Genomic DNA, 57,671 nt, shown 5'->3' with positions numbered 1-57,671 from the left:
TTTCTGTAAGGCCATGGCCCGGGCATAGCCGGCCAATGCCTCGGGATCATTGGGATTAAGTTTTATGGCTTGGTTGAACTGGGCTGCGGCACCTGGGGCATCTTTTTTTTCTATGAAAATCTGTCCTTTTATCCTGAATGCAGTACCTGATTCGGGTTTGAGCCGGATGGCGGATTCCAGGTGGGTTATGGCCGCGTCAAATTTTTTTTCCTTAGACAAAAGATGCCCCATAAGCAGTTCTATTTCAAAAATATCAGGGTTGATGCCATGGGCTTTTTTAAGGTAGGCTATGGCTGAATCGTTATTGCCGTTGATCCGGTGGATCAGGGCGATGTTGTGGATGACCATTACTTCTTCAGGGTTAATATTGCGGGCCTTTTCAAAGAATTCCATGGCCTTGTCCAGGTAACCGTCTACCCCAAAGGCCACGCCCAGGCTGTTGAGCAGGTTGATATCGGTTGGGGCAATGGAGAGGCCTTTTTCGTATTCAGTAATGGCTGCGTCGATATTTTTAAGCTGAAACAACCTGTCCCCACTGATATTCAGGGTAAGACCGTCAAATTCAACGGCATGCCCGGGGCTGAAAAATGCTGCATGATCCAGGGCTTTGAGCGCACACCCTGCCATCTCTTCAACCGGGAAATCATGGAAAGGGTAGGCAATAGTTCCCATGATCAGTTCGACATTCAGGGCCTGGGAGATTTTTTTATTAAGCAGGTCAAGCAGCTTTTTACCCTGTTCAGGGGTCTGATAATCCCAAAATCCAAAGATGGCCGTGAAGGGGTCCAGGCATTCCCAGATACCTCTGTCTTCGTCGAGCACCGAATGAAAGCAATTGTGGAAAACCTCATTTGCTTTGTCAATAACATCTTCCGGGGCTGCCGGATCAATCTGTATGGCCGCCGTGGTAAATGCCTTTTGGGCGGCGCAGGTGTCGGCGATACGCCGGGCAAAAATTTCAAATTCCTTTGACGGCTGGGTGAGCAGGTCTGAATAGTAAACGTCCGGGGGCTTAAGGTCAGGTGCATCTCCGGTTATTTTTAAAAACTGGATCTCTTTTGCAATGAATTTTAGCATCATGATTAATCTATCAGCTTTTTTAATATGTTGGCAAGGATCTTGTTCTGTCCGGGTTGAAGCGTTCTGGGGTCAATGATGAACCAATCGTCTTCAATGCGTCCCATCACGGCCGGATCAAAGGCCCTCAATTTTTTGTCCAGGGCTGTTACGGACATAGTCTTGGGCCGGATGGTCAGGCACCGGGTGGGTAGGGTAAGTCCGGGATAGGAACCGCCGCCCGGCCTTGACGCCATATCTGCCAGGGCAATCTCCGCCTGGTTCCCTACAGCTTCTGTGACCAGAGAGAACAGAACGTCTGCATCACTGCAGAGTTGTTCATAGGACAATGTCAGCATTTTTAGGGTAGGGATCTCTTCAACCGCCACCAGCGTGTCTCGGTAGAGTTTGAGTGTTGCTTCCAAACCTGCCAGGGTCATCTTGTCAATGCGCAGGGCCCGGGTCAGTGGGTTAGCCTTGATTTGGTCCATGTAATGTTTTGTGCCGACAATAATGCCGGCCTGGGGGCCACCCAAAAGCTTGTCCCCACTGAAGGTGACTACGTCGGCACCCGAGGCCACCTGTTCAAACACCGGGGGTTCGGAAGGCAGACCGAAGGCTCTGAAATCAATCAGCGTACCCGAGCCTAAATCTTCCATCACCGGAATGTCATGGGACTTTCCAATGCCCACCAATTCCTTGAGCGAAACCGATGTAGTGAATCCCTCAATTTTATAATTGGATGTGTGAACCTTGAGTAAAAGCCCGGTCTCTTCGGTAATGGCATGGGTGTAATCATGGGGGTGGGTGCGGTTGGTTGTCCCCACTTCCTTTAAAATGCACCCGCTTTTTATCATGACGTCCGGTATCCTGAAGGAGCCACCGATCTCCACAAGCTCTCCCCTGGACACAATGACCTGGCGTCCCTGGGCAAGGGTATTTAAGGCAAGCAGTACCGCACCGGCATTGTTGTTTACGGCCATAGCGGCTTGGGCACCTGTCAATTCGCAGATCAGCTCTTCAATTGCAGCGTAGCGGATGCCGCGCTTGCCCGTTGCAAGATCAAGCTCAAGATTGGAATACGAGGATGAGACTGCCATGATATTATCCAAGGCATCCCGGCAGAGCAGCGCCCTGCCAAGATTGGTATGCAAAACCACACCGGTAGCGTTGATCAAAGGATTAAGCCGGTTTTTCATCTTTTGGCCGGCAAGCCGGGCTGCCTGCTTTAGTATCGCTTCATCAGTGATGATTGCAGGTTTGTCTTCAAGTATTTGTTTGCGGGTATTGTCAATGGCCCTTCGTACGGATTCAAGTATGAGGCTGCGCGGCATCCGTGTAAATTGCTCATCTGTTTCGGCAAGGGCCAGAATATGATCCACACCGGGCAGGGATTTTAATTGTAAATGCTTATCAGGCATTGACTGTTTCATGGGTCGGGTCCTATGTCCGTATATACTAAGGCAGATCGTTGATGCACCGGGCCGGGGATGCATGAATGTATTCGTTTTGTAAGTGGCTCATTAAATAAAAAATAAAGATACTGATTTTCATTTAAATAGCCTTAATTATCATTAATTCCTGAAGGGATTCAACCATAATCTCTAACAGGTTGGGCGTTATAACGAAAATTTTGGTTTGGGTAAAGTTTTAAGTTTTTGGTGCCGATCTCTTTTTTTAACCTGATTTATTATTTTTATATGAAAGTCTCCAGCAAGTAACTGGATTCTTTCTAACTTTGTTGTGGGCTGCACCCCGGTACTGATATGTCAGGTCGGCCTGTGGCTGTTTAAGAAAATTTCGCAAGAGTCAAAGGAGGGGTCATGAAGATATCACAAAGCGCTGTGGCGTTGTCGTCCTCTTATATGTTTGAGCAAGAGGCGGCACTCCAGGAGAAAACATCATCAAAAACAGCCACTGCGGGCATTTTGCCATCACGCAATCGTGCGGCATCCAAAATCCATGACCGCTTGCCCCTGATGGTGGTTGACCGGGTGAGTATTTCCGGGGCTGCCATACGGGAAACCAGTACGGCATACAGTCATTCTTTGTCATTACAGTCGAGTGTCTGGGGTGCCGGCGAAAACGAAGCAGCTAATTTTTCCCAACAGGAGATGGTGGAAAAGTTGGTCTCTACTGTGGTCAAAGAGCAGGTTTCATCCTTAAGTCTCACAGACCTTGGAACGGGGCAACCGTCCGGAAGCGATAACCTTTCCCCTGGGCAGAGGCCTTCTGCAAAGACCACGATTACCTTGGACCGCACCACAAGTCATTTTGAGCGGGAGCAGATGAGCTTTGCCTCCCAGGGACAGATTTTGACCGAGGACGGCAGGACTATTGATTTTTCCCTGGAACTGGCCATGGATAGGACTACAATGACCGAAACCCGCGAGCAGGCATTGATGAGCACCTGGCAGGAGCAAGTGGTCCTGATAGATCCTTTGATCATAAACCTTGATGGTGGTGTGCCTGCATTGAGCGATACCCGGTTTGAATTTGACCTGAACAATGACGGTGCCACCGAAGAGATCAGTTTTGCCGCATCAGGCTCAGGATTTTTAAGTTTTGACAAGAACAATGACGGCATGATTAACAACGGCTCCGAACTGTTTGGCCCGGGTACGGGTAACGGCTTTGATGAACTGGCTGCCTATGATCTGGACGGCAACGGATGGATTGATGAAAACGATGATGTGTTTTCCAAGCTTTCTGTCTGGACCCGGGATGATGCCGGCAATGATCTGCTTGTTTCCCTGGCCGATGCCGGCATTGGTGCTGTTTACCTTGGCAATGCCGGCACTGGATTTGAATTGACTGATGCGGAGAATGCCCTTGCAGGAGACGTGGCGCGCTCGGGTCTGTTTTTGTTTGAAAACGGCAATGTGGGCATGATTCAGCAGATTGATCTTGCCGCACGATCCACGGAACCGGAAGTGGAAGTGGTTTCCGAATCGGACAGCCAGGCCGATTTGCCCCAGCCGCTTATCAACACTGCCCCGGCCCTTTCCGGGGTCCTGGAAAATGGAACGGCCGTGTCCATGGAACAGACATGGCAGACTGAAACGAAGAATTTTTTGGAAGAGATGATGCTTCAGATCCGTGAAATGGAAAAACAGATTCGCCGGATTTTCAATATAGAATCAAAACCGGGGGACAGACGGGGCAACACAAACCGTCTTTTTAACCGGATCAGGCTTCACGGTAAAGGGCTAATACACCGGAGCGGGCAAGCTTTTTGATGCCGAAGGGCGACAATTTCTCAAGGAGAATGTCAATGGTGTCTTCGTCGCCGCACACTTCGAAAATTAAGTGCCGGGTGCCTTCATCCATCATGGTGCCGTTAAATTTTTGAATCAGGGATCTAATTTTATCCTGGTTTTCAGGTAGGGCCTTGACGCAGATCAGGGCCATTTCCCTTTTTACGGCTTTTTCCCCTGTCATGTCCCTAAGCTTGATGACGTTTACCAGGCGTTTGATTTGCTTCATGCACTGCTCTAAGATTTCCGGGCGTGCGTGTGTGGTGATGGTGATTCTCGACATTTGGGGATTTGCCGTGGGCGCACCGCAAATGGTTTCAATGTTATAGCCCCTGCCGGCAAAAAGCCCTGTGATTCTGGCCGTCACCCCGGGCTCATTTTCAACCAGCATGGTCAGGGTGTACCTGTGTTTTTTCAAGGAAGTATGACCTCGTTGCCATTGTGGGTGCCGGTGCGGTTTCGGCCGTTCTCTTTAGCCGCATAAAGGGCCTTGTCCGCCCGTGCAATCAGGGCGTCTATGTTTTCGCCGGGGATGAATTGGGCTACGCCTAAGGAGATGGTGATTGTGCCGATGTCCTTGCCGGAGCTTTTGGATTGCCATCTCATTTTTTCAAGGCTGGTGCGGATTTGTTCGGCCAGGGCAAAGCCGCCGTCCATTTTGGTTTCGGGCAAAACCATGATAAATTCTTCACCACCGAATCTACCGGCAATATCCTTACCTTTGATGTGTTTCTGTAAAAGCTTGGAAATCAGTTTGAGTACGTTGTCGCCGGTAAGATGACCATAGTTATCATTTATTCGTTTAAACCGGTCTATGTCCGCGATGATTAAGGTTAAGGGAGCGGTCTCCTCCTGGGCCTCCTCCATGGGTTGCTTGATGGCATCCTCAAAACCGCGGCGGTTAAGAAGCCCTGTGAGCATATCCGTTTTTGCCGCTTCTTTCAGGTTCTTAAGTTCTAATTTGAGCGCATCAAGCTCGCTGATTGTGGTGTGAATATTGTTTTTAAGTTCGGCATTGCCGTCAATGATTCCCTGGGTTTCCAAAACAATATCCCGGCAAATATTTTTAATATCCGGTTCGTTTGATGCATTGTTCAAGTTCTCGATATGTGCTTTGAGTTGATCTCCCTGCAGGCCCATCCGGTTTCCGGCCTCGGTAAGGCGAGAGGTTATTCCGTCAAGAAGGCTTCCGGCTTTTCTCGTTTGTTCTTCAGTATTCAGTAATTGCCTGTCGGAAACGTGGTTACTGAACCATTCAAGGACTTTTTGATAGTCTATAAGTTCTTTTTTTTCTCTGGCGGCTTGGATATCCTTGTTCAGTTCAGCGTTCTGGCCTGAGACATACTCATACCACACCGAATAGACAATTGGGGTATAGGGCAGTTTAAGTTCTGAGATCTCTTTGAGAATTATTCGTAGATATTTGCCTGATGCTTCAAGGGAATCAAGATATAAGTTTTTTAGCATTGAACTCCCTTTCGTTATATTTAATTGGACCGGGATTAAAGACTTTTATTTTAATGTTATGTTACATCTGCATCTTATAAATTAGACCATTTGGAAGATAAGGATGATAGTCCTGTTACCATAAAAACAGCCAAAGAATCAATAAAAATTCTTGTTTCCGGACAGACAAGAACTTATGGGATGCAAGTTTATTGCCCGTGTTTTTTTAAAGGCAAAAAAAAGCCTTTTGTGGTAGGATCCACACAATTTTTTATTTGTGTAAATTTTAAAACCGCAAAGGGCGCTCATGCAGAAAACAGCAAAAGAATATATCATTTTTCCTTTGGATTTTCCTTCCATGGAGGCGGCACAATCACATATCCGGCAGCTTGACGGCCGGGTGGGCATGTTCAAAATCGGTCTTGAACTGTTTATTCGCCAGGGGCCGGCTGTGGTGGAAATGGTCAGAAAGATGTCCGGTGCAGGTATCTTTCTGGATTTGAAGCTGCATGATATCTCTGCCACGGTTGGCCGGGCCATGGTTCAGGTAGCGGATCTCGGGGTGGATCTGGTAACGGTCCACGGCGCGTCCTCACAAAAAATGCTTGAGTCCGCCGTCAAGAATGCCGGAAAGACCAGGGTGCTTGCCGTGACTTTGCTTACGGACAACGACGCAGATACGGTCCGTGCCCAGGGATTTAAGGATGAATATGTCAATGCCACGGAAAAGCTTGTGCTGCTGCGGGCCCGCATGGCCTTGGACGCCGGATGTGCCGGTGTGGTGTGCTCAGGACGGGAGACCGCCATGTTGAAAGCACAACTGGGCACACAATGTCTGACTGTTACGCCGGGGATCCGACCCCAATGGTGCCTGACGCCCGGGGATGATCAGAAACGGGTTGTTACCCCGGCTAAGGCTGTGCAGGCAGGTTCTGACTATATTGTCATTGGGCGGCCCATCCGGGATGCTGACGATCCGGCTATGGCCGCTGAAAAGGTGGCCTTAGAAATTGAAGCCGGTCTGTCCGGCCCTGTTACATAGGGCTCACCGAACAGGCCGGCTTAAAACATAGCGAAAATATTTGTTTTTTTATTGTTCTTTGTCTAGACCAAAGGCCGCGTGCAGGGTCCTGACGGCCAGTTCAGCATATTTGGCCAGAATCACACATGAGATACGGATCTCAGAGGTCGAAATCATGCGGATGTTGATGTTTTCCTCAGCCAGGGCTTTGAACATCACCGCAGCCACGCCGGAATGACTTTTCATTCCTAACCCGATGACTGATATTTTAGCAATTTCGGTGGCGGTTCTTATTTCGCCTGCATTGATTTGATCCGCCACTTTTTCGGAAATTTCCATTGCCCGGTTGAAATCGTCCATGGTCACAGTAAAAGTCAGGTCTGTTTCACCGCCGGTGCGGGAATTCTGGATGATCATATCCACGGAGATACCGGCGTCTGCAAGGGCGCCGAAAACCTTGGCTGAGATGCCGGGCTGGTCAGGGACGCGTTTGAACGTAATTCTTGCTTCATTCAGATCACAGGTGACGCCTGACACCACCGGACTTTCCATATCTTCACTTTCATTGACAACCATGGTTCCTTCCTCCTCATTGAATGATGACCGGACATGCACGGGCACATTGTATTTTTTTGCAAATTCCACGGACCTGATCTGGAGGACCTTTGCCCCCAGAATGGCCATTTCAAGCATTTCATCATAGGAAATTCTGCTGATTTTTTTGGCTTTTGGGCAAATCCTTGGGTCGGTTGTGTATACCCCGTCCACGTCCGTGAATATTTCACAGACATCAGCGTTGAGCGATGCGGCAATGGCAACGGCCGAGGTGTCGGACCCCCCCCGGCCCAGGGTTGTGATATCTCCTTGCTCGTCTGCGCCCTGGAAGCCTGCCACCACGACAATATTTCCCTCATCCAGGGCCTGACGCAGGTTCTGGCTGTCGATCTCCCGGATTCTGGCCTTGCCTGACATATGGTCGGTATGGATGCCGGCCTGGAAACCCAGGAACGATTTAGCTTTAAGGCCTCTTGATTTGAGCATCATGGCCATTAATGCCGCCGTGGTCTGCTCGCCGGTTGCCAAAAGGACGTCCAGTTCACGTTTGTCCGGGTTCTCGGAGGCTTGTCCGGCAAGACTGATCAGATTATTTGTTACACCTGCCATCGCTGAAAGCACTACCACCATCTGGTCTTTGTTTTCATGGGCCTTTTGTACCCGGTCGGCCACTTTGGAAATTCTTTCGATATCTGCCACAGATGTGCCGCCAAATTTTTGCACCCGTAACGCCATTGTCGCTCCCAAAATTTTAGCTTTTGTTAATATATTGATTACAAGGATAGATTGCTTAGCAGATTTATCCCGGCTTGTCCAGATGGGGAAAAGGTTATTTTTCTATTAAAGCCGGCATCAAATTCAAAATGGATGTGAAGATCAAATACAAATCCGGTTTCAATGAGAAGCCCAGGCCATTCCACCACGGTGACACTGTTTTGTCCCACCTGGTCTTCAATGCCGATATAATCCAGTTCGTCCGGGTCTGAAAGCCGGTACAGGTCCAGGTGGCACAGGCGCATTGTTCCGGCCGGATATTCATTCATTATGGTAAATGTGGGGCTGGTGATATAGTATCCGTCCTCCACGCCCAGCCCCCCGGCAAGGCCCTGGACAAAACAGGTTTTGCCGCAGCCAAGGTCCCCTGTCAGGGCCATGGCGCAACTTAATTGATGTGCCCGGATATATAATCCCAGGCGCCTGGCCGCTTCCTGGGTTTGTGTCGGGTTTTTGGATATGATCTTTTTCATGGCAAAGGGTCTTTGGTGTTCGAATAAAAAGTCACCCATCTGCTTCTTTCATTAGGATCGCTTTTCGTCCGAACACGGATTTTAGTCTAAATATTGTTTAAAGCGTGGGGGATGCCCGCCACCATATCTGATGCCGAAAATCCAAAGCTGTGGTCTTCAGCCAGAATATCCCCGCATAGCCCGTGAACATAAACGCCCGCAAGGGCAGCGGATTCCGCAGGCAGATTCTGGGCCAGGAATGCTGCAATCATGCCGGTGAGGACATCCCCCATGCCGCCGCAGGCCATGCCGGGGTTACCTGTGGGGCAGATGGATACAGCGCCGTCCGGGCAGGCCACAAGGGTCTGGGCACCTTTGAGTACCAGGATAACCTTGTATTTTTCTGCAAAGTTTCGGGCGGTTTCCATCCGGTTCTGCTGAATGTCTGGAATGGTTTTGCCGGTGAGACGGGCCATTTCACCGGGGTGGGGGGTGAGAATCACCGGGGCTTTGACCGTATCCAGAATATCAGGTTCTTTGGCAATGCAATTCAGGCCGTCGGCATCAATGATCATGGGTACGGATGCGATGGCCATAATACTTTTGATCAATTCCAGGGTACCGGGCGCCGTGCCCATGCCTGGACCTATGGCCACTGCGGCTTTGTTTTCCAGGAGCGTTATAATGTCATCCAGAGCTGCGACATCCAGGCCACCGGAAGGGGTTTGGGCAAGCGCGGCAGTCATGGGTTCGATGACCATAGGTTCCATGACAGGCATAAGCTTTTCAGGGACACCTAAAGTCACGAGGCCTGCACCGGTTCGCATGGCAGCGTTGCTGCACAATGCTGCGGCGCCGGTTTTGCCCGGCGAACCGGCCAGTACCAGCAGATGACCGGAACTGCCCTTATGGGCATTGAAATCCCTGGTTGGTATCAGATTTGCGATGTCATGGGGTTCAGGCAGGAAGATGTCGGGGGGTTGTGCTTTTGCAATATGCCCGGGAATGCCGATGTCAATCACCTCCAGGTCACCGGTGTGAAAGTTGCCCGGGTACAGGATGTGCCCTGTCTTGGCAAAAGCAAAGGTAGCTGTGGCGTCTGCCTGGATGGCCACGCCGCATACTGCACCGGTATCCGCATTAATTCCCGACGGGATGTCTACACTGAAAACCGCTTTGCCCGAATCATTGATCAGTTCAATAACATCACGGTAAATGCCCCGGATATCGGAATTAAGTCCGGTGCCGAAAATAGCGTCCACAAACAGGTCATGGTCTTGCAGGATTTCGGCTGCCCCTTCCAAGGCGTCGTTGTCAGGGATTTCAATGAACTGTGATAAGGAATGCTCGGCCAGAAGTTTCTGTACCAGGTCCATATTTGCCTTGGCGTCACCCTGTACCCGCTCCCGGGTAGACAAAAGAAAAAAGCTGACGCTTACCCCCATCTCCATGAGGTAACGCCCGATCACAAATCCGTCTCCGCCGTTGTTGCCCCGGCCGGCTACCACGGCTACCCGGGCGCCTTCAAGGTCAAAGTGGTCTGAAAGCATTTCCAGTGCGCCCCGGCCTGCATTTTCCATGAGCACCCGGCCGGGAATACCAAAGGTTTCAATGGTGTTTTTATCCATTTGCTGCATTTGTCTGGTGGTAACAATGATCATGATTTACGTTCCTTTTTCAGGCCATTACCTCTTTATATCTGAAACAGGACACTAGGTGGTCGTTCACCATGCCCGTGGCCTGCATATGGGCATAGATGATAGTGGATCCGGTAAATTTAAACCCGCGTTTACATAAGTCTTTTGAAAATGCATCGGACTGACTGGACGTTGCCGGAACCTGGTCCTGGGTGGTGTAGTGGTTGATGATGGGGGCTCCGTCCACAAAGCGCCAGGCATAGGCATCAAAGGTGCCGAATTCTTCCTGTATCCGTAAGAACGCCTGGGCATTGGTAACGGCAGACCGGACCTTCAGTTTGTTTCTGATGATGCCGGGGTCTTTCAGGCGTTTTTGAATATCGGCCTCACTGAACCGGGCGACCTTTTCAGGGTCAAACCCGCAGAATGCATTGCAATATCCCTGGCGGCGTTTGAGAATTGTCAGCCAGGACAATCCTGCCTGGGCTCCTTCCAGGATAAGAAATTCAAAAATTTTTTGGTCATCGTGAACCGGCACCCCCCATTCCGTATCATGGTAACGTATATATAAGGGGTCACTGGTTACCCAGTCGCAACGTTTGATATTGTTCATGACGGACTTTTTATAAGAAAGTTCCAATAAGTTGATAGATTACTTTCATGTTTTGTTGTGGGTTGTGCCTGGGTATCGATAGACCAGGTCAGCCCATGGCTGTTTATAAGAAAGTCTGGGTAACTTACTCAGATCTTTCAACATTCGTTGTGGGCTGGGCCTGGGTGCTGATAGACCAGGTCAGCCCATGGCTGTTATACAATAACTTTTGGTAATGCACCATCATAATCATATCACGGTTTAGTCTTTAGGTCGTTGAACCCTTTTCTGCAGGGTATCTGTTGGCTCATCTATTGCAAGGATATGTTTTCATTCCAGTGGAACCTCAGTCCATCTGTTTCCCAGTGATGCCTGGGTCCTAAAAAGTGCAATTTGGGTAACTATAGGTTGTAATTTTCGTAACTTTATCCTGCTTTTATTTGAAGGACGATTGTGCCTAAATTCGCTGAAAAGGCTATTTATCAAGGCCTTTTAGATTGTTTTAGGCCTGGTATCAAAATTGCTGCTTAATATTAGGATTGCGATGCGGAAACTATAACCCTAATCAGAGCCATTATCAAAAAAAGAAAAAAATATGAACATATCAAATCTGCTATTGAACTCGTTTTTGCCTCGTCTGCCTGGGAATTTTAGAAAAAAAATCATTCGTGGTGGCCTTCCTGATTTTCAAACTAGTTTGGATGATGTAATTTTTCAAAAAGTATTTCGTGCCGAAGATTATATGTCCTGCTTCAAATTGGTATATGATGTTTATTTAAAATCTGGGTTTATTAAGCCTTCCTCTCTTCCATACAGAATTATCAAGCACCATTCAGATCCTGAAACTGTGGTCTTTATGGGATGTTTGGCCGATGATCAAGCTGAAAATACACTCATATATACGGCCAGCATGTTTGCGGATAATGAACTAGGTCTTCCCATGGATGAGGGATTTAAACGGGAGGTGGACCAGTTAAGAAACCAGGGGCGTCGCATCGTCGAAGTCGGATGCTTAGCATCAGATCCGACATGCCGCAAAGGAGACAAAAATATTCCTATGATTATGAATAGATTTATTTATAATCATGCGATTGAAGTCCTTCATGCAGATGAATTGTTAGTTACTGTTCACCCCAAATATTTAAAAATTTACGAAGATATACTTTTGTTTGAAAAGCTCGGAGAGCTTTCAGAGTATCCCTATGTAGAAAATAATCCAGCCGTAGCCCTTCGACTAAATTTGAAAACGGCTCCTGAAAGATTTAAAAAAATTTACGGCAATATGCCGATGGGGAAAAATTTATACCATTTCTTTGTCGAGTCACAATCAACTCCCAATGATCTGCCGTTGGAGCAGGAAAAAGATGGGGGTGAGAAATATTATGGGGCAGATAAGAAAAACCTTGTTATTAGTGCATATTCCGCAGCACTGCAGGCCGCCATGGTTCCATAGGATGGGGTTGCGGTCTATAATTATAATATGTCACGAGAACTTTGTCCGCAGTTTTTTAACTGGAGGAAGCACTATAGAAACAAACTCCAGCGGCCGTTTTGGTGGTTGAGAGACGAAGTGTGCGATCTATTTATGTATCATCAAGTTATTTTTTCAGATCAGATGAATTTTTTATGTCTCCCGGGTTTCCCATCCACCGTCACCCCGTATGAACAGAATTTTATCGTGATAGGCTTTCAAGGTGGGGCGGTGGCCCACGCTGATATAGGTGATGTCAAGTTGTGACAAGATGTTGTACAGCGCCTTTTCATTGTCCACGTCCAGAGCTGAGGTGGCTTCATCCAGGATGGCAAACTCAGGTTTTGTGGTCAAAAGCCTGGCAAAGGCCAATCGTTGCTGTTCGCCTTGGGAAAGCATTTCTTCCCAGTTATTTTCCGCGTCTATAAAAGAGTTGTCCCCGGCTGTTTCCTGCAGTTTTTGGTACAGGTCCGTAAGATTGACCATCTCCATGACCGCTTTGATCTGATTGTCGTCCAGGTGATTCCCGCTGGGGTATTGGAGCTGTTCGCGCAGGCTGCCTAATATCATATATGGCTTCTGGGGCAGAAACATGGCCTTGTTCTCCGGCGGGTGTTCAATGGTGCCGGAACCCGAGGCCCAAAGCCCTGCGATGCCCCGCAGCAGAGAACTTTTACCTGCACCGGAATGACCCATGATCAGGATGCTTTTACCCTTTTCAAGGTCAAGACTTAAGCCCTGGATCAGGGTGCGTTTATAGTCCGGGGTTTGCAGGGTGAGGTCTTGCACCCGGATGGTCTCTTTGGCCACACGTTGAATCCGGGTGCCATTCGCACCGTCTTCCGACGTTTTGGAGCCGGATGCCGTGAATAGTTTGTCTTTAAACGTGGAAACACGGTTGATGCCGGCGGCAAAAGCGCTGATGCTGTCAAAATATTGGACAATAATGGAAAAGGCGCCCAAAACCTGGCCAAAGGCAAATGAGGCCTGGGAAATTTCCCCGAACTCCACCTTGCCTGCAAAATACATGGGGGCCACAATCATGGCCGGCAGGATAATAACCAGGTAATTGTAGCCGGTGGTGAAAAAATCAAGGTTCCGCTGCCAGCCAATGAGAAAATTAAAATTTTTCAGTACCGCTTTGAATCGTTTGGAGATCTGTTCTTTTTCCCCTTTCTCGCCCTGGTAAAAGGCAATGGATTCGGCATTGTCCCGGATGTGGATCAGGCCGTACCTGAAATCGGCTTCTTTACGTAGCTGATTGTAGTTGAGTCCCACCAGTCTCTTCCCAATGAATATGGTGATCAGGGTGCCGCAGAAGGCATAGGCGAAAAGGATGCCGGACAAAAGCCTGGAAATGGACCACAGAATACCGGTAAAGGCCACAAGGTCAATGATGGCGCCCAGAATGATAAGCAAAAAACTTAAACTGGTCACCGTGAACTCTCTTAAATCTTCGGCCAGCCGCTGGTCCGGGTTGTCAATCGCCTTGCTGGTGGTCAGGGCGTAGTAGGCCCGGTTTTTAAGGTAATTGTCAATGAAATTGGTGGTGATGTATTCCCGCCAGAACAATCCCAGTTTTTTTCTGATGTATGAGTAAATCACCACAATGGGGGTACCGATCACAAATACCGAGGCATACACATAGAGAAACCGCCAGAATGTGGGCTGATCTTTCTGGGCAAGGGCGGTCTGGAAAAAACGGCCCACATAGCTTAGGACCACATTGAGCCCTGAAACCGTAAATGAGAGCAGAAGGAGAATCCCAAGGATGCCCCAGGGTAGAAAGAACCCTTGCAGCTTTTTTGAGTAGATGGAAAAGACCAGGGCCGGAATCAGAAATCCGGCGGCCAGAATCCAAATCAGCCGGGAGTGGATAATGCCCTGGATCCAGTCCATTAGTCCCGGAGCGTTTTTGGTGACAAACTCAGGCGCAAAGGCATGGGTGGCGGTTGTGGTGACGGCAACGAATAAAAAAAGAACAGATGCCACAAAGGCCATTAAAAGACACAGCAGTACAATAAAACGTGTCCTGCTTTTAAGATTCTGGGGCAGCCAGAACTCCTGGGCAATGTCCAGGTATTCCTTCCATAAATTAAGATCCAGTCTTGAAAAGCCGGAGATATCACTGGGCGTCATTCAATTATCCTGTCTAAGGTGTTGGCGTTTATGTTGTTTTGATCCACATGGACTGGTAAGGGGCAAGATCCAGTCCCGTACCAAGTTGTACGGTTTTTTCCGATATCAGATCCACGCCGGTCTGCCGCCACTGTCCCGGCAGATCTTCTGGGGGAATGGTAATGGCCTGGTCTGTGATGTTGTGCATGCAGAACAGGGCAAAGGCGTTGCCGGCTTCATCCGGCCTGCGTTGGAATGCCACCACTTTCCGGTTTATGTTAAACGTGGTCTGGTCGGCGTTCGGATGAAAGGCTGTTTGCTGTTTTCTTTTGTCCATAAGGGAACAAAGGGTAAAGAATACCTGATGGTGGTGGTCGCCGGGATCGGCCAGTTTTTCACACAGATCCGGGAAGTTCCAGATATGGCGGTTGACGGCCCGGTTGGACTGCAGATTTTCCCTGCGGTCATAATCGTTTTCCGTGCCCAGCAGGCTGTGGATATAAATGGCCGGAATGCCCTTGAGGCCCAGCATAATGGTGTGGGCACAGATAAACCGTTCGGTCTGGAAATGATCCTTCCGGCAGTGAACCGTTCCTTTCATGGCATCCCACAGGCTGATATTAATCTCGTAAGGGGTGGGCTGGTAGCCATTGATCGCCCGGGTGGAAGTCCTGCCGCCAAATGCTTTCATCAGATCAATGAGCTGTGCCATCTCCTGGCGGGAAAAATAGTCTTCCACCGGCCGTAACCCAATGCCGTCGTGGGAGGCGATAAAGTTCAGGCAGGTGGTGCTTTCCAGGGTGTCGGGCATGGTTTTCAGCCAGTCTGTAATCCCTTTGCTGTTGCCTGTGACCATGGTGTTGAGCAAAAACGGGGGCAAGGGAAAATTGTAAATCACCTGGGCTTCGTCGCCTATGCCGAAATAGGACAGGTTTTCCCGGGCCGGCACATTGGTTTCCGTGATGATGATGGCCCTGGGGTTATGGGCCTGGATCAGGGTGCGCATGAGCTTGACCATTTTATGGGTCTGGCCCAGGTGAAGACAGGTGGTGCAGATCTCCTTCCACAGAAACGCCACGGCATCCAGCCGGAATATTTGTATCCCGTTATCCAGGTAATAGCGGATAATGGATAAAAATTCCATGAGGACTGCCGGGTTTTTAAAGTCCAGGTCCACCTGGTCATGGCTGAAGGTGCACCAGACGAACCGGGGGCCGTCAGGCGTGGCCACCTCCCGCAGCAAGGGCGAAGTCCTGGGCCGGATGACTTGGGACAGATCACTTTTCGGATCCACGGTCACATAATAATCCTTTCCTGGGTGGATCCCTTTTTGGAAATTTTCAAACCACCGGGTCCGGGATGAGGTATGGTTCACCACCAGATCGGCCATAAGCCGGCAGCGCCCGGCAATTTTACGGATATCTGCCCAGTCCCCCAAGCTTGGGTTGACCGTGTAATAATCCATGACTGCAAACCCGTCATCCGAGGAATAGGGGAAAAAGGGCAGGATGTGGACAATGGAGAACCGGTCATGGGTAAACTCCGCCAGGAACCGGTCAAGGGTTCTTAAGGGCCGGTTATCTTTCTCCACAAGGGAATTGCCGTAAGTGAGCAGGGCAATGTCTTTTTCAGACCACAGGGGGGTGGCTGAAGTACAGCCTGCATCCAGTGATTCATGAGTGGGTTCGAAAAGGGCAATGGTTTTCCGGGCCAGTGTATCTGCATCCTGCCCGGGGTAAATGGTTTCAAGTTTGGTCCTGACTTTGTCAAACAGACAGGTCGGTGTCTTAAGGGTGATATTGTTCATAGTCTTTTTCAACTGCGTCTTTTAATTCATCCATGATGTCGGTAAAAGCAGATTTCACCCGGTCCCAGGCCGGGATAAAAGGGGTTAAATGGGGCTCTTCAAGGAACGTATTCGCGGCGGTAAGGATATTTTCAGCAAACAGCTCCACGGCCTGCTCCTCCTTGTGACGGTCCAGGTTCAGTCCGTTCATTAATGCGTCATTGTGGTAAATTTCCACAAAATCCAGGGCATCTCGGTAATAAGTGGCCTTAATGGTTCGGAAGGTTTCAGCTGTAAAAATTTCACCTTCTGTGGCCAGTTTTTTAAAGATGGCCTTGGCAATGTCAATGCTCATTTTGGAGAGTCCTGCATCCGCATCGTCAAAGCTAAATGGTTGGTGCTTGTGATCATAGGTGTCGGCAATGTCCACCTGGCATATCCGGTTCAGACTGTAATTTCGTTTCATTTCATACAGAATACCCACCTCAAGCCCCCAGTCCGTGGGCATCCGTAAATTTTTAAGTACATTGGTCCGCATGGAAAATTCCCCGGCCAGGGGATACCTGAAGCTCTCCAGATAATCCAGTGATTCGGTTGATGAACAGATTTTTTTCAAAGCGGATAACAAAGGTGATACCAGAAGCCGGCTCACCCGGCCGTTGACCTTGGATTCGGTAAAGCGCGCATAATAGCCCTTGCAGAATTTATAGGCAAAGTCGGGATGTGCCACAGGATAGATCAGCCGGGCCAGAAGGGTGCGTTCGTAGGTTAAGATGTCGCAGTCATGCAACGCCACGGCATCCACCATGCCTGAAGCCAGCACATATCCAAAACAATACCAGACGTTTCTGCCCTTGCCTGGCTCCGTGGGGGCCAGCTCCATCTGTGCCAGTTTCTTGTCAATGGCCCGTAACCGCGGCCCGTCGTTCCAGAGGATGCGGTGGTGCTGGGGCAGGTGGGAAAAAAATTTTAAGGCATGCCGGTACTGGTCTTCAGTGGCCCGGTCCAGACCGATGACAATCTGGTCCAGATAAGTGACTTTGGCAAGTTCTTCCACGATATGGGCCAGGGCAGGCCCCTCAAGCTCAGAAAAAAGAGAGGGCAGCACCAGGCCCAGGGGCCGTTTTTTTGAAAATTGTTTGAGCTGGGATTCCAGTTCTTCCACCGGCTGCCGGGAGAGGTTGTGTAATATGGTGATAATACCGTTTTGATGAAAATCGCCCATGTTTTAATGCCTCCTTGATGTTTTGAAAATCATGTCCATGGCCTCCTGCCACCCTTCAGGCCCCTTTGCAGTGGTGCGGATAATGGTTTGTGGCCGGTTCAATTTGATTTGATCACAGCGGGCTGAACGGATCACAACCGCAATGTCCATCATATCCAGCATGGCTTGGTCATTGGGACTGTCCCCAAGGCCAATGGTGAAGGGTATACTGTCCGTGCCTGTGGTATAAAGATCCAGCAGACAGGCCACCCCGTCCTTTTTATCAAAAGGCCTGGATATGGAAATAAACCGTCCCCCCTGAACCCAGCCAAGGCCGGCATCTGCAAGATGCCCTGCAAACGCCTCCCACTGTTCAGGGGTGTCCTGCCAGAGAACGGGTTCGGTACTCAGACGCCGGCCCGCCTGTATGGCCTGATCCTCAGTCAGCCCAGTTACCTGTGAAAGCCGGGCAGGGCCCATGTCTGCAAATCCTTCAAAGGAAAAACCATGTATCTGCCGCAAACGGTTTAATATGTCTAAAACCGATTCCCTGTCGCCTCCGAGCCGTCTGACCAAAAGCCCGAATTGGGGTTGAAATAGAGAATTTTTACGGGCAAGGCCGGGGCATAGCTGTTCAGGCACAGCCACCACAGAGCCGTTTTCCGCAATAAACGGGTGGCAATTGCCAAGGACGCTGCGAATTTTAAGTATTTCAACCAGGGTTTTGCTGGAATTAAGGATGACAGGGATTTTTTTTTGGGCAAGCATGGCCAGAGCAGGCAGTGCAGGTTCAAAACCATAGGTGTCATGGTCCAGAAGTGTGCCGTCAAGATCTGTGAATACAAGTGTTTTGCTGCTATGTGGCATTTTAGTCATTGGGGCATTATAGAGGGCAAATAAAAAAAACGGAAGTTAAGGGTAAATTAATTTGGCAGATCATGGCATACGCTTGGATATGTAGTTTGTCTTGACGCTTAACCATTACAATAATGACCCATTGCAATTATGCAACCCCTGGTTTTTGTTTTACTGCTTCTGATGGGTGAGCTGAAATATAACATATTGAAAATTGGTTGTATTATATTTGGTACAGGTCTTGCTAATATTTTCTGGTGCAGCAATCTTTCAACCCTTTAAGTTTGAGGAGCATTTATGAAAGTCGCAATCAGTGCATACGGCCGGGACCTGGATGCTGAAATCAATCCCAGGTTCGGCAGGTGTGATTTTCTTTTGATCGTTGATACGGATACCATGGCTTATGAGAGCTTTGCCAATGAAAGCATGAATTTGACCGGAGGCGCCGGTATTCAGACCGCCTCCTTTGTGATTTCCAAAGGAGTCCAGGCTGTTTTAACAGGCAGTTGCGGTCCCAATGCCATGGAGGTGTTTAATTCCGCCGGTGTGGCTGTGTATCCGGGACAGGCCGGTACCGTGGCCCAGGCCTTGACCCGGCTGAAAAACAATGAATTAACAAGTGTGACCCAGGCCACAGCCGAAGAAAAGTCAGGCGTGAATCCGGGAACTTCCTCCCAAAGACCCATGGCAGACCCCAATGCCCGGACTCCCGGCATGGGTGCGGGCAGAGGAATGGGAGGCGGCGGCCGGGGCATGGGCGGCGGTGGTCGAGGGATGGGAGGAGGCGGCCGTGGCATGGGCGGTGGCGGCGGTCGCGGCATGGGCGGTGGCCGTGGCATGGGCGGCGGAAGCGGCATGGGCCGACGGCGTTAGGATCAGTAAAATTTAAGGATAACAGGAGGTACGAATGACAAAAGTCGGACTTATCCGGTGCGAAAAAAATGAAACCAGATGTCCTTTAACCAATTGTTTTAAGACAATGATTGAAACCACCCAGGGGTTTGCCGGTTATGATGCCTGCACGCCGGCAGGCGTATTTACCTGCCGGTGTCCCGGGGACAATGTGGCGGACATGGCAAAAATTTTGAAGTCCAAAGGGGCCCAGGCCATCCATCTGTGCACCTGTACATTTGCGTCCAAAACCGAAGAAGGGTGGGATAAGACCAACGGCGGATTCTGTCCGGACATTAAAAAGATCGCGGCCAATGTTTCCCAGGCTTCGGGTCTGCCCTGTACCCTGGGAACGGCCCATCTGCCCAAGGATTATTCTCCGGTCACCTTTGAGTAAAAAGAAATACAACATAACAACTACGGGCTGACCTGATTTTTTATCGTGTTTCAGTTCACAAAGAAAGTGAAGCAACTGTGTTGCTTGCATAGCTGTCATATATAATAATACCCGAAACATTAGTTATTTGGTTTCGGGTATTTTTTTTAATACGATACCCCTCCTGAATTATTTTTAAAACTGGATTTTTGGGTTCAGGATGCATATATTAATGGGCCAATTTGATGCAAAGGAGATTTGATTGCAGATGCAGATAAGGGTGGGCACAGGAACCGATGTCCATGAACTGGTGGCCGGACCCAGGCTGGTCATAGGCGGAGTCGAGATCGAACATTCCATGGGGTTGAAAGGACATTCGGACGCGGATGTGTTGCTGCATGCCGTTTGCGACGCCCTTTTAGGGGCTGCGGGCCTGGGTGACATCGGGGAACATTTCCCGGATACGGATCCGGCATATAAAGGCATGGACTCCACCCGGTTTCTGAGTATCTGCAACGGAAAAATTCAGGATAAAGGATTTATAATCGCCAATCTGGACTGCACCATCTTTGCCCAGGCCCCGAAGATGAGTCCCCATAAAAAGGCCATGGCTGCTTGTATTGCCGGGGTTCTGGAATTGTCCCAGGACTGTGTGAATATCAAGGCCACCACCACCGAGCATTTGGGATTTATCGGCAGAAAAGAGGGCATTGCAGCCCAAGCCACAGTATTACTGTATAAAAAATAAAGTTAAGATACAGGATGAAAAGCAATGAGTTTACGGATTTATAATACCCTGAGCGGGAAAAAAGAAGAATTTGTTCCAGTTAAAGCCAATAAGGCCGGCATGTATGTTTGCGGTCCCACCGTATACGACACCAGCCATATCGGCCATGCCAGATCCGTAGTGGTGTTTGACATGGTGTACCGGTGGCTGATGCAGCTCGGGTATGAGGTGACCTATGTGCGTAATTTCACGGATGTGGATGATAAGATTATTAAAAAAGCCAATGAAACCGGCGACTCCTGTACGGCCATCACCACAAAATATATCGATGAATTTCATAATGAAATGGACGCGCTCAATGTACTACGGCCCACCATCGCGCCCAAAGCTACTGAGCATATTGATCATATTATCCGTTTTGTTCAGCGTCTGATTGACCTGGGCAAGGCCTACCATGTGGAAGGCGGGGATGTCTATTTCTCCATTTCATCTTTCAAAGAATATGGCAAATTGTCCCACCGCAATCCCGATGATATGCAGGCGGGTGCCCGGATTGCCGTGGACGAGAAAAAGAGAAGTCCCATGGACTTCACCCTGTGGAAACAGGCTAAACCCGGCGAACCCTCCTGGGACAGCCCCTGGGGAAAAGGCCGGCCCGGCTGGCACATTGAATGTTCAGCCATGAGTTATGAATACCTTGGGGAAAGCTTTGATATTCACGGTGGAGGTAAGGACCTGATTTTTCCCCACCATGAAAACGAGATTGCCCAGAGCGAGGCTTCCTTTGGTGTGCCTTTTGTTAAATATTGGATACACAATGGATTTGTGGACATCAATAATGAAAAGATGTCCAAGTCCCTGGGCAACTTCACCATGATTAAAGAGGTGCTGGCCGACTACAGTCCCGAAGTGGTCCGTATGTTCCTGTTGTCCAAGCACTACCGCTCCCCCATTGATTACAGCGAGAACAGCATGCGTGAGGTGTCCGTGGGTCTTGATCGTATTTATGCGTTTCTGGAGCGTCTGGACAAGGTCGGTATCAGCCCGGAAACTGCCGGCGGGGAACACGGTTCGTTGTGGGCGGATATTGTTGAGGCGTTAAACGATGATTTCAACTCTGCAAAGGCCATGGCCGAAGTATTTGACGCGGTTAAGAAGGGCAATAAGCTGCTGGATGATGCCGATGATACGCCCGGGGAAAGTGACACAAAAATCCTGGCTGGTATTTATGCGGATATCAGGGCCGCCTCAAAAATCCTGGGCATTTTTATGATGTCCGCTGCTGACTATTTTGCTGACAAAAAAGACAAAGCCATGGCAGACCAGGATGTGGACCCTGCCATGATTGATGCTTTGATCGCTGAACGCGCCGCAGCCCGGAAATCTAAAAATTTTGCCCGGGCCGACGAAATCCGGGATCAGCTCCAGGCAATGAAAATTGTGCTTGAGGATGGGCCCCAAGGCACAACCTGGCGCATTGAATAATAGTGATATGGACTGAGCCTGGGTTATAAAGTCCCAGGCTCAACCAATTTGCAGTCTTAAAATGAGCGCCGCAGGCGCTTCACCATCTTGTCTCTTGTTTCCAGTATCTAGTTTCTTGTCGCTACTTTTGCCCAGGTATCCCTGAGGGTAACAGTACGGTTGAAAACCGGTTTTTCAGGGGTACTGTCCTTTGAATCCAGGCAGAAATACCCTAAACGTTCAAACTGGTAAACCGCTTCAGGTTGTGCCGTTTCAAGACTTTTTTCCAGTTTGGCGTTTTCCAGGATCTCAAGGGAATCCGGATTGAGGTTTTCCACAAAATCCTGGCCGTCTTTTTCCGGGTTTTCATCCTTGAAAAGCCTGTCATAAAGCCGGACTTGTGCATCGATGCAGTCCTGGGCATTTACCCAATGGATAGTGCCTTTGACCTTTCTGCCGTCAGGGGCATTGCCGCCGCGGGTTTCAGGATCATAGGTACAGATCAGTTCAACCACTTCTCCGGCCTCATTTTTAATGATCTCTTTGCAGGTGACCAGGTAGGCAGCCCGCAGGCGAACTTCCCGGCCCGGTCCCAGCCGAAAGAATTTTTTTGGGGGGTCTTCCATAAAATCATCCTGCTCAACATAGAGATGCTTGGAAAAACTGACCTCTCTTTTGCCGGCTTCCGGTTTTTTGGGATGATTCATAGCCGCCAAATTTTCGGTCTGGCTGTCGGGATAATTTTCCAGGGTGACTTTCAAGGGCCGGATAACACCCATAACCCGGGGGGCGTTTTCGTTGAGGTCATCCCTGAGGCAGGACTCAAGAAGGCCCATGTCAATGCGGCTCTCTTTTTTGGATACCCCGATCACATCACAAAAATTGCGGATGGCTGCCGGGGTGTATCCCCTGCGGCGCATGCCCTCCAGGGTGGGAAGTCTCGGGTCGTCCCATCCGGAGACCATCTCTTCGCTGACCAGACGTTGCAGTTTTCTTTTGCTCAGCACCGTATAGTTGATGTTCATCCGGGCAAATTCAATTTGCTGGGGATGACAGGGTATGGTGATGTTGTCCAAGATCCAGTCGTATAAAGGCCGATGATCTTCAAATTCCAAACTGCACAGGCTGTGGGTGATCCCTTCCAGGGCATCGGAGATGCAGTGGGTGAAGTCATACATAGGGTAAATACACCACTTGTCTCCGGTGCGGGGGTGGGGTGCTTTTTTGACCCTGTAGATCACCGGGTCCCTCATGTTGATGTTGGGGGAGGACATGTCGATTTTGGCCCGCAAGGTGTGCGCGCCTTCATCAAATTCCCCTGCCTTCATCCGCCCGAACAGATCCAGATTTTCTTCAACACTTCTGTCCCTGTATGGTGAGTCTTTACCCGGCTCGGTGAGGGTGCCGCGGTATTCCCTCATTTCATCGGCGGATAGGCTGCATACATAGGCTTTGCCGGCTTGAATCAGTTCAACGGCAAAATCATGAAGGGCGTCAAAGTAGTCTGATGCATAGAACGGGGTGTTGTAGTCAAATCCCAGCCATGTGACGGTTGACATGATGGAGTCAATGTAAATCTGTTTTTCCTTGGCAGGATTGGAGTCATCAAACCGCAGGTTACACTTCCCGTTAAATTGTTGGGCCATTTTAAAATTCAGGCAGATGGATTTTGCATGGCCGATGTGCAGAAAGCCGTTGGGTTCCGGCGGAAATCGCGTGGCCACGCGACCATTGTTTTTATTTTCGGCAAGATCTTCTTTGATAATGTTTTCAATAAAATGCCCTTTGGCGGTTTGTGTTTCCATTTAGTCTTCTTTCCATGGGTTGCATAGTTAAGTAGTTTTTGAATACTAAATATCATATTCATATTAAGGATTAAAGGGTTTCGTATATTGGCCGGTTTTCAAAAGAACCAGGGTGCAGGCCTCTTGGACCTTGATTCCGGCGGACTTGAGTTTTTCATAGGCCTGGGGATTTTCCGTGCCGGGATTGAAGATCACCCGCAGGGGTTTGATGCCCAGAATTTGGTCAATCACCTTGTCCTGCCGGGCCGGGCCCAGATACATGGTCACCGTGTCAATGGTCTGGGGAATATCGGAAAGCGCATGATAAACGGTTTTGCCTTCAATGATTTTGTGTTTGGGAGCTACGGGTACGGGACTGTGACCGTACTCTTCCAGCATGGTCTGGGCTTTGTTGGAATATCTGTCCTTCAAAGGACTTGCACCTATCACGGCAACGGTCTCTTTTTTTTCTTCCATGGGGTTTGTATCTCCTGTATGCTGTTCAGTTCAAATATTAATTAAGTATCTATCCAGACCAAAGGAAAGTACAGGAAAAATATATGGGACTGTTCAATCTGGTGTCTCCCTATGGCCCGGCCGGGGACCAGCCAAAGGCCATTGACTATCTGGTCCGGGGGGTGGAGACAGATGAAAAATACCAGGTGCTTCTGGGGGTAACAGGGTCGGGCAAGACCTTTACCATGGCCAACATCATCAGCCGGGTGGAAAAGCCAAGCCTGGTCATCGCACCCAACAAGACCCTGGCGGCCCAGCTTTACAATGAGTTCAAAATGCTGTTCCCGGATAATTGCGTGGAGTATTTTGTCTCCTATTATGACTATTACCAGCCCGAAGCCTATATCCCTTCTTCGGATACCTATATCCAGAAGGATTCTTCCATCAATGAGCTGATCGATAAAATGCGGCACTCGGCCACCCGGAGCGTTCTGGCCCGAAGGGATGTGATCGTGGTGGCCTCGGTTTCCTGTATTTATGGCCTGGGTGCGCCCGAAGAGTACCTGGATCTGCGGGTAACCCTGGACCGGGATATGGAGATTTCACGGGAGGACGTGATTCGGAAATTTGTGGATATCCAGTACATCCGCAATGACGTGGATTTCCACCGGGGTACCTTTCGGGTCCGGGGGGACCGGCTGGAGATTTTTCCGGCCTACGAGGAAGATAGGGCTGTTCGCATAGATTTTTTCGGTGACACCATTGAAGAGATCAGTGAAATTGATGCCTTGAAAGGTACGGTCATCAAACGGTTTGACCAGATGGCCATCTATCCGGCCTCCCATTACGTCACCAATAAAAAGACCCGGAAGCAGGCCGTGGAAAGTATTGTGGCCGAGCTTAAGGAACGCCTGGCTTTTTTGCATGACCAGAATCTGCTGGTGGAGGCCCAGCGCCTGGAGGAAAGGACCCGGTACGATCTTGAGATGCTTGAAGAGATCGGGTATTGCAACGGCATTGAGAATTATTCCCGGCACCTCACGGGCCGGGCTCCGGGCCAACCGCCGCCCACGCTTTTGGATTATATTGATAGGGATTTCCTGCTCTTTTTTGACGAAAGTCATATTTCGGTCAGCCAGCTTGGGGCCATGTACAAGGCTGACCGGTCCAGGAAAGAGACCCTGGTCAAATACGGATTCCGTCTGCCCTCTGCCGTGGACAACCGGCCGTTGAAATTCGAGGAGTTCAAGGATCTGGTGCCCCGGACCATCTTTGTATCGGCCACCCCCGGGGATTATGAGATGGAAAAAGCAGGTGTCCGGGTGGCCGAGCAGATTGTCAGGCCCACGGGGCTGCTTGATCCCCCGGTGGAGATCCGGGATGCCAAAACACAGGTTGACGACCTGTACCAGGAGATTCTCAAGCGGGTAGAAGCCCAGGAGCGGGTGTTGGTGACAACATTGACCAAACGCATGGCAGAGGACCTTACCGATTATTATTCGGATTTGGGGCTCAAGGTAAAATACCTGCATTCGGATATCGGCACGGTGGAGCGCATTGACATTATTCAGGATCTTAGGCGAGGTCTGTTTGATGTGCTCATCGGCATCAACCTGTTGCGCGAAGGCCTGGATATCCCTGAAGTGTCCCTGGTGGCCATTCTCGATGCGGATAAGGAGGGGTTTTTGCGCTCCTTTAGATCCTTTATTCAGATTTTCGGACGGGCCGCCCGAAACGCCTATGGCCGGGTCATCATGTATGCCGAAAAAGAGACCGGCTCCATGAAAAAGGCCCTGGCTGAAACCCGCCGCCGCCGCAAGATCCAGAAGGCGTATAACCAGGCCCACGGCATTACACCTGCCACCATCAGCAAAAAGATAAATACCTTTGATTACACCATGGCCGACATGAATGCCAATACGGTTGAAGCGGCCGTAAATGAGGAACTCAAAGCCTACGATGCGGATGAGCTGAATCTGGATGATGTGATCCTGGATTTTGAGGCAAAAATGAATGAAGCAGCTGAGAATCTGGAATTTGAGCGGGCTGCACAATATCGGGACAAGATTCTGGAACTGAAAAAGATCAAAACAGTTCAGCCATGATCAGTGACAAAATGATCAGTGGGGAAATGAAGGGAAAATACGATCAGGCCCCAACAGCAGAGTATGTAAAAAAATATGGTTGATTTCCAGTTGATTTTTGGCTTTTCGAAGCAAGCACAGTATATGGTGGCTGGATAATATTCAGTGAATATAGTGATCAAATAAAACCAAAATATTTATCAAATCCAGAGATGTGAAAAAATTTGGCGGTTATGTAATTTTTTTCTTTTAAGTGTGTATCTATTTTCACATATCAGTTGGCTGCATAATATTGGTTTTACTTGTATTTTAAATAAATTCAAATAGGTATTTAGATATTGAATATGCAAATTGGTTTTGGCGCTGTAATTGCATTAATATAATACACTATTAAAAATGTGAGTTTTTGTTACCGAATATGTTTAAGAAAATACCCAAAGGAGTTAGCAGATGAAAAGGAAATCCTTATTATCCAATTCTATTTTGTTAGTGTTTTGTTTTTTGATCCTTGTTTCATTACCTGCAAATGTTACTGCTTATACCATAGATGGCGATAACGTCTTAACGGCTGCTTATGATGGTAGTGGGGATTCTCCTTTTGCTTCCGAGATTCCAACACAAGATGAGCTATCAGATTATTCAACTGATTGGGGGTATGGTGCTTTTGGTATTTGGGTTAACGAAGAAGTTTATACATACACAAATAGCAATGAGGCCAACAGTTTAGCCGAACAAATAATTAAAGCATATCTAGAAGCTCAAGGACTGACAAATATAATAGTTTCTGCAGGGGAAAAAGTTGAAGAGGAAGAGGGGGATGCTTCTACGGATTTGACAGTTGTTGGCTATGATGGGAGCACTCTATATACAAGTACGTACGGTGGCTGGGTTACATCAGAAAGTGATGGAATTGATTTTTGGATAATTAAAGCCGGTACTTTCTTTACGATTTGGACCTATGGAGGGGACAGCTATGAAGGATATTGGACGACTTTGGGTTTAGCGGTTGGAAATAATGATAACCAGCCTGAGATATCTCATTTCACCGCTTATTTTGGTGACGGAGAGGAAGGCGGTGGTGGTGGCGGTGGTGATCCAGTCCCAGAACCAGCGACTCTTATGCTTTTTGGCATCGGGCTGTTGGGGCTTGCAAGAGTTTCAAGAAGAAAGAAATAATTCAGATTTAAACATGTCATGGAAAAAGGCAGGGTAAATTTTTACCCTGCCTTTTTTTATTTCGTTTATTTTTTTGAAAGGATCTTTGTCCGATTTAAATCCTTTCTTTTTCCGTTTCGCGGCAGCCCGAAGTCAGAGCTGCCGTATGATAGCTACTTGTAGACCGTTATGGTATCTATCCCTTCATTTCCTGCCGTATCAACTGCCTTCACTGAAAGCGTGTAATTGCCTTGTGGCAGCTTACGGGTATTCCAGTTCCACTTTAATTCGTTTTTATATTTTACCGCTGTGAGCTCATTGTTTATAAAAAGTTCCATCCGGCTGATGCCGATGCCGCTGTCAGCCGAAGCCTGAACTATTTCCAGGTTGCCAATGGGAATATTGGTATTGTTGGGTGAATGGATGGTAACCTTAGGCATAGGAGCCCCAGTATCTTCAAAAATTTCGTTATCCACACTTACACTGATTACGTCGGACTGTCCCAGGTTTCCGACCGTGTCATAGGCCACGGCAACTAACTCATAAGTACCATTGGCATAAGCCGTGGTGTCCCAGAAAAAGGAATAGGGCGACGTGATGTCTTCGTCAAAAAGCACACCGTCAAGATAGAGTTCCACCAGAACCACACCGCCCTCATCCGCGGCAGACACATCTACAGTAATGCCGCCACTGACAAGTGCACCGCCCTGAATGGATGTAATGACAACAAGCGGAGCCGTCGTATCACTGTCACTTTCATTTGCCACAGTCACTGTAATGACACTGGACCAGCCGTCATTTCCTGCGGTGTCATAGGCAACAGCCAGCAATTGATGATCGCTGTTTGCATAACCGTAAGTGTCCCAGGCAAATGTGTAGGGCGAAGTGGTATCAGAAGATAAAAGCTCTCCGTCAACGTATAGTTCAACCCGGTCCACGCCCCTTTCGTCCACCGCTGAAACGCTTACGGTTAGGCTGCCGTTGACTGTTGTATCGTTCTGGGGTGATGTGATGGCCACAGAAGGATCAATGGTATCCTCGTCAGGAACAGCAGGCAGTGCAGCCAGAATGCTCTGAAGTGCGTTTACCCTGCCGTAACCGAAATAGTTGTCAAACCCTGTGCTTCCAAGATCGTCAGCATTCCGGGTGAGGATCTCCACCACCTGGGCATTGGTTAAGGACGGGTTGGCTGAAAGAATCAGGGCAGCTACACCGGCGGTGATGGGTGATGAAAAGGAGGTCCCGTTCCAATTTCCATATCCACCACCCCGGGTAGTTGTCAAAATGTATGTGCCTGGTGCGGATATGTCGATCCAGTCCCCGTAGTTTGAAAAATTGGCAAAGGTATCTGATGATGTGGTGGCGGATACCGCTACCACATTGGTACAGGCCGCAGGATAGTATGGTGTGTCAGTTGAATAGTTATGGGCACAGGCAAAGATAACCGCACCCTTGTTCCAGGCGTAATTAACTGCAGCCTGCAGGGTGTACGAGTAGCTTGACCCGCCGATACTGATGTTCATTATCCTGACGCCCTGGTCAGCAGCATAATTAATGGCTTGGGCTATATCATAATAAGTGGCATAGTTATTGGCATTTAAAACCACCAGAGGCATGATTGGGCTGTTCCATGCCACGCTGGCAACACCGATATCATTATTGGTCATTGCTGCGGCAGACCCGGCTACAGCCGTGCCATGTCCGAGAACATCCTGGGTGTCTGTATTGTTCCCGAGAAAGTTATACCCGGCAATAAGATTGCCCGCAAGATCGGGATGGGTGGGGTCAACCCCGGAATCAATGATGGCGATGGGAACGCTTGGGGAACCCGTGGTCAGGTCCCATCCGCCGGGGGCTGAAATTATCGGCAGGTGCCACTGGGAAGGATACCGCTCATCATTGGGCACATATCCGGCTTCAGCAATGAAATTTTCTTCCACAAATTGGATATTCGGATTATTTGACAGCGCCTTTTTCACCTGTTCAAGGGCATGCTCAGGCACCTTGATCCGACGCGCTTTGATGTTTTCCATCTCTCCGGCCGTGACGGCACCAAAGGAGCTAATAAGCCTATCCACATTCCTTTTTGTGACACTCGGCTTTACCTGGATGAGTAGTTCCCCTGGTACAAATTTTTTACTGCTGTCTGCCTGGGCAAGACCGGAGCCGGCCAGGATTATAATCACTATGCTGGCAATAATAATTATTGTTTGCAGGCTATTTTTGAATTTTTTTCTCACATTGGACCTCCAAGTGTTGAGGAATCACAGCACAATTTTTACTGACGGCAAAAAATAAAAAAGTTAGGAAGACTGTGTTTGCGTCGATAGCCTTTTTTCTAACTTTTAGGATAAAATATCGGTTCGATAACACATATTCCGGTGTCTGGGAATGCAATGCTGCATTTTTTACCGATTCTGAATATGAGGCGTTTCAGTGAAAAGCTCACACAAAGACACAAAGATTATAATTTGATTTTTTGGCTCTTTGTGCCTTTGAGGCTTTGTGCGAGAATAGAAAAAGGCAGGGTGGTAATTCACCCTGCCTTTTTAGATCGTTTGTTTTTTCGAAAAGATCTTTGTCCGGTTTCAACCCGTTCTCTTTTCGTTGCACGGCAGCCCGAAATCAGGATTGCCGCAGAATAGCTATTTGTAAACCGTTATGGTATGTACCCCTTCATTTCCTGCCGTATCAAATGCCTTCACTGAAAGCGTGTAAGCGCCGTTTGACAGCTTCCGGGTATTCCAGTTCCATTTCAATTCGGTGGCATATTTTACCGCTTTAAGCTCTCCGTCCAGAAAAAGTTCCATCCGGCTGATGCCGCTGTCATCCGAAGCCGAAGCCAGGACTGTTTCCAGGTTGCCGATTGATGCACCGTCCCCAGGTGAAGTGATGGTGACAGCAGGCGCCTCGGTGTCTTCAAAAATTACATTCTCCACACTCACACTGATTACTTCGGATACGCCCTGGTTCCCGACTGTGTCATAGGCAACAGCCACTAACTCATAAGTACCATTGGCATACGTCGTGGTGTCCCAGAAGAAGGAATAGGGAGACGTGATGTCTTCGTCAAGAAGTACGCCGTCAACATAGAGTTCCACCAGAGCGACACCGCCATCATCCGTGGCAGAGACATCCACAGTGATACCGCCACTGACCAGCGCACCCCCCTGAATTGATGTAATGGCAACAACAGGTGCCTGTGTATCATCGTCACTTTCATTTGCCACAGTCACTGTAATGACGCTGGACCAACCGGCATTTCCTGCAGTGTCGTAAGCCACAGCCATCAGTTCATGCTCGCTGTTGGCATAGCCATAAGTGTCCCAGGCAAAGGTGTAGGGCGAAGCGGTGTCAGATGATAAAAGTTCGCCGTCAACGTACAGTTCAACCCGGTCCACACCTCCCTCGTCCGCCGCTGAAACGCTAACGGTCAAGCTTCCGTTGACGGTTGTATCGTTCTGGGGTGATGTGATTGCCACAGAAGGATCAATGGTATCCCCGTCAGGCACAGCAGCCAATGCCGCCAGAATGCTCTGAAGTGCGTTTACCCTGCCGTAACCGAAATAGTTGTCAAACCCTGTGCTTCCAAGATCGTCAGCATTCTGGGTGAGGATCTCCACCACCTGGGCATTGGTTAGGGACGGGTTGGCTGAAAGAATCAGGGCAGCTACACCGGCGGTGATGGGTGATGAAAAGGAGGTCCCGTTCCAATTTCCATACCCACCACCCCGGGTAGTTGTCAAAATGTACGAGCCCGGTGCGGAGATGTCGATCCAGTTCCCGTAATTTGAAAAACTTGCCAGTGTGTCTGATGAAGTGGTGGCGGATACCGCTACCACATTGGTGCAGGCTGCAGGATAGTACGGCGTGTCAGTTGAATAGTTATGGGCACAGGCAACGATAACCGCACCCTTGTCCCAGGCGTAGTTAACTGCATTCTGCAGGGTGGAAGAGTAGCTTGATCCGCCGATACTGATGTTCATGACCCTGACGCCCTGGTCAGCCGCATAATTGATGGCCCGGGCGATATCATAATAAGTTGCATAATCATTGGCGTTTAGAACCACCAGTGGCATGATCGGGCTGTCTCCAGCCACGCCGGCCACGCCGGTAACGTTATCGGTCATGGCTGCGGCAGATCCGGCTACAGCCGTGCCGTGTCCGAGGACATCCTGAGTATCCGTATTGTTATCAAGAAAATTGTACCCGGTAATAAGATTGCCCGCAAGATCGGGATGGGTGGGGTCAACACCGGAATCAATGATGGCGATGGGGGTGCTTGGGGAACCCGTTGTCAGGTCCCATGCACCGGGGGCTTCAATCGTCGGCAGGTGCCACTGGGAAGGATACCGCTCATCATTGGGCACATACCCTGCTTCAGCAATGAAATTTTCTTCCACAAAATGGATATTCGGATTGTTTGACAGCGCCTTTTTCACCTGTTCTAGGGCATGTTCCGGCACTTTAATCCGACGTACTTTTATGTTTTCTATCTCTCCGGCTGTAACAGCCCCATGGGAGTGAAGAAGATTATCCACGTCCCCTCTTGGAACATCCGGCTTTACCTGGATAAGTAGCTCCCCTGGTACGAATTTTTGACTGCCGCCTGCCTGGGCAAGACCTGAGCCGACCAGAACCAATACCATTGCGACTGCAATGGTCATTATTGTCTGCAAGTTTGTTCTTAATTTTTTTGCCATTTTGGACCTCCATTTGTTTTGCTTGCGAGGAAACAAGCATCCATAATGGAGGGAAGACTTGTTTCTTCGGCAACTCGGCTATCCGCCAGTGACGGACCCATAAGCTTTGTGTGCCGTGGTTACCCACGGGTTACCTTTGTCGGAAACGTTCTGGATATGATTAAAGCAAAACATATACCACCGTCATAATGAAAGTTAAAAAGTTCCTTGCGCCTTTTGCTGGCATACTTTTTCTTTTCCACGCTAATTTGGGGTTTCAACAACAATTGACATTTTGCGCACATTATTTGACAATAATTGTAATGGCAGTGTTCAGAGGATTAAATTTATTTCTCCAACGCAGAAATTGGGAAAATCGGCATTATGTAACAGCTTGTCGAGCAGGCAGTCCAGTACCGGGACAAGATCCGGGAATTGAGAAAGATTAAAATACCCTATCTATGATATTGTAACAAAATGGCCAGTGAGAAAATAAAAGAAAAATACGACCAGGCGCCCCACGCCCCCGGGGTTTATCTCATGCGGGATAAAAAAGGAAAAATTCTTTACGTGGGCAAGGCCAAGGATTTAAAAAAGCGGCTGGCCTCATATTTTGTAAGAAAGGATCAGCCTGAGCCAAAGACCGCAGCGCTGCTGGCCCTGGTGGCTGATTTTGAGCTGGTGGTCACGCAGTCCGATCAGGAAGCCTTTATCCTGGAATCCAATCTGATCAAAAAAAATTCCCCTAAATATAATGTTATTCTTAAAGACGGCAAAAACTATCCGTTGCTGCGCATTGACATGAATGAGCCCTATCCTTCCATCCAGCGGGTCCGGCGCATTGAAAAGGATAAGGCGCTTTATTTTGGTCCGTATTCTTCCTCCAAGAGTGTCAACCAGACCTTAAAGCAGATCCAGCGGATTTTTAAACTTCGAAAGTGCCGGGACACCCAGTTTAAAAATCGGTCCCGGCCCTGTCTGAATTACCAGATTAAAGCATGCCTTGGACTGTGCTGCAATGAGGTGGACCCTGGAGAGTACCAGACCAGGGTTAAAGACGCGGTGTTGTTTCTCCGGGGACGGACCCGGGAAGTGATTAAAAAATTGCGCCTTGAGATGGCGGCGTTCGCCGGGGAGCAGGCCTATGAAAAGGCGGCCCAGGTCCGGGACACCATTTTTGCCGTGGAACGGATCATGGAGCGCCAGGTGGTGGTGTGCGCGGATGGGCAGGACCGGGATGTAATTGGACTTGCCTGGGACCGGGACCGGGCTGTGGTGACCGTCATGCAGGTCCGGTCCGGGCATCTGATAAACACGGCTTATTACCCTTTGGATCTGGGATTCAAGGAACCGGATGAGGTTTTGGCCGCCTTTGTGAGCCAGTATTATGAGAAGGCCGCCCAGATTCCGGGAGCCGTCCTGTTCAGCCATCCATCCGATGACATGACCCGAGCCGAGGCCAGGCTTAATGAGGTGGCCGATCACCGGGTGCATTTCCATTATCCGGTCCGGGGAGAAAAGAAACGGCTTGCAGACATGGCCCGGCTGAACGCAAAGGCAGAGCTTGAAAAAATTCTGGCCAGGGAGGAGGAGGCCCGGGCTGGTCTGACCATGCTCCAGCATCTTCTGGGTATGGCCCGGCCGCCCGAACGTATGGAGTGCTTTGACAACTCCAATCTCCAGGGAAAGGATCCCGTGGCGGCCATGGTGGTGTTCACCGGCGGCAGGCCCGATAAAAGTGCCTATCGTAAATTTATTATAAAGGATATTGACCACCAGGATGACTATGCGTATATGACCCATGCGCTTTCCCGCCGATTCCGGCACGACCGGGAAAATATGCCACTGCCGGACCTGCTGGTGGTGGATGGCGGTAAAGGACAGTTGTCCATGGCCGTGAGCGTGGTCAGGGCACTGGGGCTGGAGGGGAAGTTTACCCTGGCAGGCCTGGCCAAAAAGGATGCGGGCAAGGGGGAGAAAGCCGACAAGGTTTATCTGCCGGGACGGTCCAATCCGTTGAATACGGCCCAGTCTGCCAAGGCGCTTTTTCTTTTGGAACAGATCCGGGATGAGGCCCACAGGTCTGCCATTACGTTCCAACGCGCCCGCAGGGAAAAGCGGGGAAAACTCTCCGTACTTGACGGTATCTCCGGCATTGGGCCCCAAAAAAAGAAGCTGCTGCTCACTACCTTTAAAGGCATTGATAATATCCGAAACCAGTCGCCGGAAGAACTTGCCGCTCTTCCAGGCATTACGCTGGCAATGGCAAAGAATTTGCTCCAGGTGCTGGCTGAATAAGCTGCATCTCACAGTGGACATTTATGCTCAACTGTTTTATTAGATATTGTTTTGTTTCGACAAAATTTAATGATTGTATTATGATCCGAATTTTTGACGAAAACCCAATTAACAACGGACCCGTCAGATTTAAAAACTGAGGGCCGGGAGAAGAAGATGAACGACAGGTTTGAGGACGACAACACCCAGAACACTGACCAGGGCATGGATGAGATGAGCTTTGAGCAGATGCTTGATGCCTATGATTCAAAAATCGGCCGGGAATTCAAGCCCGGGGATATGGTGGAAGGGCAGATTATTTCCATCGGAGAAAATTCAGTTTATCTGGACACGGGGACAAAGTCTGATGGTGTGGTGGATAAGTCCGAGCTGCTGGATGAAAATGGTGAATTTCAGTATTCAGTGGGTGATATCCTCAAACTGTATGTGGTTTCCTTAAGCGAAAGCGAAGTGATTTTGTCCAAGGCGGTTTCCGGAGCCGGAATGGCTGCCATGATCGAGGATGCCTATCGCGGGCATACTCCTGTGGAAGGCCGGGTGACCGGCGTTGTCAAAGGCGGTTTCTCCGTGGATGTTCTGGGTAAAAGGGCGTTTTGTCCGGTGAGCCAGATTGATGTCAAATATGTGGAAACCCCCGAGGATTATGAGGGCCAGACCCACCATTTTTTGATTACCCGGTATGAGGAAAAGGGCCGGAATATTGTTGTCTCCCGCCGGGAACTTCTCAACGAACAGATCAGGGAAGAACGTGCCGCATTCATGAAAGAACTGGCCGAAGGGGATACGGTCCAGGGCAAGGTTATCAAGCTCATGTCCTACGGTGCCTTTATCGAACTTGCGCCCGGCGTGGAAGGTATGGCCCATATTTCCGAATTGAGTTGGTCCCGGGTGGAAAAGCCTGAAGAAGTGGTTCGGGTGGATGATATTCTGCCGGTTAAAGTACTCAAGATTGAAAAACCCCTTTCCGACTCTCCTAAAATTTCCCTGTCCGTTAAACAAACTTCTGGCAATCCCTGGGATAACATCGGTACCACGTTCAGCATCGGAGACCAGGTCAGCGGTAAAGTGGTTCGTCTGACCTCTTTCGGGGCTTTTGTGGAGATCGCCCCGGGCATTGACGGTTTGGTCCATATATCTGAAATGAGTCATGTGAAAAGGGTTCTGCGCCCCGAGGACGAGGTCAGCGTTGGTGAGACCATTCAGGTGATGATCAAGGCCATTGACATGGACAGTAAGCGGATCTCATTGAGCATGAAAGATGCGGCAGGCGATCCCTGGACCGGTGTTCTGGCCAAATATCCCGTGGGCAGTGTGGTGGAAGGCACCCTGGAGAAAAAGGAAGGCTTTGGACTGTTTATTCGTCTGGAACCCGGTATTACAGGCCTGATGCCCATGTCAAACCTGCGTCAGTCCGCAGATGCAGGGAAAATTGAATCTTTGAAACCTGGAGATACTCTACCGGTTCTGGTTCAGGAAGTGGACGAGGAGAACCGGCGCATGACCCTGGCCCCCCCGGACCAGAAATCTTCAGGTAATTGGAAGCAGTTTGCAAAAAGTGCCAAGGGTGGTTCTTCCTTTGGGTCTATGGAGAGTATTTTGCGCGAAGCACTGGAGAAAAAGAAATAGGGGTTTTTCGTCCCTGTGCTTTAGATGTCTGCAATGTTTATCACTGATTTTGATGGTACGCTGCTCACAGACCATAAACGTATCCGTGGTCGGGATCTGGATACCCTGGCCGGGCTGAGGGCTGCCGGTGTAATCACGGTCATTGCCACAGGGCGCAGCCTATATTCCTTCAGGCGCGCCCTTGAGCATATGGAACTTGCCCCGGAGGATCTGCCTCTGGATTATTTGATTTTTTCCACAGGTGCCGGCATCATGGCCTGGCCCGGGGATCGAATGATCCGCTCCTGTTCCATCCCTAAAGAGGGGGTCTTGGAAATTACAGCCTGTTTTGACCATTTTGGCTTTGATTATATGATTCACAAGGCCATCCCTGATACCTCATATTTTTTGTTTAAATTCACCTCCGGCCGCAATTCTGATTTTCACCGGCGGATGGCAATGTATTCGAATTTTGCCACGCCCCTTGGTACGGAAACCACGATTTATGATCAGTCCACCGAGGTCCTGGCCATTGTACCCGGTGGATTTCCCCGGGAGCAGCTGGATGCGATTCGCCGTGAGCTGTCCGGATTCAGCGTGATTCAAGCGACCTCTCCTTTGGATCATAAATCCTTGTGGATAGAAGTATTTCCTTCCGGGGTCAGCAAGAGTGCGTCATCCCAATGGCTGGCCCGGCATCTTGGTGTCGGCCGGAGGATGGTGACTGCAGTGGGGAACGATTACAATGACGAAGATCTTTTGGACTGGGCCGGGCAGGGTTTTTTGATGGATAACAGCCCTGAATCCCTGAAAAATAAGTTTATGGCTTCAGGCTCCAACAATGAATGCGGGGTGAGCCGGGCGGCAAAGTCGGCAGGGTTTTTAAAATGAGCTTTCGCCCGGGTCATCTTCTGGCTCTTCAAAATTAAGGCCCGGGTAAAGTTTCTTGCAGCAATCCGGGCAGATTCCGTGGGAAAATATCAAATGGTCAAAGGCTTTTTCAATATCTTTCCATTGATTGTCCTTCACCCTGATTTTTTTGCAGTTGGCGCAGATGGCAATGGCATGCTCGGGTATTTCCTGGGGATGTTTGATGAGTTGTTCGTATTGGTGCTGCAGTTCAATGCGTTGGGATATGTCCCGGGCCATGATAATGGTACCGGTGTAGGTCTTATTCTTACCCTGGTTGATGGGACTGCAGGTTAGTTCCACATGTACGATATGTTCGTTTGCATGTACCAGTTGAATTTCATACCGGCTGGTTTCGCCTTTTCTACGGATCTGGGTCTGTTCAAGTATCGTCCGGAAGCTGTCCCGGGTTGAGATTTGCTCAAGATTCGTTGATATGAGTCTTTCTGCCGGATAGCCCATCATGTTGCAGAATGCCGGATTGACAAAGGTGATATTTTCCTGGGCATCTACGGTGAGGACCCCTTCTGCAATTTGTTCGGTAATGGTCCGGTATTGTTTTTCACTTTTTTCCAGACGTTTTCTGTATGCCTTATTTTCATTGGCAAGTCGCCGGTTTTCAAAGACTTTTTTTACCACATGAACAATGATGTCCAGGTCAATTATGGGTTTGGAAATATAATCTTTGGCACCCATCTGAAGGGCCTGGATGACATCCTGTTTTTTGCCGGCTCCTGAAATCACGATCATGGGCTGATCCGGGTCGGATTTATGGATGGTGCGCATGACCTCAAGCCCGTTCATGACCGGCATGAGCAGATCCGTGATGACCACATCCACGTTTTTTCGGAAAAACAGGTCCAGGCCCACATGGCCGTTTTCTGCCGCAAAAACCTGGTATCCCTGATCCTCAAATAAATCAGTCAGGCTTTCCCTGATGGAGATTTCATCATCTATAATGAGAAGCGTTTCCTGGTGCATTTCGATCTGGTGTATGTTGATGATTTATTCACCGGGGTACAGCTTTCCGGTATTTGTAAATATTTTAAATACTTTTAAACAATCCTGCTGAAAAAATACTATACCAGATCAACGGAACAAATGTAAATCACAGATCTTTAATTAATTGCGCCATATCCCTGACTGCTGTGTCCATACCTGTCATGACGGCTTTCGAAATTATGGCATGTCCGATACTGTACTCCGTAATTTCAGACAATCCCTTGAATTCTTTGATTGATTGGTAACAGATGCCGTGTCCGGCATGCACACCCAAGTTCAGGCGGGCACCGATTTTTGCCGCATCCACAATTCTTGTGTATTCCCTTCCCCGGTCGTACGAGGTTGTGGCATCGCAGAATGCGCCTGTATGTATTTCAATGGAATCCGCATCAATTCTGTGGGCCATTTTGATCTGATCCAGGTCGGGGTCAATGAAAATGCAGATTTTGATTCCGGCATTTTTCAGGGTAGTGACGGCTTGACCAATGTGATCCATATGGGTAATTACATCAAGTCCGCCTTCTGTGGTGAGCTCTTCTCTTTTTTCAGGTACCAGGGTGACGGTGTCGGGTTTAATGTCCAGGGCAATGCCCAGCATTTCGCTGGTGGCAGCCATTTCAAGAATCAATCGGGTTTTTATCGTCTGGGAAATCAGCCGGACATCTCGTTCCTGGATGTGGCGGCGGTCTTCTCTCAGATGTACCACAATGGCATCGGCCCCGGCAGTTTCTGCGGCCAGAGCAGCCTGGACCGGTTCCGGGTATTTGGCGCCTCTTGCCTGGCGCAGGGTCGCCACATGATCTACATTTACTGCTAACTCGGCCATTTTGATATCCTTTTAATTTTTTAGAATGCGGTTAAATCCGGATTCTTTTCAATGATCCTGAGCAGTTCCAGGCTCTTTTTTTCCATTTCCCGGGCCTGCGCTTCACCCAATTCATGGTCAAACCCAATCAGGTGAAGAATACCGTGTATCAATAATTGAGACATCCGTTCATTCGTTGAAATTCCTGCCGTTTGGGCCTCTGTCCGGGCCGTATCAAAGGAGATCACCACATCCCCGAGAAGTCCCGGGGTAATATCCGAGAACTCTCCCTCCTGCATGGGAAAAGAGAGCACATTGGTGGGGGCGTCTTTGCCTCGATATGTCCGGTTCAAATCCCTGACTTGGTCATCATCCGTTATAACAATGGAGATTTCGTGATTATCACAGCCCAAGGCGTTTAAGATCTGTTCGGTCTTTTTGTGCAGGGGCGCTGTTGCCAGCCTCTCCTCTTGGTGGTTGTCTATCAGTATCCTTAGATGTTCCATTTCTCTTGTCCTGCTTTTTATCCTGGGGCTTGTCCGTGTACTCAATGCGGCTGTGGTAAATAGAGGTTAAAATATTATTAAAACTTTTGGCAATCTGGTGCAGATCTTTCAAGGTCATTTCACACTCTTCGAGCTGGCCGTCGGCAAATATGTCATTGATCAACTCTTTTACACGGCCCTTGATTCTGGCTGGGGTTGGGCGCTCAAGTGCCCGGGTCGCGGCTTCCACCACATCTGCGAGCATGACGATGCCCGCCTCCCTTGTCTGGGGTTTGGGGCCCGGGTATCTGAAATCATCCTCATTGACGTTTCCATTTCCGGCTTTTTTGCTTTTGTTATAAAAATATTTTATCAGGGATGTACCGTGGTGCTGGATAATGCCTTCCACAATTTCATTGCCCAATTTGTACTCTTTGGCCATTTCCACGCCTTTTTTAACGTGTCCGATGAGTATTAATGCGGACATGGACGGGGAAAGTTTGTCATGGCGGTTCCGTCCGTCAGACTGATTTTCAATGAAATACATGGTTTTATCCAGTTTGCCGATGTCATGGTAATATGCCATGACTTTGGCCTTGAGGCTGTCTGCCTGAATGGCAGATGCGGCGGCTTCGGCAAGGGTTGCGACAATGACACTGTGGTTGTAAGTGCCCGGGGCCTCAATCATTAGTTTTTTGATCAGGGGTTGGTCCAGATTTGAAAATTCCAGCAGTTTAGCCGCCGTGGTGTAATTAAATAAGACTTCGATTAACGGTGTGAATCCCACCGTAAGAATGGCCGCAAACACACCACCGCCCACGGCCATTGTCACCTGTTTAAGCAATATTCCCCAGGGGAGTGCCTGGGCGGGCATGAAAAATCCCAGGGCAATGGCAAGACATGCATTGAAAACCGCCAATTTGAATCCGGCCACAATGAAATGGTGACGTTCGTTTCGTTCCTTGATCCAGTATGCCGCTGTGACACTGGACAGAAAAAAGAACAAAAAGACCTGGAATTCGCAACCAAAGGAGATGGTACATAAACTGCAAAGCATCAGAGAAAAATACAGGGCAATGTCAAACCCCAGGAAAATGCAGGTGATCATGGCTGCGGCCGGTATGGGGACCACCATATATATTGCTCTTGAGGCAATTTTCCCTGATATTTCCGGATTTGAGGCGTGGGCAATATACACGGCAAGTTCGGTGAATCCGATATAAAGCAAAAGGCCCAGGGTCAGAAAGGTCATGTGTTTATTCATATCCCGGGCAAGTTTTGGGTGATCTTTGAGGTAAAGAAAATAAACCACAAGAAGCAAAAGGCTTGTAAACATGCAGATGCCGGTAATGGTCATGATCTCATCTTTATCTTCAACCTGTTCGCTTAGGGCGTTTAGCTTGACCAGTTTGAGTTCATCAACCCGCTCCCCTTCCCGAAGAATCATTTCACCTGCCTTGATTTGGTAAAGGGTGGGTTTGATACGTGCCTGGGCTTCCCGGATGCGTTTTTTCGTTTCGTTTTTATTCAGGGTGATATTGGGCCGCAACAGTCGCTGGCAGATATCCACCACCAGGTTGGCCAGACTGTAGTTGACACCTTTCAGGATGGGCTGGCCCACAACCCTTACCATGGTCTTGGCCTGGTCCGGTCCGTAAAACACCTTGAGGTTGGTAATAACGCGTTCCTCGTGGGACTGGATGGTTCTAAGGATGATGCCTTTTTTTTCTTCCGCCAGAAGGATCTCTTTATTGCTTACGACCCCGTTGGTCAAAATAGTGCCTATGATGGCGGTAATATATCCCGTGACCTCTTCGGAGAATTTTTCATTGAACAGGATTTGGAATGCGCCATTGGAAATCTCTATGCCCAGTTTTTTTTCAAATTCGGGCTTGGATGCCAGGGCGATGGAAAAGGCGGCATCCGGAGATTCAGGTGGCGTATTTCCCAGGGCATTGTCCTGGTGTTGAAACATCTGCTGTCCAAAGTGCATGGCCGATGCAATGCCGGTGGTTATATTTTTCAACAGGTTGTCATCAAAATCATAGACCGTTCTGATTGATGTTTCTGCCGAATTCATTTTGGCCAGGTTGGTGGCCTTGTCTTCTATAAAAAAATCCTTGGATGCTTTGATGTCCCTGCCTGCAACATCCCCTATTTTATATACATATGATTCGGTGGTATAGTCAAAGGTCTGGGCCAGAGCGAACAGAGTAACGACCAGAAGAAACATTGCCGGCGGCAGATATGGGGTGTGTGGCAGGACTTGCCCGGCCCGCTTAAGCCAACTCTGGTTATTTGCTTTTTTCATAAGCGTCTATGATATCGGACACCAGCCGGTGCCTGACAACATCTTCCTTTGAGAATTCTATAAATGAGATCCCCCTTATCCGGGAAAGCAGTTTCCTGGCTTCCACCAGACCCGATTTTTTTCCTCCGGGCAGGTCTGTCTGGGTAATATCACCTGTAATAATGGCTTTTGAACCGTATCCAATTCGGGTCAAAAACATTTTCATCTGCTGTGAGGTGGTGTTCTGGGCCTCGTCCAGAATGATAAATGCATCGTTCAGGGTTCTGCCCCTCATAAATGCAATGGGTGCGATCTCAATAATTTCCTGCTCAATATAGGCTCTGGCTTTCTCAAAATCAAGCATATCATAAAGGGCATCATACAGAGGCCTCAAATACGGATTTATTTTTTCAGCCAGGTCACCGGGAAGAAAACCCAAGGCCTCGCCGGCTTCCACCGCAGGACGGGTGAGGATAATTTTCTTTACATCACCCTTTGTAAACGCTGCAACGGCCATGGCCATGGCAAGATAGGTTTTGCCGGTTCCAGCCGGGCCGATCCCGAAAAGAATGTCATTGGATGTTATGGCCTCGGTGTAGGCCAGCTGGGTTGGGGTCCGGGGTGTGATGGGCTTATTCTTTGCTGTTACCACTATTGTGGTGGTAAATATTTTTTTCAGGGGGGTGGACCCGCCCTGTTGAATCGCATTGATGGCGGCATCCAGCACAGCAGGCGTTAACCGTATTTTCTTTTCCAGAAGGTCATAAAGCTGGCTGATCAGGTCCATCACCTTCTCTGTTTTTTTTTCTGCACCACTGACTGAAATCGCTCCCCCCCTTGAGTTTATTTTAACATCAAAGGCCAGGGCGATTTTTTCCAAATTTGTATTGTGTGTCCCAAAGAGTTTTTGGGCCAGGGTAATGTTCTGAAACTCAAGATTTTTCATGGACTATAGGGTGCATTTTATTGGTTTAAAGGTCAATAAAAATCTTGACTGTGAACTGGCCCTGCTGTTATCTGTTTATACTTAAAAATTTATCAAATTTTAGGGAAGATAATGAATTTTTTTGACCTTTGCGTTTTGATCATTGTGGGGTTTTGCCTTATTCGGGGGGGCTTTAAAGGACTGGTCCGGGAAATTTCCGGTATCGTGGGCGTCGTGGTCGGCTTTTACGGGGCCAACACCTATTATCCCCAGTTGATTCCCTATATTGAGTCATGGATTTCATCACCACAGCTTCAAAAGCTTGTCTGTTTTTTTCTATTGTTCTGTTTGATTCTCATTGCTGTGGGGCTTGTGGCCGCCTTGATCCATAAGTTGCTGAACATTGTATTTTTAGGCTGGGTAAACAGAACATTCGGTGTCATCTTTGGTGCTGCCAAAGGCATACTTATCACAACGGTCCTTTTTATAATCATCACAAGCTTTGCACCCAGCGGCAGCAATCATATGGCAGCGTCCCGAACAGCACCTTACCTTGCCCAGGTTGCTGATGCCCTGACCCTGTTTATTTCCCGGAACATCAAAATGGATTTCAGTAAGGAGTTGGAAGGATTAAAAGAAACGTGGAAACAATAATTCCCTTGCTTGAGATCATCCGGAGGCTTCGGGGGGAGAACGGATGTGCCTGGGACAGGAAACAGACTCCGTCCACCATGTGGAAGTGCCTGGCAGAAGAGTTATATGAACTGGAAGAAGCCATCATCAAAGATGATGAGGATAATATTGTTGAAGAGCTTGGAGACGTTCTTTTCCAGGTTCTTTTTATTATGGAAATTTATGCCGACTCCGGCAGGTTCTCCTTTGACCGGGTGGTGAAGGCTGTGGCTGAAAAAATGATTCGTCGCCATCCCCATGTTTACGGTGACAGCCGGATTACATCCGAAGATGGGCTGAATAAGCAATGGGAGGCTATTAAAGCTGGGGAGAAGGCGGATTACGTGACGTCTGAAAGACATTCTGCCCTTGACGATGTGCCTGGTGGGATGCCGGGACTGCTGAGGGCTTTGAAGGTTTCCAAATCGGCCGTTAAGGCCGGATTTGAGTGGGAAAACCTGGGGCAGGTTCTGGATACGGCAGTTTCAGAAATACATGAATTTGAGGCAGCGCTCTCCATGGACGAAGATGATGCCATGCTCGAATTTGGTGATATCCTTTTTTCCCTTGTGAATGTGGCAAGATTTGCCGGGTTTCATCCGGAAACAGCGCTTTACCGGTCCACTTCAAAGTTTGAGGAACGATTCAGGGTTATGGAAGCCGCCATAGAAAAAAAGGGCCTTGATTTAAAGCAGATGCCTCCCGGAGAAAAGGAGACGCATTGGCAGGAAGCCAAACAGGCTTGTGCACAAAAAAAACATGACGTTCATAAGCGTAAGTAACGTTAGTCCTCCACTCTTGTCCCCAGTTTCTTGTATCTTGCCTACAGGTAGTCTCCCCTCTGGAATTTCAGATATTCTGTTTTTGCCGTAATGGCCGTACTGGTGGCAATGTTTATGAGTTCCTGGTCATCTTCTCCAAGAGACTGCGTTTCTTCCAATAAAGATGCGGCGTCTTCATTGAGCCCTTCAAGTACGGGTTCAATCTCCTTTAAGGTGACGCGGGTATCATCAAGCTTTGATGCGTAGTTTTCAAGGTTGGTCAGAAGTTTGTCGGTTTTATCCGTGACGATGGAAGATAGGGTTTGAATCTCAAATTCCGGCGCAGAGATTTCACCCAATTCACTGGTCTGTGCCCCTTCCTCGGATGCCTGTATTTTTTCCTGTGCGGAATTGAGCAACGATTCAAATCCCTGTGCCTGTCCCCTGGCCTGGGATACTTTAGTTGCCTGACCATCTATTATTTGGGTAATGTTTTGAATGTTGTTAATATTGGTCATATTGTCCTCCTTTTTTATTAAGGAAGAATAATGCAACAAGCGTGCCGATAATTTCAGCCTTTTGATGATTAGATTGTATTTTAATTTGCTATAAAAACCAAGAGGTTATCTTGTTGAGAATAAAAAACTCCTGCCTGAAGACATCAATGTATCAGGCAGGAGGGAAAAAAATGCCGCGTGGTTAACCCACTTCGGTCATAATGGAGCCGATTATTTTTTCTGCGACCTGCTCGGCATTCACTGTGTACTGATTGGACTGAACCTGTAGTTTGAGGGCTTCAATTTTATCGGCTCTGCCCATGGGTTCTTCGGCGGATGCGGCGGAAATTTTCTGAAGCTCCCTGGTGGTGGCGGACAAATTAATGCTGTCGGAAAGGGGCTCTTTAGATTGTTTGCCCTGATCCGCCGAGGTGTTGGCGGTGGTGTTGGCATTGGCATTATTAGCAGCGTAACTTTGATTGATATACTGCAGTGTGGTATCAATTTTCATATTAAACACCCTCCTGGGATTCCATATTGGAATCAGCCACCTGGCGTGCCAGTTCCGTCATCCGTTCCACAATGAATTTAGAATCCTCCACGGACAAGGTCTGGACAACCTTATTATTATTTTCATCAACCGAGGTATACGTGAATTGATTTCTTCCTTTGGTGAAATCAATTTTTTTCCCCAGCTCTTTTTCAATCTGGTTGGTGATATGGGCCTCATCCTTTTCATTGGGCCCTTCGGTGATAATTTTATCGACAATGTTACTTGCAACCTTATCTATAATGGCCTGGCGTTTGCCTTCCGATGAGATGCTGACACTGTCGGCAGAAACCTTGTTGGCATCGCTGAATTTATTTTTCCCCAGCAGTTTGCCTTGGCTGAATTGCCTTGAATACACTTTCAAGACATTTTGTATCTGGTATGAAGGTATCTGCATTTTAATTTTCTCCTTAAACCCAATATCGGCTTGGTAAAATTAAAACTTTAGAAAAAATTTTCAATCATCAAAATCTCCTTCAGGGCCTTTATCGGCATTGATTAGCGAAGCCTTTTCAATAATTTTTTCCCGGGTCCATTCATCTTTTTGTTCGATTTTCTCCGCTTTGAAGCCCGGCATGTATGACTGGGTCTCCAGAATTTGTTTTTTTACCAGGTCTGCTGTATCTGTGGCGTTGAATACATTGGTGAGCAGGGTAAATACAAAATCTTCAACGTTTTTGACCATTCGTTCCCGAACCGGTGCGTCCTGGGCTGTCAGCGTATTTTCAAAAGGATTGTTCAGTTTTTTAAAATTTCCCTTTTTCCAGTCATTGGCTGCGGCAAAAGCGCACATCTTTTCCCAGGTGGCCTGGGAGACTCCTTTGCCGGGCTCTTTGATGAAGCTGCCCGACTCCTCCATGATGGCATTGCCGAAATCGTTAACCTTTACCCCCCAGGAAATCATTTGAAGGGCCGTGGCAACATTGGCCTTTGTAGTTCTTGTGTGCTTGGCAATTTGGCGTAAGCGGTCGGAATTATTTCCTGATGTTCCGTGCTGGGCACCTGAAATTCCGTAAGGGGCTAAGCTGTTATGGATTTGTGCCGTCAACTCGACATTGATGCCTGCGTCGCTTTGCTCAATGCCGTGGGTGGTGCCGTTGTTCAGGGCAATCCAGTCCGGAAAAATGCTGTGGGCATTGAGTCCCTGGATAAGAAACAGCGCTTCTTCAGGGGTTGAGAGACCCTGTTCCCCTTTGATCTCACCCACTTCGGTTTCAAGACCTGCCCATTCAGGTATATACGGATTTAATTCAATATTGGCCAAAAGGTTCTGGTCATCCGGCATGTGGGATGCGTCAATGGCAATGGAAGTAATGCCGGTATCAAATAAAGACCGGATTTCGGTTTTTGCAGGTGTAACATCTTCGGGTTTTTTAATTCCGAAATGGTCTGCATGGATGGCCACGGGAACGGTTATTCCCATCTCATTCATATACGCATCGGTCTGCCTTGCAATGTTCCAGAGGCTGGTGGCACAATAGGCCGCGGTGCCGCCCTCGGAACGCGCAATTTCAATGATAACGGCAGCGTTGGCATGTTGGGCTGCGGCGAGGGTCCCTTTGATGACAAAGGCGTTTCTGCCGTTGGCTGCAATAGTCATGCAGCCGCCTTTGGCCAGCATGGCGCGGTCAATATATTTCCCGCTTACAATGAGTGCTTTTGAGCTGGGAAAGCACTTTTTCACATTGGGGGGCCTGCCGTAATCAAGCAGCTTGCGGTATTCTTCGGATTGTGAATAGGTCATGATGAAATCCTCCCGTGTGTAAGTAATATCTTGTATGTAAAGAATGGTTAGGAATCATAAACTTTTTACATTAAAATAACTCAAAATCAAGCTCAATAAAAGAAATGAACGCAATTTTTATATAACAGCCATGGGCTGACCTGACATATCAGCTGCCAGGCTTAGCCCACAACGAAAGTTGAAAGATCTGTATAGGTCACAGACTTTCTTATAAATGAATGGATGTTCACGGTTTTTGGGGTGAGGGGATTACAAAGCGACTGATTCGGGCGTGATAAAATTTATATACGTTATCATCTTGTAACTATAAGATATATTAAAGTGATAGCTTCTGTTTTTGAAGATTGTTACAAGGCTTGACATTTGCACGGATCTGTAGTTAGTTTGCACGAATCTATTGTCAGGTGGATGAGCCGTTATTCATTTAGGTAACAACAAGGATGAACACATTTGCAGAAAAGTAAGTCCGAGAAATATCATAAAATTTTAAACAGTGCCGGTGCAGTGTTTGCGGAACATGGTTTTTACAGAGCCACCATTTCACAGATTGCTGCCAAGGCCGGGGTGGCGGACGGCACTTTATATCTTTATTTCAAGAACAAGGACGATATCCTTTATCAGTACCTGAGCTTTAAAACAGATGGGGTGTTTGAAAAAATGAATACTGCCGTAGCCAAAGGCACAGATGCGGAAAGCAAGTTGAGAAATCTGATCGGCTGTCATCTTGATGAGTTTCAAAGAGATAAAAATATGGCAACTATTTTTCAATCAGAGGTGAGATATCTAAGGGATATTGAGTCCCAGGTTAAGAATATCTCAAAGATGTACCTTGATCTTTTATCCGATATTATAGAGCAGGGTCAGATTGAGGGCAGCATGCGCCAGGATCTCTTTGTCGGGCTTGTGAAACGCTTTATCCTCGGGGCTGTGGAAGGTGTGATTTCCACCTGGGTCAATGCCCAGGGACGCTACGATCTTGGAACCATGGCCGATCCGCTGGTGGATCTTTTTATGACGGGCGTCCGGGAGGGCTGAATCTGAACCCTGTCAGGTAGAAAACAATACGGTTTTTTCCTACCAGATATGTTCTGGGAAGGGATAGTTGCGTTAAACTGAAATTTATGCTTTTTGCTTGACGCCGAAGTAGATGTTTATTAAAGCACACTGAACCTTAAGTTAATAAATTAAATATAATATGGAGGTAAGTCAAGTATGTCTATGATCATTGCTCCGGCAAAGTATTTGTTGTTCGGCTTTTTTCCAACAGTGATTTTTTCATTTCTTTTGCCGGTAATTGGTGTAGGGTTATTTACCTACATCATAGCCCGGAGAATCGCTCCTCTGGTCCGGGCCAATCCGGACTATCGTTTAAACAATATTCCGGAACGGATTAAAAATCTGATCGTTGTATGGTTAGGACAGATCCGCCAGCCTAGATATATGCAGGCAGGCGTGCTGCATATCATTATATTTGCCGGTTTTTTAATTCTTTCCATCCGCTCCACAAGCCTTGTTATCGAAGGCCTGTTCGACGGGTTTGTGTTTCCCGGGTTAGGCGGCAGCCTTGGCACTGTTTATTATTTTATTAAAGATTACGCCGCCACCGCCGTTCTTGTGGCATGTCTCATTGCGGCCTGGCGCCGGGGCATTAAAAAGCCTGCCCGCTATGCAGTGCCTGAAAAATATGGCCATGACCATACGGCAGAAGCGGTTTTTGTTCTGGGCCTCATTTCCACCCTGATGATCTCGGAAAGCTTGTTTGAAGCGTCTGCTGCCGCTTACAACTATCAATCCCTTGGTGAAGCTCACTTTCCGGCACTATTTTCCATGGCCTGGATTTTTTCAAAGACACTTCAACTTGCATCCTTGGAATTCCTCCAGGGCCTTCACATCATCATGTATTATGTGCATGATTTTACCTTTTTCTTTTTTCTTTGCTTTTTGCCCCTGGGAAAACATTTCCACGTCATCACCTCTATTTTCAATGTCTTTTTCATGCGGGTGAAAACAGGTAACATTAAACCGGTTAAATACGGTGTTTCTGATGAGGAACTGGACAATCTTGAATCATTCGGCGTTAAAAAACTGGAAGATTTCACCTGGAAGCACATGCTTGATTTTTACTCCTGTGCCGACTGCGGACGGTGTTCCGACCAGTGTCCGGCCAATGCGGCAGGCCGTCCATTGTCTCCCCGCTTCATCACCATCAAGGCCAGGGATCTTATTTTTAAGAATTATCCCATCAAGTCCGGTGTGATTTATAAATCCGACAAGCTTTTGGTGGAGGATATTTATACCGAGGATGAAATTTGGTCCTGTACAACCTGCGGTGCCTGTGAACAGGAGTGCCCCCTGGGGATCGAATATATTGATAAGATGGTTGACCTGCGTCGTGGCATGGTGGATGAGGGCATGGTGCCACAGTCCCTGCAAAAACCCCTTAAAGCCCTTGAAAAACGCGGCAATCCCTATGGCAAAATGGAGAAAAAACGCGCGGACTGGACCAAGGAGAAAACCTTTGCCGAAACACATACGGTCAAGGATCTGGGCAAAGACACGGCTGAGACCCTGTACTTTGTAGACAGTATCACCTCCTATGACGACAATATTCAGGAAATTGCCCGCAGGACCGCCATCATCCTTGAAAAGGCCGGCGTGGATTTCGGCATCCTGGGCAAGGACGAAAAAGACAGCGGCAATGAAGTAATCCGGTTTGGTGAAGAGATGCTTTACCAGGAACTCAAAGCCCAGAATACAGAAGCCATTCTTGAATCCGGTGTTAAACAGATTGTAACGGCCGACCCCCATGCTTTGAACGCTTTGAAAAAAGATTATACAGGCCTGCCCCCTGTTAAACATATCAGTGAAATTGTGGCTGAAAAGATTGAATCCGGTGCACTGACCATGAAACCGTGCCAGAATCGGGATAAAGTATATGTGTACCATGATCCCTGCTATCTGGGGCGGCACAACAGTATTTATGAATCCCCGAGGCAGGCGCTGGATGCCATTGCCGGCCTGACCCGAGTGGAGTTGGAAAAAAGTCGTGACCGGTCCTTCTGCTGTGGTGGCGGTGGCCTGATGCTGTTTTATGAGCCTGAAGAAGAGACCCGCATGGGGGTTCTCAGGGTGAATATGGCAGCCGAGGCCGGCGCCAATGTGATTGTCACGGCCTGTCCTTTCTGTCTGGTGAATATCCAGGATGCCATTAAGGTGGCCGGAAAAGAAGGCGAGATGGAAGCCCTTGATTTTACGCAACTCATTGAGGAGCACTTAGCATAAATATATCTTATCTGCCGGGTTGGTTTTATTTATCGGTCCGGCAGACCCTAAAAAAAATAAGCTTAAGGAGGCAATAATGGAAATTTTGGTGTGCGTCAAACGCGTTCCGGATACTGCTGAGAACGAATTTGAACTCAATTCTGAAGGCAATGATCTGGATCGTGATGATCTGGTTTATTCCGTGAACGAGTGGGACAACTATGCCGTTGAAGAGGCCATCCAGATCGTGGATAACCTGGGCGGCAGCATAACTGTCGTAACGGTGGGTGATGATGAGGCTGAAGAAGTCCTCAGACGGGAAATGGCAATGGGCGCCAACAACGGCGTTCTTCTTTCCGATGACGCCTTTGAAGGATCTGACGGTAAAGGTATTGCCGCCATTCTCAAAGCTGAAGTTGAAAAAGGCAATTATGATCTGATTCTTACCGGAGCCCAGGCCGACGAAGGCGCGGGCCAGGTCGGCGGCATGCTTGCAGCCATGCTGGATTACCCCTATGCCTCTTTGGTGAACAAGATTGAACCGGCTGATGGAAAAATTAAAGTGGGCCGGGAAATTGAAGGCGGCAACCAGGAGATGAACGAAATTGAGCTGCCCTGCGTGCTTTCCATTCAGACCGGTATCAACGAACCCCGCTATGTCGGCATCCGCGGTATCCGTAAGGTGGCCAGTGTTGAGATTCCCGTAAAGGGTGCCGGTGATCTTGGTTTGGATGCCGGCAGCGTAGGCGAAGCTGGTGCCAAGACCAAACGCGTGGATTATTTTGTGCCTGATCTGGGCGATGGTGCTGAAATGCTTGAAGGCTCTACCGATGAAATTATTGAAAAATTAATTGAGAAGCTGAAAGCCAAAGGAGGTCTTTGATCATGACACAGATTTTTGCATATGTTCCATTTAAAAACGGGGTGGCTGAAGATGTGGCCCTGGAGTTCCCGAGTGCTGCAAAAAAGATTGATGCCGGTGCCTCTCTCACTGCTGTCGTTTCCGGCTCCGGCGCTGATCTGGATAAAGTGGCCAATGAACTGACCAAAATTTATTCAGAAGTCATTAAAATTGATAATGCCGCCCTGGCCTATCCCAATGCTGAAGTCGTAAGAAAAGCCCTGATCAACATCATTCCGGCTGATGCCATTGTGCTGGTAGCCCATGACACATTCGGCATGGATCTGGCCCCTGGCCTGTCCATCAAACTGGATTCCACCTACGTGGCTGACGCTATCGATTTTGAAGGCATGGACGGTGCGACCTTGAAACTTGTCCGCCAGGAACTCGGTGGCGCTGTTTCCACCCATGTGACATGCGATGCGGCCGCAGGCGCTGTCATCACCATCCGGCCGGGTGCATTTGCTCCGGCTGACGGCGGTGCGTCCGGTTCCGTGGTTGACAAATCCGGTGATGCCGGTGACCTTTCTGCCAAAAGAACCTTCCTGGAGGTGGTTGAAGCTGAAGTCGGCGATGTTGATATTACCAAATCCGACGTTCTGGTTTCCATTGGCCGTGGTATTGAAGATGAAGACAACATTGAAATTGCCCAGGGACTGGCTGACGCCATGGGTGCCGTGGTTTCCTGCTCACGTCCCATCGTTGATGCCAAATGGCTTGAAAAATCCCGCCAGGTCGGTACCTCGGGTCAGACCGTTAAGCCCAAAGTCTACATGGCCATGGGTATTTCAGGTTCCTTCCAGCACATGGGCGGCATCAAGGGCAATCCCTTTATCGTTGCCGTGAACAAAAACCCCAAAGCACCGATCTTCCAGGTTGCTGATGTGGGGATCGTGGAAGATATCCTGGAGTTTATGCCTGAACTCCAGGAAGCCATTGAAAATCTATAGGCAGCCATAAGCATATTGCCGGTGATCCGTTTTTCCGGTACGTATAAAAAAGCCCTGCTGACTTTCATGTTTGCAGGGTTTTTCATTGTCTAAACAGCAATCTCAAAGCGGATGGCCGGGTGGTGCCGGTAGTCGGTCAAAACGGTATCCTTGTACTGCCAGTCAAAAATAGAGGTAAAAGATCTGGTTTCTACACCAGGCAGGGCAAAGGGTTTTCTTTCAAGCTGTTGCTTCAGTCCTTGAACATGGTTTTCATAAATATGGGTGTCCCCCAGAAAGCCAACAAGGGTCCCCGGTTTAAAACCTGATTCCAGGGCCAGGAGCGTTAAAAGAAGTCCGTAGCTTGCAATGTTGAAGGGTAGTCCCAGGGCCGTATCCACGGATCTTTGGTTCCACAGTAAATTCAGTCGTCCATTGATTACTGTGACTTGAAACCCGTAGTGGCAGGGGGGGAGGGCCATCTGACCTATATCCATGGGATTCCATGCAGATACGATCATCCGACGGTCATCGGGATTGGTTTTCAAGGTGTCCACCAGGTTTTTAAGCTGATCCACTCCGGCCGGAACCGGTTCCTTGTCCCATGCCTGGTATCCACCGCCAAAGTGCCGCCACTGGAATCCGTAAATAGGGCCAAGTTCCCGTTCATTCATCATCATCTTCTTGGTCTCATCATCATGTCCGTAGGCGACCTTAGCGGGTGAGCACCATTCATCCCAGATATGATTATTTCTGTCCCGCAGCCAGTTTTTATCCGTGATGCCTTTGATGAAAAATTCAAGCTCTTGGGCCACAAGGGTAAAGGGTACATATTTAGAGGTCAGCAATGGAAATCCCTGGGCCATGTCATGTTCAAACATGGCCCCGGCAATGGCAATGGTGTTCACCCCGGTGCGATTTTCCTTGACCTGGCCCTGGTTAAGTATTTTTTTGACAATATTTGAATAGGCATCCATGTGCGTGTTCGTTTATATGTATGTATAAAACAGTTAATCCAGCAGATCGCTGGCAGCCTCGGCGGCAGTGTCAGCTGCCTCCACGGCAGCCGGAAATGCTTCAGAAAGGGTCTCTCCTTTTTTATTGGTCATATCACGGATATTCTTCTGCACAGTGATGACCGCAAACAGGCTCAGCACAAACGCCATACCAAAAAATCCTTTTTCGCTCAGCTTCAAGTCAGCGTTAAACAATCCCACGGCCAGCAATGCGATTGAGACACTGAAGGATACCCAGGAAATAAACAAAAAAGCGTTGGTTGCCGGCAGACCCTCTGCGACGTCCCGTACAGTCTTTTGTATGGTTACGGAGGAAAACATGGCAAAAAGAAACACGGCAAGGTAAAATCCCTTTTCATTCAGGGCGAGCCCGGAATTATATAGTCCGACCAAGTAACCGATAACTCCGATGGCAAGTGCCGCCCAGCTTGCAGCTATAAATGCTGCTGTAGGACGGCCGACGAAGTGGTCCGTTTGTAATGTATTAGGCCGCATCTTTAAATCTCCTTTCTGCGTCAGGGCCATTCCTTTCCTTATCCCTCGTATTGTACGTATAATGGCCGCAAGATAAATGCTTTTAGAAATAAACATCTTGGATATCCGTATCCGCTTAGGTTTTGGATTCGCAACTCCCTGTGCGGAGCCATAGCCCCATAAAATGGAATTTACAGTGACCGTAGTCATAGAACACATCTTTAATATTCTCATTAAAACGATATTAGTTAAAGATAAAAATTTTTTTCGTATATATTATGTGGTGGTTATGGTTATTGTGGTTGCATTTTAAATTTCAATTTACTTTGTTATTCCTTTCAATCTGAACTGTTAGGAATAAGGGAGTTCAAGGTGTTGATTCTAAAGGATGCGGGTGGTATACCTGATCTCTGTATGGCTGATGCCGACGCTTTTTGAAAAAATCTATAGATCAAATTATTTCGCTGATAATCCTGTCTATACCTGTCCATATCAATATAAATTGCATTCGGTTACGCGTATATGACTAAAAGGGTATTGGTATGAAATTGGAGCTGCTATGAAAAAATGGCTGATTGAAGAGCTGATATGTCCCCAATGCCTGGACAGTGACGTTGTACTCAATCCTTATATCCACACAGAGACGGATGATGACATTATTGAGGGGTGCCTGGTATGTCCCCAATGCAAACAGGGGTATGAGATCCATGAGGGGATTGCCGTGGTCGTGCCTGAACAGACCCTGCCCATTATCCGGGATGCAACGGGATACAACTCTTTTTCCATGCTGTCATCCTATTTGTGGAGTCACTATTCAGAGTTTTTTAACGGTCCTGATGCCACGGACGCTTATCAGCAATGGGCCCGGGCCTTTGATTCCAAGCGGTCCGGCTGGGCCCTTGATATCGGATGTTCCGTGGGGCGTTTAACCTTTGAAATGACCCGAACCCATGACCGGGCTGTGGGGCTTGATACCTCCATCTCCTTTGTCCGGGCTGCCCGGGAACTTGCGGCTAAAAAACGGCTGGCATTTGACCTGATCATGGAAGGTCAGATCACGGAAACGCGGTCCTGTGACCTGGATCCCGCCTTTGGCTTTGACCAGGCTGAATTTATTGTTGCCGATGCCATGGCATTGCCTTTCCGGTCCCGGCGTTTTGACACGGTAAGTTCCGTAAACATTCTTGAAAAGGTGCCGGATCCTTTATTGCATCTGACCGAAGCCAACCGGGTTATGGATGAAAAAGAGGCAAAATTCCTTTTTTCCGATCCCTTTTCCTGGGATGAAAATGTCAACAGCCCGGAGCTTTGGCTTGGGGGCACCAACGAAGGTCCTTTTAAAGGATTTGGCATGGATAATATCTGCAGGTTGCTTCAGGACCCGGGATCTGTATTCTCTCCGGAATTTACCATCCAGGATGTGGGGCAGGTATTGTGGAAAATCAGGAAAACCCGGAATCTATGGGAGCATATTACCTCCCAGTTTGTTGTCGCTGAAAGAAAAATAACATAGAGGGAGGTGTTTGGTTTGGCAGAACAGAAACCGGGAATTTGCGGCTTGTGTTTCCACAGCCCCGGATGCGGGGCCATTGTTCATTTTGATGATGACGGTAAAATTGATCGGCTCACCCCGGATCCCGAGGCGCCCATGGGCGAAGTACTTTGCCCCATGGCGGCCAGTGCAAAGCAGATTATCTATTCCGATGCACGCATCAGACAGCCGTTGAAACGAAAAGGGCCCAAGGGCAAACTGGATTTCGAACCCATCTCCTGGGAGGATGCCTTTGACATTATCGCTGAAAAAATGTCGGCCATTAAAGCGGAACACGGGCCCCAGGCCCTGGGGTTCTATGCCGGTACAGGCTCCTACGAACGGGCCTTTAAAGATGCATTCCAGCTCGGCGGTTCTCACATTTACCTTGCCTCAAGCATTCTGTTTCCCTATGGATCACCCAACACCTTTGGGGTGGGCGCACCCTGCTATACCTCCCTTGGTGTGCTGGCGCCCCAATTGACTTGTGGTTGTCTGCATACGGACATGTTTTCCGATGTGGACAATTCAGATCTTATTTTTGTTTGGGGCACTGATCCGTCCACCTCCACACCTCCGGCTATGTTCGGGCGCTTGGTCCGGGCCGCCCATGAAGGGGCAAGGATCGTTGTCATTGACCCCAGGCAAACCGCATCTGCCAAGCTGCCGGACAGTCGGTGGGTGCCCATTCGGCCCGGCTCGGACGGGGCTCTTGCCCTGGGTCTGTGCCATGTCCTGATCCGGGAAAATTTAATTGATCATGCCTTTGTTCAAGAGTGGGCTTTGGGGTATGAAGAGTTTGCCGAATATGTCAAGGGCTTTACCCCTGAAGCCGTTGCCGGAATTACCGATGTACCCCAAGACTTGATTATGGAGCTGGCTGAAGAGATTGCCGATGCCGAAGGCGCAAGCTATGTAATGTATACAGGTCTGGAATATACCAAATCCGGTGTCCAGAACATACGGGCCGTCATGGTGCTCTGGGCACTGGCCGGGCAGATGGATGTTGAAGGGGGGCGCTGTTTTGTCCCGCATGGGAACCAGATTCACCTGTGCAAAGATCACCAGATTGTCAGCCCTGGGTTTGACAAATCCATTGGTGCAGGCCATTTCCCGGCGTACGCCCATTTCTGCGGGGGAGAGCCCCATGCCAACCGGCTGCCGAAGTCCATTTTAGAGGGCGACCCTTACAAGATCCACGGTCTGTTTATCCTGGGCGCATCCATCCTGACCTCCTGGCCCAATCCCATTTTGTGGCAAAAGGCGTTTGATGCCCTGGATTTTCAAGTATCCATTGATCTGCAGCTTACCCGGGATGCGGCCTGGGCAGATATTGTGCTGCCGGCCACCACAGCCTTTGAGCAGTCATCCTATTGCTTTTACGGAAATGCAGTGCGGTTGCGGGAAAAAATGATCGAGCCGGTGGGGGACAGCAAACCCTGCTTTACTATCTTAACGGAACTGGCCCGGAAACTTGGGTATGCCGAAACGTTCCCTGCCGATGAGGCGGAATTGTTGGATCTGGTCTTGAAAAATACCGGCTTTACCCGGGCGGATATGGCACAGGATGCGCGGCTTACGGTGCGCAAACCCGCCGCCCCCATGACTTACCGGAAATGGGAAACAGGCGGTTTGCGGAAAGACGGAACGCCGGGCTTTGAAACGCCGTCAGGCAAGTTTGAAATTAAGTCCACCTTGCTAGAGCAGATGGGGTATGACGGACTGCCGAAATATGAAGAGTCCTTTGAAACCCCCGTCAGCCGTCCTTTGCTGGTTAACCGGTTTCCTTTGGTCCTGGGTACGGGGCCTTTTAAACCGGACATGAAATCCTGCCTGCGGGCCGTGCCTGATTTTATTGAAAAATATCCGGATCCCATGGTCCAGATGAATCCTGGGGATGCAGCAAAACGAAAGATTGAAACCGGCGATACGGTGGTGGTGAAAACGGCCCGGGGGTTTGTGGAGATGCGGGCCGATGTAACGGAAAATGTAATGAAAGGGTTTGTGTATGCCCCGGTGGGCGGTGGCGGTCCTTTGGGTACTGAATCCTGGCGGAAAGCCAATGTCAACGTGCTCACCGATCTTGAGCAGTTTGATCCTATTTCCGGGTTTCCCGTGTATAAAACCCTGATGTGCCAGGTGAAAAAGAAACGCAGAAAGCGCACCATTGTGGTCCAGGATCCCAGTCTGGGGTGTGTTGGGTGATGTTGTCTTCCCCATTGACATCCATGTGAAACATAAGAAAGGGGAAAACCATTCGGTTTTCCCCTTTCTAAATATATGGCCGAGAAACGGTTAACGCGTTAACCGATTGCCGGAATAATTACATTTTTTTATGGCAGTCGCCGCATTTGGTGCCGACTTTCAGGCCTTTTTCCTTGTGGCAGCCAATGCAGTTTTCATGGATGGCTGATTCAAGGTGCATGATGTCAATGGGTTTTTTCTTGTATACGCCCTGGAAGGTTTTGTCTTTAGGTTTTACATTGGTATGGCACTCTTCACATTTTTTAACATCATCGCCTTCTTTAAGATCGGCAAGGGGTTTGCCGTCTTTGTCGTGATGGCACTCACCGCAGGAAATCTTGTATTCTTCATGATGTTTTTTATGGGTGAATTCAACCAGTTTAGATGGTTTTTTTGCATCCGGACTTTTTTTGCGTTTGGCGTCTAACAGCTTGCTTTTCATTGTAATTACGTCTTCTGCCTTAGTCCCTGCCTGAATTCCGGAAGCAGTGAAAAACACAGCAATTCCTGCAGCCAACAGGAGGGTGAATAATTTCTTGCTCATAACCTCTTTTCTCCTTTATAAAGTTAAAACTATAGTGCTTTTACGGCTGTACAGCCGATTATATCCTTATAATTCATTCCCGCCTTTTTTACACCTAAGCCCCGGTTAAAGTCAATGTTTCTCTTTTTCATCCAGTGCTGACGCATAAATAATAAAAGGTCGGCCGAAGTTGTTCCGCCCACTCCTTTTTGGGAAAATTCCGCCTTTCCTTCTTTCAGAAGGCATCGGAAAGGTAGTTCTTCCTACACAAACCATGGCCTGTACCGAAGATTTTCATTCCGTCCGGGCATAGTTCTCCCCCATTCCAGGCTTGAAACTGTTTCGATTACCTGTCCGTGGTTGCCGTCTCACACTAATCGGAGTTGAAAGGGGGCGGACAGACGCT

The 57,671-nt window shown here is 48.7% G+C and carries 48 protein-coding genes and 1 riboswitch (1 of these 49 running past the window's edge); of the genes, 20 read left to right on the top strand and 28 right to left on the bottom strand.

Annotated elements, in window-relative coordinates:
- Both B147_RS0122525 and selA read right to left on the bottom strand, forming a co-directional pair.
- Positions 1-1,080, bottom strand: partial view of a tetratricopeptide repeat protein gene (locus tag B147_RS0122525; RefSeq protein WP_020589471.1) — the 5' portion only. Its footprint begins 150 nt before the window's first position; the window shows 1,080 of its 1,230 coding nt (coding positions 1-1,080); the start codon lies at positions 1,078-1,080; the stop codon falls past the left edge of the window.
- 2 nt (positions 1,081-1,082) lie between these two features.
- Positions 1,083-2,489 carry an L-seryl-tRNA(Sec) selenium transferase gene (gene selA / locus B147_RS0122520; protein WP_020589470.1) on the bottom strand — a complete coding sequence of 469 codons (1,407 nt, stop codon included), beginning with the start codon at positions 2,487-2,489 and terminating at the stop codon, positions 1,083-1,085.
- Between the two features lie 390 nt (positions 2,490-2,879).
- Between selA and B147_RS30685 the strand changes: the two genes are divergently transcribed.
- Positions 2,880-4,295 (top strand): VCBS repeat-containing protein, encoded by a 1,416-nt coding sequence (locus B147_RS30685; protein WP_020589468.1) that lies wholly within the window; start codon positions 2,880-2,882, stop codon positions 4,293-4,295.
- On the opposite strand, the gene ilvN is transcribed toward B147_RS30685, so the two are convergent.
- Together ilvN and B147_RS0122500 are read right to left on the bottom strand one after the other, a co-directional pair.
- A complete protein-coding gene (gene ilvN / locus B147_RS0122505; protein WP_020589467.1) occupies positions 4,246-4,731 on the bottom strand; it encodes an acetolactate synthase small subunit in 486 nt (161 codons plus the stop codon). The two genes, B147_RS30685 and ilvN, sit on opposite strands and share 50 nt — an antisense overlap.
- A complete protein-coding gene (locus B147_RS0122500) occupies positions 4,728-5,780 on the bottom strand; it encodes a GGDEF domain-containing protein (RefSeq protein ID WP_020589466.1) in 1,053 nt (350 codons plus the stop codon). The genes ilvN and B147_RS0122500 overlap by 4 nt, the downstream gene beginning before the upstream one ends.
- A gap of 286 nt (positions 5,781-6,066) precedes the next feature.
- Between B147_RS0122500 and pyrF the strand changes: the two genes are divergently transcribed.
- A complete protein-coding gene (gene pyrF / locus B147_RS0122490) occupies positions 6,067-6,801 on the top strand; it encodes an orotidine-5'-phosphate decarboxylase (protein ID WP_020589464.1) in 735 nt (244 codons plus the stop codon).
- Positions 6,802-6,849: 48 nt separating this feature from the next.
- Here the strand turns inward: pyrF and B147_RS0122485 are convergent, their stop codons facing one another.
- From B147_RS0122485 to B147_RS0122470, 4 genes are all read right to left on the bottom strand, one after another.
- The gene (locus B147_RS0122485; protein ID WP_020589463.1) at positions 6,850-8,070 is read right to left on the bottom strand and encodes an aspartate kinase; all 1,221 of its coding nucleotides are present in this window, start codon (positions 8,068-8,070) and stop codon (positions 6,850-6,852) included.
- Between the two features lie 38 nt (positions 8,071-8,108).
- The gene (tsaE, locus tag B147_RS0122480; RefSeq protein ID WP_033397840.1) at positions 8,109-8,582 is read right to left on the bottom strand and encodes a tRNA (adenosine(37)-N6)-threonylcarbamoyltransferase complex ATPase subunit type 1 TsaE; all 474 of its coding nucleotides are present in this window, start codon (positions 8,580-8,582) and stop codon (positions 8,109-8,111) included.
- 86 nt (positions 8,583-8,668) lie between these two features.
- Positions 8,669-10,222: a bifunctional ADP-dependent NAD(P)H-hydrate dehydratase/NAD(P)H-hydrate epimerase gene (locus tag B147_RS0122475; protein WP_020589461.1), complete on the bottom strand. Its 1,554-nt coding sequence runs from the start codon at positions 10,220-10,222 to the stop codon at positions 8,669-8,671.
- A 16-nt stretch (positions 10,223-10,238) separates the two neighbouring features.
- Positions 10,239-10,811: a DNA-3-methyladenine glycosylase I gene (locus B147_RS0122470; protein WP_020589460.1), complete on the bottom strand. Its 573-nt coding sequence runs from the start codon at positions 10,809-10,811 to the stop codon at positions 10,239-10,241.
- A gap of 574 nt (positions 10,812-11,385) precedes the next feature.
- Here B147_RS0122470 and B147_RS0122460 point away from each other — a divergent pair.
- Positions 11,386-12,243: an N-acyl amino acid synthase FeeM domain-containing protein gene (locus B147_RS0122460; RefSeq protein WP_020589458.1), complete on the top strand. Its 858-nt coding sequence runs from the start codon at positions 11,386-11,388 to the stop codon at positions 12,241-12,243.
- A gap of 171 nt (positions 12,244-12,414) precedes the next feature.
- On the opposite strand, the gene B147_RS0122455 is transcribed toward B147_RS0122460, so the two are convergent.
- Genes B147_RS0122455 through B147_RS0122440 form a run of 4 tightly spaced genes read right to left on the bottom strand, consistent with a single transcriptional unit; the run spans position 12,415 to position 18,236 of the window.
- The gene (locus B147_RS0122455; RefSeq protein WP_020589457.1) at positions 12,415-14,400 is read right to left on the bottom strand and encodes an ABC transporter ATP-binding protein/permease; all 1,986 of its coding nucleotides are present in this window, start codon (positions 14,398-14,400) and stop codon (positions 12,415-12,417) included.
- A 28-nt stretch (positions 14,401-14,428) separates the two neighbouring features.
- A complete protein-coding gene (locus tag B147_RS0122450; protein WP_020589456.1) occupies positions 14,429-16,186 on the bottom strand; it encodes a sugar phosphorylase in 1,758 nt (585 codons plus the stop codon).
- Positions 16,167-17,390, bottom strand: coding sequence for a glycosyltransferase family protein (locus B147_RS0122445; protein ID WP_020589455.1), 1,224 nt, complete (start codon positions 17,388-17,390; stop codon positions 16,167-16,169). Before B147_RS0122445 ends, B147_RS0122450 begins: the two co-directional genes overlap by 20 nt.
- Positions 17,391-17,393: 3 nt before the next feature.
- Complete coding sequence (locus B147_RS0122440; RefSeq protein WP_020589454.1) at positions 17,394-18,236, bottom strand: HAD-IIB family hydrolase; 843 nt, start codon at positions 18,234-18,236, stop codon at positions 17,394-17,396.
- Positions 18,237-18,521: 285 nt separating this feature from the next.
- Here B147_RS0122440 and B147_RS0122435 point away from each other — a divergent pair, with 285 nt between their 5' ends.
- From B147_RS0122435 to cysS, 4 genes are all read left to right on the top strand, one after another.
- Positions 18,522-19,097: a NifB/NifX family molybdenum-iron cluster-binding protein gene (locus B147_RS0122435; protein ID WP_020589453.1), complete on the top strand. Its 576-nt coding sequence runs from the start codon at positions 18,522-18,524 to the stop codon at positions 19,095-19,097.
- 34 nt (positions 19,098-19,131) lie between these two features.
- Positions 19,132-19,512: a CGGC domain-containing protein gene (locus tag B147_RS0122430; RefSeq protein ID WP_020589452.1), complete on the top strand. Its 381-nt coding sequence runs from the start codon at positions 19,132-19,134 to the stop codon at positions 19,510-19,512.
- Between the two features lie 247 nt (positions 19,513-19,759).
- Entirely contained in the window at positions 19,760-20,239 is a 480-nt protein-coding gene (ispF, locus tag B147_RS0122425; RefSeq protein WP_020589451.1) for a 2-C-methyl-D-erythritol 2,4-cyclodiphosphate synthase, read from the top strand.
- A gap of 24 nt (positions 20,240-20,263) precedes the next feature.
- A complete protein-coding gene (cysS, locus tag B147_RS0122420; protein WP_020589450.1) occupies positions 20,264-21,703 on the top strand; it encodes a cysteine--tRNA ligase in 1,440 nt (479 codons plus the stop codon).
- A 107-nt stretch (positions 21,704-21,810) separates the two neighbouring features.
- Here the strand turns inward: cysS and B147_RS0122415 are convergent, their stop codons facing one another.
- On the bottom strand, positions 21,811-23,487 hold the full coding sequence (locus B147_RS0122415; protein ID WP_020589449.1) for a glutamine--tRNA ligase/YqeY domain fusion protein: 1,677 nt from the start codon (positions 23,485-23,487) through the stop codon (positions 21,811-21,813).
- Between the two features lie 63 nt (positions 23,488-23,550).
- Positions 23,551-23,943, bottom strand: a complete 393-nt coding sequence (locus B147_RS0122410) for a CoA-binding protein (RefSeq protein ID WP_020589448.1) — start codon at positions 23,941-23,943, stop codon at positions 23,551-23,553.
- 83 nt (positions 23,944-24,026) lie between these two features.
- On the opposite strand from B147_RS0122410, the gene uvrB reads away from it, so the two are divergent.
- Together uvrB and B147_RS0122395 are read left to right on the top strand one after the other, a co-directional pair.
- A complete protein-coding gene (gene uvrB / locus B147_RS0122405; protein ID WP_020589447.1) occupies positions 24,027-26,027 on the top strand; it encodes an excinuclease ABC subunit UvrB in 2,001 nt (666 codons plus the stop codon).
- Between the two features lie 429 nt (positions 26,028-26,456).
- A complete protein-coding gene (locus B147_RS0122395; RefSeq protein WP_020589446.1) occupies positions 26,457-27,182 on the top strand; it encodes a PEP-CTERM sorting domain-containing protein in 726 nt (241 codons plus the stop codon).
- A gap of 152 nt (positions 27,183-27,334) precedes the next feature.
- Here the strand turns inward: B147_RS0122395 and B147_RS0122385 are convergent, their stop codons facing one another.
- Positions 27,335-29,401 (bottom strand): S8 family serine peptidase, encoded by a 2,067-nt coding sequence (locus B147_RS0122385; protein ID WP_020589444.1) that lies wholly within the window; start codon positions 29,399-29,401, stop codon positions 27,335-27,337.
- Between the two features lie 405 nt (positions 29,402-29,806).
- On the bottom strand, positions 29,807-31,864 hold the full coding sequence (locus tag B147_RS0122375; RefSeq protein ID WP_020589442.1) for a S8 family serine peptidase: 2,058 nt from the start codon (positions 31,862-31,864) through the stop codon (positions 29,807-29,809).
- A gap of 65 nt (positions 31,865-31,929) precedes the next feature.
- A riboswitch (cyclic di-GMP riboswitch) is annotated at positions 31,930-32,009 on the bottom strand.
- Between the two features lie 311 nt (positions 32,010-32,320).
- Between B147_RS0122375 and uvrC the strand changes: the two genes are divergently transcribed.
- The 3 genes from uvrC (at position 32,321) to B147_RS0122360 (ending at position 36,637) form a co-directional block, all read left to right on the top strand.
- The gene (gene uvrC / locus B147_RS0122370) at positions 32,321-34,141 is read left to right on the top strand and encodes an excinuclease ABC subunit UvrC (RefSeq protein ID WP_020589441.1); all 1,821 of its coding nucleotides are present in this window, start codon (positions 32,321-32,323) and stop codon (positions 34,139-34,141) included.
- A gap of 156 nt (positions 34,142-34,297) precedes the next feature.
- Positions 34,298-35,767, top strand: coding sequence for a 30S ribosomal protein S1 (locus tag B147_RS0122365; protein ID WP_020589440.1), 1,470 nt, complete (start codon positions 34,298-34,300; stop codon positions 35,765-35,767).
- A 24-nt stretch (positions 35,768-35,791) separates the two neighbouring features.
- Positions 35,792-36,637: an HAD family hydrolase gene (locus tag B147_RS0122360; protein WP_157237999.1), complete on the top strand. Its 846-nt coding sequence runs from the start codon at positions 35,792-35,794 to the stop codon at positions 36,635-36,637.
- On the opposite strand, the gene B147_RS0122355 is transcribed toward B147_RS0122360, so the two are convergent.
- The 5 genes from B147_RS0122355 to B147_RS0122335 form a co-directional block, all read right to left on the bottom strand.
- The gene (locus tag B147_RS0122355; RefSeq protein WP_020589438.1) at positions 36,629-37,636 is read right to left on the bottom strand and encodes a response regulator; all 1,008 of its coding nucleotides are present in this window, start codon (positions 37,634-37,636) and stop codon (positions 36,629-36,631) included. The two genes, B147_RS0122360 and B147_RS0122355, sit on opposite strands and share 9 nt — an antisense overlap.
- Positions 37,637-37,763: 127 nt before the next feature.
- Positions 37,764-38,483, bottom strand: a complete 720-nt coding sequence (locus B147_RS0122350) for a pyridoxine 5'-phosphate synthase (RefSeq protein ID WP_020589437.1) — start codon at positions 38,481-38,483, stop codon at positions 37,764-37,766.
- Positions 38,484-38,503: 20 nt separating this feature from the next.
- Complete coding sequence (gene ybeY / locus B147_RS0122345; protein ID WP_033397830.1) at positions 38,504-38,968, bottom strand: rRNA maturation RNase YbeY; 465 nt, start codon at positions 38,966-38,968, stop codon at positions 38,504-38,506.
- Entirely contained in the window at positions 38,865-41,258 is a 2,394-nt protein-coding gene (locus B147_RS0122340; RefSeq protein WP_020589435.1) for an HD family phosphohydrolase, read from the bottom strand. Before B147_RS0122340 ends, ybeY begins: the two co-directional genes overlap by 104 nt.
- Complete coding sequence (locus B147_RS0122335; protein WP_020589434.1) at positions 41,242-42,183, bottom strand: PhoH family protein; 942 nt, start codon at positions 42,181-42,183, stop codon at positions 41,242-41,244. Before B147_RS0122335 ends, B147_RS0122340 begins: the two co-directional genes overlap by 17 nt.
- Positions 42,184-42,294: 111 nt before the next feature.
- Between B147_RS0122335 and B147_RS0122325 the strand changes: the two genes are divergently transcribed.
- Positions 42,295-42,816: a CvpA family protein gene (locus B147_RS0122325; RefSeq protein ID WP_020589433.1), complete on the top strand. Its 522-nt coding sequence runs from the start codon at positions 42,295-42,297 to the stop codon at positions 42,814-42,816.
- Positions 42,804-43,616 (top strand): nucleoside triphosphate pyrophosphohydrolase, encoded by an 813-nt coding sequence (gene mazG, locus B147_RS0122320; RefSeq protein ID WP_020589432.1) that lies wholly within the window; start codon positions 42,804-42,806, stop codon positions 43,614-43,616. Before B147_RS0122325 ends, mazG begins: the two co-directional genes overlap by 13 nt.
- A 41-nt stretch (positions 43,617-43,657) precedes the next feature.
- Here mazG and B147_RS0122315 read toward each other — a convergent pair whose 3' ends face one another.
- The 4 genes from B147_RS0122315 to B147_RS0122300 form a co-directional block, all read right to left on the bottom strand.
- Entirely contained in the window at positions 43,658-44,113 is a 456-nt protein-coding gene (locus tag B147_RS0122315) for a hypothetical protein (RefSeq protein ID WP_020589431.1), read from the bottom strand.
- A 181-nt stretch (positions 44,114-44,294) separates the two neighbouring features.
- The gene (gene flgM, locus B147_RS0122310; RefSeq protein ID WP_020589430.1) at positions 44,295-44,603 is read right to left on the bottom strand and encodes a flagellar biosynthesis anti-sigma factor FlgM; all 309 of its coding nucleotides are present in this window, start codon (positions 44,601-44,603) and stop codon (positions 44,295-44,297) included.
- 1 nt (position 44,604) lies between these two features.
- Positions 44,605-45,039, bottom strand: a complete 435-nt coding sequence (locus tag B147_RS0122305) for a DVU0524 family FlgM-associated protein (RefSeq protein ID WP_020589429.1) — start codon at positions 45,037-45,039, stop codon at positions 44,605-44,607.
- Positions 45,040-45,099: 60 nt separating this feature from the next.
- Entirely contained in the window at positions 45,100-46,386 is a 1,287-nt protein-coding gene (locus B147_RS0122300) for a class II fructose-bisphosphate aldolase (RefSeq protein WP_020589428.1), read from the bottom strand.
- Between the two features lie 450 nt (positions 46,387-46,836).
- On the opposite strand from B147_RS0122300, the gene B147_RS0122295 reads away from it, so the two are divergent.
- The 4 genes from B147_RS0122295 (at position 46,837) to B147_RS0122280 (ending at position 51,498) form a co-directional block, all read left to right on the top strand.
- Complete coding sequence (locus B147_RS0122295) at positions 46,837-47,421, top strand: TetR/AcrR family transcriptional regulator (RefSeq protein ID WP_020589427.1); 585 nt, start codon at positions 46,837-46,839, stop codon at positions 47,419-47,421.
- 177 nt (positions 47,422-47,598) lie between these two features.
- Positions 47,599-49,668, top strand: a complete 2,070-nt coding sequence (locus B147_RS0122290) for a (Fe-S)-binding protein (RefSeq protein WP_020589426.1) — start codon at positions 47,599-47,601, stop codon at positions 49,666-49,668.
- A 76-nt stretch (positions 49,669-49,744) separates the two neighbouring features.
- Positions 49,745-50,530 (top strand): electron transfer flavoprotein subunit beta/FixA family protein, encoded by a 786-nt coding sequence (locus B147_RS0122285; protein WP_020589425.1) that lies wholly within the window; start codon positions 49,745-49,747, stop codon positions 50,528-50,530.
- Positions 50,531-50,532: 2 nt separating this feature from the next.
- A complete protein-coding gene (locus B147_RS0122280; RefSeq protein ID WP_026259781.1) occupies positions 50,533-51,498 on the top strand; it encodes an electron transfer flavoprotein subunit alpha/FixB family protein in 966 nt (321 codons plus the stop codon).
- 89 nt (positions 51,499-51,587) lie between these two features.
- On the opposite strand, the gene thyA is transcribed toward B147_RS0122280, so the two are convergent.
- Positions 51,588-52,454 (bottom strand): thymidylate synthase, encoded by an 867-nt coding sequence (gene thyA / locus B147_RS0122275; protein WP_020589423.1) that lies wholly within the window; start codon positions 52,452-52,454, stop codon positions 51,588-51,590.
- A 33-nt stretch (positions 52,455-52,487) separates the two neighbouring features.
- Positions 52,488-52,988: an inner membrane protein YiaA gene (gene yiaA, locus B147_RS29290; RefSeq protein WP_051085698.1), complete on the bottom strand. Its 501-nt coding sequence runs from the start codon at positions 52,986-52,988 to the stop codon at positions 52,488-52,490.
- A 538-nt stretch (positions 52,989-53,526) separates the two neighbouring features.
- Between yiaA and B147_RS0122260 the strand changes: the two genes are divergently transcribed.
- Both B147_RS0122260 and B147_RS0122255 read left to right on the top strand, forming a co-directional pair.
- A complete protein-coding gene (locus tag B147_RS0122260; protein ID WP_020589420.1) occupies positions 53,527-54,480 on the top strand; it encodes a class I SAM-dependent methyltransferase in 954 nt (317 codons plus the stop codon).
- A gap of 15 nt (positions 54,481-54,495) precedes the next feature.
- On the top strand, positions 54,496-56,703 hold the full coding sequence (locus B147_RS0122255; protein ID WP_020589419.1) for a molybdopterin-containing oxidoreductase family protein: 2,208 nt from the start codon (positions 54,496-54,498) through the stop codon (positions 56,701-56,703).
- Between the two features lie 118 nt (positions 56,704-56,821).
- Here B147_RS0122255 and B147_RS0122250 read toward each other — a convergent pair whose 3' ends face one another.
- Positions 56,822-57,286, bottom strand: coding sequence for a cytochrome c3 family protein (locus B147_RS0122250; protein WP_020589418.1), 465 nt, complete (start codon positions 57,284-57,286; stop codon positions 56,822-56,824).
- Between the last annotated feature and the right edge of the window lie 385 nt (positions 57,287-57,671).

This window comes from Desulfobacter curvatus DSM 3379 (assembly GCF_000373985.1).
Taxonomy (GTDB): Bacteria; Desulfobacterota; Desulfobacteria; order Desulfobacterales; family Desulfobacteraceae; genus Desulfobacter; species Desulfobacter curvatus.
The sequence above is the reverse complement of the archived record's forward strand: the minus strand, read 5'-3'. Positions and strand labels throughout refer to the sequence as shown.

What these genes read in the sequence shown, in the direction of transcription:
- uvrC (WP_020589441.1), top strand. Translation starts at nt 32,321, where the DNA reads ATGGCCAGTGAGAAAATAAAAGAAAAATACGACCAGGCGCCCCACGCC.
- B147_RS0122455 (WP_020589457.1), bottom strand. Translation starts at nt 14,400, where the DNA reads ATGACGCCCAGTGATATCTCCGGCTTTTCAAGACTGGATCTTAATTTA.
- tsaE (WP_033397840.1), bottom strand. Translation starts at nt 8,582, where the DNA reads ATGAAAAAGATCATATCCAAAAACCCGACACAAACCCAGGAAGCGGCC.
- B147_RS0122475 (WP_020589461.1), bottom strand. Translation starts at nt 10,222, where the DNA reads ATGATCATTGTTACCACCAGACAAATGCAGCAAATGGATAAAAACACC.
- B147_RS0122250 (WP_020589418.1), bottom strand. Translation starts at nt 57,286, where the DNA reads ATGAGCAAGAAATTATTCACCCTCCTGTTGGCTGCAGGAATTGCTGTG.
- B147_RS0122340 (WP_020589435.1), bottom strand. Translation starts at nt 41,258, where the DNA reads ATGAAAAAAGCAAATAACCAGAGTTGGCTTAAGCGGGCCGGGCAAGTC.
- B147_RS0122280 (WP_026259781.1), top strand. Translation starts at nt 50,533, where the DNA reads ATGACACAGATTTTTGCATATGTTCCATTTAAAAACGGGGTGGCTGAA.
- B147_RS0122460 (WP_020589458.1), top strand. Translation starts at nt 11,386, where the DNA reads ATGAACATATCAAATCTGCTATTGAACTCGTTTTTGCCTCGTCTGCCT.
- B147_RS0122485 (WP_020589463.1), bottom strand. Translation starts at nt 8,070, where the DNA reads ATGGCGTTACGGGTGCAAAAATTTGGCGGCACATCTGTGGCAGATATC.
- B147_RS0122315 (WP_020589431.1), bottom strand. Translation starts at nt 44,113, where the DNA reads ATGACCAATATTAACAACATTCAAAACATTACCCAAATAATAGATGGT.
- B147_RS0122410 (WP_020589448.1), bottom strand. Translation starts at nt 23,943, where the DNA reads ATGGAAGAAAAAAAAGAGACCGTTGCCGTGATAGGTGCAAGTCCTTTG.
- pyrF (WP_020589464.1), top strand. Translation starts at nt 6,067, where the DNA reads ATGCAGAAAACAGCAAAAGAATATATCATTTTTCCTTTGGATTTTCCT.
- B147_RS0122290 (WP_020589426.1), top strand. Translation starts at nt 47,599, where the DNA reads ATGTCTATGATCATTGCTCCGGCAAAGTATTTGTTGTTCGGCTTTTTT.
- flgM (WP_020589430.1), bottom strand. Translation starts at nt 44,603, where the DNA reads ATGAAAATTGATACCACACTGCAGTATATCAATCAAAGTTACGCTGCT.
- B147_RS0122350 (WP_020589437.1), bottom strand. Translation starts at nt 38,483, where the DNA reads ATGGCCGAGTTAGCAGTAAATGTAGATCATGTGGCGACCCTGCGCCAG.
- B147_RS0122335 (WP_020589434.1), bottom strand. Translation starts at nt 42,183, where the DNA reads ATGAAAAATCTTGAGTTTCAGAACATTACCCTGGCCCAAAAACTCTTT.
- B147_RS0122450 (WP_020589456.1), bottom strand. Translation starts at nt 16,186, where the DNA reads ATGAACAATATCACCCTTAAGACACCGACCTGTCTGTTTGACAAAGTC.
- B147_RS30685 (WP_020589468.1), top strand. Translation starts at nt 2,880, where the DNA reads ATGAAGATATCACAAAGCGCTGTGGCGTTGTCGTCCTCTTATATGTTT.
- ybeY (WP_033397830.1), bottom strand. Translation starts at nt 38,968, where the DNA reads ATGGAACATCTAAGGATACTGATAGACAACCACCAAGAGGAGAGGCTG.
- B147_RS0122470 (WP_020589460.1), bottom strand. Translation starts at nt 10,811, where the DNA reads ATGAACAATATCAAACGTTGCGACTGGGTAACCAGTGACCCCTTATAT.
- B147_RS0122305 (WP_020589429.1), bottom strand. Translation starts at nt 45,039, where the DNA reads ATGCAGATACCTTCATACCAGATACAAAATGTCTTGAAAGTGTATTCA.
- B147_RS0122435 (WP_020589453.1), top strand. Translation starts at nt 18,522, where the DNA reads ATGAAAGTCGCAATCAGTGCATACGGCCGGGACCTGGATGCTGAAATC.
- B147_RS0122300 (WP_020589428.1), bottom strand. Translation starts at nt 46,386, where the DNA reads ATGACCTATTCACAATCCGAAGAATACCGCAAGCTGCTTGATTACGGC.
- B147_RS0122375 (WP_020589442.1), bottom strand. Translation starts at nt 31,864, where the DNA reads ATGGCAAAAAAATTAAGAACAAACTTGCAGACAATAATGACCATTGCA.
- B147_RS0122430 (WP_020589452.1), top strand. Translation starts at nt 19,132, where the DNA reads ATGACAAAAGTCGGACTTATCCGGTGCGAAAAAAATGAAACCAGATGT.
- thyA (WP_020589423.1), bottom strand. Translation starts at nt 52,454, where the DNA reads ATGGATGCCTATTCAAATATTGTCAAAAAAATACTTAACCAGGGCCAG.
- B147_RS0122365 (WP_020589440.1), top strand. Translation starts at nt 34,298, where the DNA reads ATGAACGACAGGTTTGAGGACGACAACACCCAGAACACTGACCAGGGC.
- B147_RS0122325 (WP_020589433.1), top strand. Translation starts at nt 42,295, where the DNA reads ATGAATTTTTTTGACCTTTGCGTTTTGATCATTGTGGGGTTTTGCCTT.
- B147_RS0122360 (WP_157237999.1), top strand. Translation starts at nt 35,792, where the DNA reads ATGTCTGCAATGTTTATCACTGATTTTGATGGTACGCTGCTCACAGAC.
- B147_RS0122500 (WP_020589466.1), bottom strand. Translation starts at nt 5,780, where the DNA reads ATGCTAAAAAACTTATATCTTGATTCCCTTGAAGCATCAGGCAAATAT.
- cysS (WP_020589450.1), top strand. Translation starts at nt 20,264, where the DNA reads ATGAGTTTACGGATTTATAATACCCTGAGCGGGAAAAAAGAAGAATTT.
- ispF (WP_020589451.1), top strand. Translation starts at nt 19,760, where the DNA reads ATGCAGATAAGGGTGGGCACAGGAACCGATGTCCATGAACTGGTGGCC.
- B147_RS0122445 (WP_020589455.1), bottom strand. Translation starts at nt 17,390, where the DNA reads ATGGGCGATTTTCATCAAAACGGTATTATCACCATATTACACAACCTC.
- B147_RS0122355 (WP_020589438.1), bottom strand. Translation starts at nt 37,636, where the DNA reads ATGCACCAGGAAACGCTTCTCATTATAGATGATGAAATCTCCATCAGG.
- yiaA (WP_051085698.1), bottom strand. Translation starts at nt 52,988, where the DNA reads ATGCGGCCTAATACATTACAAACGGACCACTTCGTCGGCCGTCCTACA.
- uvrB (WP_020589447.1), top strand. Translation starts at nt 24,027, where the DNA reads ATGGGACTGTTCAATCTGGTGTCTCCCTATGGCCCGGCCGGGGACCAG.
- B147_RS0122285 (WP_020589425.1), top strand. Translation starts at nt 49,745, where the DNA reads ATGGAAATTTTGGTGTGCGTCAAACGCGTTCCGGATACTGCTGAGAAC.
- B147_RS0122440 (WP_020589454.1), bottom strand. Translation starts at nt 18,236, where the DNA reads ATGCCACATAGCAGCAAAACACTTGTATTCACAGATCTTGACGGCACA.
- B147_RS0122415 (WP_020589449.1), bottom strand. Translation starts at nt 23,487, where the DNA reads ATGGAAACACAAACCGCCAAAGGGCATTTTATTGAAAACATTATCAAA.
- selA (WP_020589470.1), bottom strand. Translation starts at nt 2,489, where the DNA reads ATGAAACAGTCAATGCCTGATAAGCATTTACAATTAAAATCCCTGCCC.
- B147_RS0122260 (WP_020589420.1), top strand. Translation starts at nt 53,527, where the DNA reads ATGAAAAAATGGCTGATTGAAGAGCTGATATGTCCCCAATGCCTGGAC.
- B147_RS0122395 (WP_020589446.1), top strand. Translation starts at nt 26,457, where the DNA reads ATGAAAAGGAAATCCTTATTATCCAATTCTATTTTGTTAGTGTTTTGT.